General features: G+C 64.4%; 57 protein-coding genes, 1 tRNA gene and 1 pseudogene (1 of these 59 running past the window's edge). 36 read left to right on the top strand and 23 right to left on the bottom strand.

Going from position 1 to position 55,346, the window contains the following annotated elements:
• The 8 genes from scpB to AC1DWU_RS21365 form a co-directional block, all read left to right on the top strand.
• A protein-coding gene (gene scpB / locus AC1DWU_RS21400; protein WP_477152036.1) for an SMC-Scp complex subunit ScpB crosses the window boundary here: on the top strand, window positions 1-530 show its 3' portion. Its footprint begins 142 nt before the window's first position; 530 of the gene's 672 nt are visible here — the last part of the coding sequence; its start codon lies beyond the left edge, outside the window; its stop codon occupies window positions 528-530.
• Entirely contained in the window at window positions 527-1,627 is a 1,101-nt protein-coding gene (locus AC1DWU_RS21395; protein ID WP_477152035.1) for an ABC transporter ATP-binding protein, read from the top strand. Before scpB ends, AC1DWU_RS21395 begins: the two co-directional genes overlap by 4 nt.
• Window positions 1,628-1,679: 52 nt before the next feature.
• A complete protein-coding gene (tatA, locus tag AC1DWU_RS21390; protein ID WP_055048811.1) occupies window positions 1,680-1,898 on the top strand; it encodes a twin-arginine translocase TatA/TatE family subunit in 219 nt (72 codons plus the stop codon).
• Window positions 1,899-1,930: 32 nt separating this feature from the next.
• On the top strand, window positions 1,931-2,683 hold the full coding sequence (gene tatB / locus AC1DWU_RS21385; RefSeq protein ID WP_477152034.1) for a Sec-independent protein translocase protein TatB: 753 nt from the start codon (window positions 1,931-1,933) through the stop codon (window positions 2,681-2,683).
• A gap of 2 nt (window positions 2,684-2,685) precedes the next feature.
• Entirely contained in the window at window positions 2,686-3,555 is an 870-nt protein-coding gene (tatC, locus tag AC1DWU_RS21380) for a twin-arginine translocase subunit TatC (protein WP_477152033.1), read from the top strand.
• 92 nt (window positions 3,556-3,647) lie between these two features.
• A complete protein-coding gene (gene serS, locus AC1DWU_RS21375) occupies window positions 3,648-4,973 on the top strand; it encodes a serine--tRNA ligase (RefSeq protein WP_477152032.1) in 1,326 nt (441 codons plus the stop codon).
• An 11-nt stretch (window positions 4,974-4,984) separates the two neighbouring features.
• Window positions 4,985-5,746 (top strand): 5'/3'-nucleotidase SurE, encoded by a 762-nt coding sequence (gene surE / locus AC1DWU_RS21370; protein WP_477152031.1) that lies wholly within the window; start codon window positions 4,985-4,987, stop codon window positions 5,744-5,746.
• A gap of 405 nt (window positions 5,747-6,151) precedes the next feature.
• Window positions 6,152-7,315 (top strand): peptidoglycan DD-metalloendopeptidase family protein, encoded by a 1,164-nt coding sequence (locus AC1DWU_RS21365; protein ID WP_477152030.1) that lies wholly within the window; start codon window positions 6,152-6,154, stop codon window positions 7,313-7,315.
• Between the two features lie 104 nt (window positions 7,316-7,419).
• Here the strand turns inward: AC1DWU_RS21365 and AC1DWU_RS21360 are convergent, their stop codons facing one another.
• Together AC1DWU_RS21360 and AC1DWU_RS21355 are read right to left on the bottom strand one after the other, a co-directional pair.
• On the bottom strand, window positions 7,420-8,403 hold the full coding sequence (locus AC1DWU_RS21360) for a hypothetical protein (RefSeq protein ID WP_477152029.1): 984 nt from the start codon (window positions 8,401-8,403) through the stop codon (window positions 7,420-7,422).
• Between the two features lie 113 nt (window positions 8,404-8,516).
• On the bottom strand, window positions 8,517-9,392 hold the full coding sequence (locus AC1DWU_RS21355; protein WP_477152028.1) for an ATP-binding protein: 876 nt from the start codon (window positions 9,390-9,392) through the stop codon (window positions 8,517-8,519).
• A 186-nt stretch (window positions 9,393-9,578) separates the two neighbouring features.
• Between AC1DWU_RS21355 and yajC the strand changes: the two genes are divergently transcribed.
• From yajC to AC1DWU_RS21330, 5 genes are all read left to right on the top strand, one after another.
• Window positions 9,579-9,929 (top strand): preprotein translocase subunit YajC, encoded by a 351-nt coding sequence (gene yajC, locus AC1DWU_RS21350; RefSeq protein WP_477152027.1) that lies wholly within the window; start codon window positions 9,579-9,581, stop codon window positions 9,927-9,929.
• 137 nt (window positions 9,930-10,066) lie between these two features.
• Window positions 10,067-12,625, top strand: a complete 2,559-nt coding sequence (gene secD / locus AC1DWU_RS21345) for a protein translocase subunit SecD (protein WP_477152026.1) — start codon at window positions 10,067-10,069, stop codon at window positions 12,623-12,625.
• 3 nt (window positions 12,626-12,628) lie between these two features.
• Entirely contained in the window at window positions 12,629-13,018 is a 390-nt protein-coding gene (locus AC1DWU_RS21340) for an Mth938-like domain-containing protein (RefSeq protein ID WP_477152025.1), read from the top strand.
• Window positions 13,015-13,851 carry a phytoene/squalene synthase family protein gene (locus AC1DWU_RS21335; RefSeq protein WP_477152024.1) on the top strand — a complete coding sequence of 279 codons (837 nt, stop codon included), beginning with the start codon at window positions 13,015-13,017 and terminating at the stop codon, window positions 13,849-13,851. Before AC1DWU_RS21340 ends, AC1DWU_RS21335 begins: the two co-directional genes overlap by 4 nt.
• Window positions 13,852-13,907: 56 nt before the next feature.
• Window positions 13,908-15,635, top strand: coding sequence for a DUF4153 domain-containing protein (locus AC1DWU_RS21330; protein WP_477152023.1), 1,728 nt, complete (start codon window positions 13,908-13,910; stop codon window positions 15,633-15,635).
• Here the strand turns inward: AC1DWU_RS21330 and trmFO are convergent.
• Window positions 15,619-17,010, bottom strand: coding sequence for a methylenetetrahydrofolate--tRNA-(uracil(54)-C(5))-methyltransferase (FADH(2)-oxidizing) TrmFO (trmFO, locus tag AC1DWU_RS21325; protein WP_477152022.1), 1,392 nt, complete (start codon window positions 17,008-17,010; stop codon window positions 15,619-15,621). The two genes, AC1DWU_RS21330 and trmFO, sit on opposite strands and share 17 nt — an antisense overlap.
• A 193-nt stretch (window positions 17,011-17,203) precedes the next feature.
• On the opposite strand from trmFO, the gene AC1DWU_RS21320 reads away from it, so the two are divergent.
• A complete protein-coding gene (locus tag AC1DWU_RS21320) occupies window positions 17,204-17,695 on the top strand; it encodes an ester cyclase (RefSeq protein WP_477152021.1) in 492 nt (163 codons plus the stop codon).
• Between the two features lie 116 nt (window positions 17,696-17,811).
• Complete coding sequence (locus tag AC1DWU_RS21315; protein ID WP_477152020.1) at window positions 17,812-18,459, top strand: glutathione S-transferase family protein; 648 nt, start codon at window positions 17,812-17,814, stop codon at window positions 18,457-18,459.
• A gap of 95 nt (window positions 18,460-18,554) precedes the next feature.
• Here AC1DWU_RS21315 and AC1DWU_RS21310 read toward each other — a convergent pair whose 3' ends face one another.
• The 3 genes from AC1DWU_RS21310 to uvrA all read right to left on the bottom strand — a co-directional run bounded on the left by AC1DWU_RS21310 (window position 18,555) and on the right by uvrA (window position 22,167).
• Complete coding sequence (locus AC1DWU_RS21310) at window positions 18,555-18,704, bottom strand: DUF1127 domain-containing protein (protein ID WP_082434573.1); 150 nt, start codon at window positions 18,702-18,704, stop codon at window positions 18,555-18,557.
• A 208-nt stretch (window positions 18,705-18,912) separates the two neighbouring features.
• On the bottom strand, window positions 18,913-19,059 hold the full coding sequence (locus tag AC1DWU_RS21305) for a hypothetical protein (protein ID WP_477152019.1): 147 nt from the start codon (window positions 19,057-19,059) through the stop codon (window positions 18,913-18,915).
• 219 nt (window positions 19,060-19,278) lie between these two features.
• Window positions 19,279-22,167, bottom strand: coding sequence for an excinuclease ABC subunit UvrA (uvrA, locus tag AC1DWU_RS21300; RefSeq protein ID WP_477152018.1), 2,889 nt, complete (start codon window positions 22,165-22,167; stop codon window positions 19,279-19,281).
• A 399-nt stretch (window positions 22,168-22,566) separates the two neighbouring features.
• Between uvrA and AC1DWU_RS21295 the strand changes: the two genes are divergently transcribed.
• Window positions 22,567-23,064 (top strand): single-stranded DNA-binding protein, encoded by a 498-nt coding sequence (locus tag AC1DWU_RS21295; RefSeq protein WP_477152017.1) that lies wholly within the window; start codon window positions 22,567-22,569, stop codon window positions 23,062-23,064.
• 139 nt (window positions 23,065-23,203) lie between these two features.
• Here AC1DWU_RS21295 and AC1DWU_RS21290 read toward each other — a convergent pair whose 3' ends face one another.
• From AC1DWU_RS21290 to AC1DWU_RS21275, 4 genes are all read right to left on the bottom strand, one after another.
• Window positions 23,204-23,650 (bottom strand): class I SAM-dependent methyltransferase, encoded by a 447-nt coding sequence (locus AC1DWU_RS21290; RefSeq protein WP_477152016.1) that lies wholly within the window; start codon window positions 23,648-23,650, stop codon window positions 23,204-23,206.
• Window positions 23,651-23,785: 135 nt separating this feature from the next.
• On the bottom strand, window positions 23,786-25,675 hold the full coding sequence (locus AC1DWU_RS21285) for a sensor domain-containing diguanylate cyclase (RefSeq protein ID WP_477152015.1): 1,890 nt from the start codon (window positions 25,673-25,675) through the stop codon (window positions 23,786-23,788).
• A 165-nt stretch (window positions 25,676-25,840) separates the two neighbouring features.
• Window positions 25,841-26,374, bottom strand: coding sequence for a hypothetical protein (locus AC1DWU_RS21280; RefSeq protein WP_477152014.1), 534 nt, complete (start codon window positions 26,372-26,374; stop codon window positions 25,841-25,843).
• A complete protein-coding gene (locus tag AC1DWU_RS21275; protein ID WP_477152013.1) occupies window positions 26,371-28,668 on the bottom strand; it encodes an efflux RND transporter permease subunit in 2,298 nt (765 codons plus the stop codon). Before AC1DWU_RS21275 ends, AC1DWU_RS21280 begins: the two co-directional genes overlap by 4 nt.
• A 282-nt stretch (window positions 28,669-28,950) precedes the next feature.
• Here AC1DWU_RS21275 and gyrA point away from each other — a divergent pair, with 282 nt between their 5' ends.
• The 5 genes from gyrA (at window position 28,951) to AC1DWU_RS21250 (ending at window position 33,742) form a co-directional block, all read left to right on the top strand.
• The gene (gene gyrA, locus AC1DWU_RS21270; protein WP_477152012.1) at window positions 28,951-31,713 is read left to right on the top strand and encodes a DNA gyrase subunit A; all 2,763 of its coding nucleotides are present in this window, start codon (window positions 28,951-28,953) and stop codon (window positions 31,711-31,713) included.
• Window positions 31,697-31,894, top strand: coding sequence for a hypothetical protein (locus tag AC1DWU_RS21265; RefSeq protein WP_477152011.1), 198 nt, complete (start codon window positions 31,697-31,699; stop codon window positions 31,892-31,894). The genes gyrA and AC1DWU_RS21265 overlap by 17 nt, the downstream gene beginning before the upstream one ends.
• A gap of 142 nt (window positions 31,895-32,036) precedes the next feature.
• A complete protein-coding gene (locus tag AC1DWU_RS21260) occupies window positions 32,037-32,657 on the top strand; it encodes a LysE family translocator (protein WP_477152010.1) in 621 nt (206 codons plus the stop codon).
• 51 nt (window positions 32,658-32,708) lie between these two features.
• A complete protein-coding gene (locus tag AC1DWU_RS21255; RefSeq protein WP_477152009.1) occupies window positions 32,709-33,329 on the top strand; it encodes a LysE family translocator in 621 nt (206 codons plus the stop codon).
• A 101-nt stretch (window positions 33,330-33,430) separates the two neighbouring features.
• Window positions 33,431-33,742, top strand: a complete 312-nt coding sequence (locus AC1DWU_RS21250; RefSeq protein WP_477152008.1) for a hypothetical protein — start codon at window positions 33,431-33,433, stop codon at window positions 33,740-33,742.
• Here AC1DWU_RS21250 and AC1DWU_RS21245 read toward each other — a convergent pair.
• Window positions 33,739-34,203: a GNAT family N-acetyltransferase gene (locus tag AC1DWU_RS21245; protein WP_477152007.1), complete on the bottom strand. Its 465-nt coding sequence runs from the start codon at window positions 34,201-34,203 to the stop codon at window positions 33,739-33,741. The two genes, AC1DWU_RS21250 and AC1DWU_RS21245, sit on opposite strands and share 4 nt — an antisense overlap.
• A gap of 125 nt (window positions 34,204-34,328) precedes the next feature.
• Between AC1DWU_RS21245 and coaD the strand changes: the two genes are divergently transcribed.
• The 11 genes from coaD (at window position 34,329) to AC1DWU_RS21190 (ending at window position 42,875) form a co-directional block, all read left to right on the top strand.
• Entirely contained in the window at window positions 34,329-34,817 is a 489-nt protein-coding gene (gene coaD / locus AC1DWU_RS21240; protein ID WP_477152006.1) for a pantetheine-phosphate adenylyltransferase, read from the top strand.
• Window positions 34,817-35,386 carry a peptidylprolyl isomerase gene (locus AC1DWU_RS21235; protein ID WP_477152005.1) on the top strand — a complete coding sequence of 190 codons (570 nt, stop codon included), beginning with the start codon at window positions 34,817-34,819 and terminating at the stop codon, window positions 35,384-35,386. Before coaD ends, AC1DWU_RS21235 begins: the two co-directional genes overlap by 1 nt.
• A gap of 14 nt (window positions 35,387-35,400) precedes the next feature.
• Window positions 35,401-35,877 (top strand): peptidylprolyl isomerase, encoded by a 477-nt coding sequence (locus AC1DWU_RS21230; RefSeq protein WP_055882471.1) that lies wholly within the window; start codon window positions 35,401-35,403, stop codon window positions 35,875-35,877.
• On the top strand, window positions 35,874-36,269 hold the full coding sequence (locus tag AC1DWU_RS21225) for a hypothetical protein (protein WP_477152004.1): 396 nt from the start codon (window positions 35,874-35,876) through the stop codon (window positions 36,267-36,269). The genes AC1DWU_RS21230 and AC1DWU_RS21225 overlap by 4 nt, the downstream gene beginning before the upstream one ends.
• Window positions 36,269-37,321, top strand: coding sequence for a tRNA preQ1(34) S-adenosylmethionine ribosyltransferase-isomerase QueA (queA, locus tag AC1DWU_RS21220; RefSeq protein WP_477152047.1), 1,053 nt, complete (start codon window positions 36,269-36,271; stop codon window positions 37,319-37,321). Before AC1DWU_RS21225 ends, queA begins: the two co-directional genes overlap by 1 nt.
• A gap of 150 nt (window positions 37,322-37,471) precedes the next feature.
• Window positions 37,472-37,762 (top strand): GYD domain-containing protein, encoded by a 291-nt coding sequence (locus tag AC1DWU_RS21215; RefSeq protein WP_477152003.1) that lies wholly within the window; start codon window positions 37,472-37,474, stop codon window positions 37,760-37,762.
• A gap of 47 nt (window positions 37,763-37,809) precedes the next feature.
• A complete protein-coding gene (gene tgt / locus AC1DWU_RS21210) occupies window positions 37,810-38,937 on the top strand; it encodes a tRNA guanosine(34) transglycosylase Tgt (protein ID WP_477152002.1) in 1,128 nt (375 codons plus the stop codon).
• 21 nt (window positions 38,938-38,958) lie between these two features.
• A complete protein-coding gene (pgi, locus tag AC1DWU_RS21205; protein ID WP_477152001.1) occupies window positions 38,959-40,596 on the top strand; it encodes a glucose-6-phosphate isomerase in 1,638 nt (545 codons plus the stop codon).
• A gap of 23 nt (window positions 40,597-40,619) precedes the next feature.
• Window positions 40,620-41,579 carry a phosphotransferase family protein gene (locus AC1DWU_RS21200; protein WP_477152000.1) on the top strand — a complete coding sequence of 320 codons (960 nt, stop codon included), beginning with the start codon at window positions 40,620-40,622 and terminating at the stop codon, window positions 41,577-41,579.
• Window positions 41,576-42,328: a type I methionyl aminopeptidase gene (gene map, locus AC1DWU_RS21195; protein ID WP_477151999.1), complete on the top strand. Its 753-nt coding sequence runs from the start codon at window positions 41,576-41,578 to the stop codon at window positions 42,326-42,328. Before AC1DWU_RS21200 ends, map begins: the two co-directional genes overlap by 4 nt.
• Before the next feature lie 118 nt (window positions 42,329-42,446).
• Entirely contained in the window at window positions 42,447-42,875 is a 429-nt protein-coding gene (locus tag AC1DWU_RS21190; RefSeq protein WP_477151998.1) for a hypothetical protein, read from the top strand.
• A gap of 43 nt (window positions 42,876-42,918) precedes the next feature.
• Here the strand turns inward: AC1DWU_RS21190 and AC1DWU_RS21185 are convergent, their stop codons facing one another.
• On the bottom strand, window positions 42,919-43,689 hold the full coding sequence (locus tag AC1DWU_RS21185) for an SDR family NAD(P)-dependent oxidoreductase (RefSeq protein ID WP_477151997.1): 771 nt from the start codon (window positions 43,687-43,689) through the stop codon (window positions 42,919-42,921).
• Window positions 43,690-44,017: 328 nt separating this feature from the next.
• Here AC1DWU_RS21185 and AC1DWU_RS21180 point away from each other — a divergent pair, with 328 nt between their 5' ends.
• Both AC1DWU_RS21180 and AC1DWU_RS21175 read left to right on the top strand, forming a co-directional pair.
• Window positions 44,018-44,386, top strand: coding sequence for a hypothetical protein (locus AC1DWU_RS21180; protein WP_477151996.1), 369 nt, complete (start codon window positions 44,018-44,020; stop codon window positions 44,384-44,386).
• A 41-nt stretch (window positions 44,387-44,427) separates the two neighbouring features.
• A complete protein-coding gene (locus AC1DWU_RS21175) occupies window positions 44,428-44,649 on the top strand; it encodes a hypothetical protein (protein ID WP_477151995.1) in 222 nt (73 codons plus the stop codon).
• Here AC1DWU_RS21175 and AC1DWU_RS21170 read toward each other — a convergent pair.
• The 8 genes from AC1DWU_RS21170 to AC1DWU_RS21135 form a co-directional block, all read right to left on the bottom strand.
• Entirely contained in the window at window positions 44,646-44,954 is a 309-nt protein-coding gene (locus AC1DWU_RS21170; RefSeq protein ID WP_477151994.1) for a hypothetical protein, read from the bottom strand. The two genes, AC1DWU_RS21175 and AC1DWU_RS21170, sit on opposite strands and share 4 nt — an antisense overlap.
• A gap of 166 nt (window positions 44,955-45,120) precedes the next feature.
• The gene (locus AC1DWU_RS21165; RefSeq protein WP_477151993.1) at window positions 45,121-46,032 is read right to left on the bottom strand and encodes a hypothetical protein; all 912 of its coding nucleotides are present in this window, start codon (window positions 46,030-46,032) and stop codon (window positions 45,121-45,123) included.
• 166 nt (window positions 46,033-46,198) lie between these two features.
• Entirely contained in the window at window positions 46,199-46,603 is a 405-nt protein-coding gene (locus AC1DWU_RS21160) for a low affinity iron permease family protein (RefSeq protein ID WP_477151992.1), read from the bottom strand.
• 585 nt (window positions 46,604-47,188) lie between these two features.
• The gene (locus AC1DWU_RS21155; RefSeq protein ID WP_477151991.1) at window positions 47,189-48,499 is read right to left on the bottom strand and encodes a glycoside hydrolase family 130 protein; all 1,311 of its coding nucleotides are present in this window, start codon (window positions 48,497-48,499) and stop codon (window positions 47,189-47,191) included.
• Window positions 48,450-50,807, bottom strand: a complete 2,358-nt coding sequence (locus tag AC1DWU_RS21150; RefSeq protein WP_477151990.1) for a glycosyltransferase family 4 protein — start codon at window positions 50,805-50,807, stop codon at window positions 48,450-48,452. The genes AC1DWU_RS21155 and AC1DWU_RS21150 overlap by 50 nt, the downstream gene beginning before the upstream one ends.
• Complete coding sequence (locus AC1DWU_RS21145; protein WP_477151989.1) at window positions 50,804-51,760, bottom strand: class I mannose-6-phosphate isomerase; 957 nt, start codon at window positions 51,758-51,760, stop codon at window positions 50,804-50,806. Before AC1DWU_RS21145 ends, AC1DWU_RS21150 begins: the two co-directional genes overlap by 4 nt.
• 51 nt (window positions 51,761-51,811) lie before the next feature.
• Window positions 51,812-51,949, bottom strand: a complete 138-nt coding sequence (locus tag AC1DWU_RS21140; protein ID WP_477151988.1) for a hypothetical protein — start codon at window positions 51,947-51,949, stop codon at window positions 51,812-51,814.
• A gap of 52 nt (window positions 51,950-52,001) precedes the next feature.
• Window positions 52,002-52,283, bottom strand: a complete 282-nt coding sequence (locus tag AC1DWU_RS21135) for a hypothetical protein (RefSeq protein WP_477151987.1) — start codon at window positions 52,281-52,283, stop codon at window positions 52,002-52,004.
• Between the two features lie 264 nt (window positions 52,284-52,547).
• Between AC1DWU_RS21135 and AC1DWU_RS21130 the strand changes: the two genes are divergently transcribed.
• On the top strand, window positions 52,548-52,781 hold the full coding sequence (locus AC1DWU_RS21130) for a hypothetical protein (RefSeq protein WP_477151986.1): 234 nt from the start codon (window positions 52,548-52,550) through the stop codon (window positions 52,779-52,781).
• A gap of 356 nt (window positions 52,782-53,137) precedes the next feature.
• On the opposite strand, the gene AC1DWU_RS21125 is transcribed toward AC1DWU_RS21130, so the two are convergent.
• Both AC1DWU_RS21125 and AC1DWU_RS21120 read right to left on the bottom strand, forming a co-directional pair.
• A tRNA-Lys gene (locus AC1DWU_RS21125) sits at window positions 53,138-53,212 on the bottom strand.
• A 48-nt stretch (window positions 53,213-53,260) separates the two neighbouring features.
• Window positions 53,261-54,451: a site-specific integrase gene (locus tag AC1DWU_RS21120; protein ID WP_477151985.1), complete on the bottom strand. Its 1,191-nt coding sequence runs from the start codon at window positions 54,449-54,451 to the stop codon at window positions 53,261-53,263.
• Window positions 54,452-54,594: 143 nt separating this feature from the next.
• Between AC1DWU_RS21120 and AC1DWU_RS21115 the strand changes: the two genes are divergently transcribed.
• The gene (locus AC1DWU_RS21115) at window positions 54,595-54,807 is read left to right on the top strand and encodes a helix-turn-helix transcriptional regulator (protein WP_477151984.1); all 213 of its coding nucleotides are present in this window, start codon (window positions 54,595-54,597) and stop codon (window positions 54,805-54,807) included.
• Window positions 54,808-55,128: 321 nt separating this feature from the next.
• On the opposite strand, the pseudogene AC1DWU_RS21110 reads toward AC1DWU_RS21115, so the two are convergent.
• Window positions 55,129-55,346 (bottom strand): annotated as a pseudogene (locus tag AC1DWU_RS21110) (hypothetical protein); the annotation flags it as partial.

The following is a 55,346-nucleotide window of genomic DNA, read 5'->3' as shown; positions in this document are numbered from 1 at the left end:
CCGACGTGCCGGTCCTGCTTGAGAGGTTGGCGCAGCGCTATATCGGCCATGGCGTGCAACTGGTCCGCCGCGGCGACAAATGGGCTTTCCGCACCGCAGACGACTTGTCATTCCTGCTCCGCCGCGAAGAGACCGAAAGCCGCCAGCTTTCCCGCGCGGCGCTGGAAACCCTCGCCATCATCGCCTATCACCAGCCCGCCACTCGGGCCGAGGTCGAGGAAGTGCGGGGCGTCGCCAGTGGCGGCGGCACCTTCGATGTGCTGATGCAGACCGGCTGGGTGCGCATGCGCGGCCGCCGGCGCACGCCGGGCCGTCCCGTCACCTATGGCACTACCGAGGCCTTCCTCGATCACTTTGGCCTCGAAAGCCTCGGCGATCTGCCTGGCCTCGAGGAACTGAAGGGCTCCGGCCTGCTGTCGAGCCGCCTGCCGCCCGCCTTCCAGGTGCCGCTGCCCTTCGATGGGCCGCTGCGCGACGACGAGGACCCGTTGGAGCCCGACGACCGGGGCGAGAGCGACGGCGTTCAATGACCGACAGCCCGGAACTAGAAGACTGGGGCCCGCGCGGCACTGCCGGCGTCGCCTTCGCCGCGGCACTTCGTTTCGACGCCGTGGATGTCACCCTCGGCGGCCGGCCGGTGCTGCAAAACTTCTCGCTGGCTTTGGTGCCAGGCGAGATCGTCTGCCTGCTCGGCGAGAGCGGCTCAGGCAAATCCACCATCCTCCGCGTCGCCGCCGGCATCCAGCGGATCGACGGCGGCACGGTGAAGATCAACGACCAGATCGTCTCCGGCCCCGGCGTCCATGCCAAGCCCGATCGGCGCGGCATCGGCCTGATGTTCCAGGACTTTGCGCTGTTCCCGCACCTGACGCTGCTGCAGAACGTCACCTTCGGGTTGCGCAAGCTCGGCCGCGTTGCAGCTCTGAACCAGGCCCGGCAGGCTCTGAAGCGCGTTGGCCTTGATGACCGCGAGGCGGACTATCCCCATCGCCTGTCTGGCGGCCAGCAGCAGCGCCTGGCGCTCGCTCGCTCGATTGCCCCGCGGCCGGGCATCCTGATGCTGGACGAGCCGTTCTCGAGCCTCGATGCGCGCCTGCGCGAGACGGTACGCAGCGAGACCCTCGCCGTGCTGCGCGAGACTCATGCCACCACCATCATCGTCACGCACGATCCCGAGGAGGCGATGTTGCTCGGCGATCGCATCGCGCTGCTCCGCCACGGCAAGCTGGCGCAGATCGATACCGCCTCCGCAATCTACAATCGCCCGGTCGACTTGAACGCCGCCCGCTTCTTTTCGCCGCTGAGCGAGATCGAGGCACGGGTGCAGTCTGGCAGGGTGGAGACGCCGCTCGGTCCGGTCCCGGCCCCAAAGCATGCCGATGGCACTGCCGTGACGGTGGCCATCCGGCCCATCGGCTCCCTCGACGTGGCGACGGAAGGCCCCGGGATTCCGGGGCGTGTCCTGGCCAAGCGCGACGCCATCGGCATCGACCTCTGCGAGGTCAGCGTCACCGGTCTCGACCGCCCCATCCAGATCCGCCGCCGCGCCGATCGTAACCTTGTCGTGGGTTCGGACGTATTCCTGACCCTCAACCCGGAACACGTCCTTGTGTTCGCCAAGGATTGAACCTATTTCTCTGCGCTAGTGTAAGCGTAGAGCATTCTTTCGGAGACCATCCATGCACGCGCCAGGGATTTGGGGCATCATCGTCGTCGCCATCGTGGTGATCCTGCTGTTCGGACGCGGCAAGATCGCCGGGCTGATGGGCGAAGTCGCCTCCGGCATCAAGTCCTTCCAGAAGGGCATGCGCGACGAAGAGCAGAAGCCTGCTGCGCAGATCGACGCTTCGACCACGGTCGAACCTGCCCGCGAGACCGAGAAGGCCAAGGACGCCTGATCGTCTGACGGCCGCTCCCAGGAGCCAACCATATGCTCGGCGTCGGCTGGACCGAAATGCTTGTGATCGGGGTCGTGGCCCTGATCGTCATCGGTCCCAAAGAGCTTCCCGCTCTCATGCACAGGGTCGGCAAGTTCGCCGGCACTATCCGGCGCATGGGCGCCGATTTTCAGCGTGAGCTGAACAAGACCACTGGTCTCAACGAGATCGCCAATCTTCGCCAGTCGGTGACGCAGCCGCTGAAGGCCACGGCCGACGCGATCCGCAAGGAATTCAACGCGACGACGGCAACCGGTGAGGTAAAGCCCTCGGGCGTCATCAAGCCGGCCGACCCCAAGGTCGAGAGCGTCGTCGACGAGATCAAGGCTGCAGCCGGCATCACTGCACCCGCCGCTAGCCCAGTCATGACCCCGATCGCCCCTCCCGCCGTAGTCGCCAAGACCCCGGTCAAGGCCGCCCGCGCCCCGCGCGTCAAGGCGCCGACGGAGAGCAAGGTCGCCACCGCCGACATCGCCCCGGCTAAGAAGGCTGCGCGCAAGGCCGCGAAGCCAATCGACTCGCCCGCACCCGTCGAGGCCATCGCTCCGGTGAAGTCAGCGCCTGCAAAGAAGGCCACCGTCAAAGCCGCTGCTCCGGTGACGAAGGCTCAAAGCGTCGCGGCCAAGCCTGCTGCCAAGACCGCTGCCAAACCTGCGGCTAAGGCGGTGGCCAAGCCTGCCGCTGCTGAGAAGCCTGCGACCAAGCCCGCCACCAAGAAGCCGGCTGTTGCCGCCAAGAAGCCGTGACCATGGCCGAACAGACCAAGCTAGCAGCGCCCAAAGACGCGCCCAAGACCGATGAGGACGAACTCGCCGGTAGCGAAGCGCCGCTGCTTGATCATCTCGTCGAACTGCGCAAGCGCCTGATCCGCTCGCTGCTGGTCATCTTCGGCCTGCTCATTGTCTTCTTCTTTTTCTCGCAGACCATCCTCGAGGTTCTGATCGAGCCGTATCGCGCGGCCTACCTCGCGGTGATTCCGCATGGCGCGCAGTCGGTAATTCCGGATGACTTCCGGCTAATCTACACCGCACCGCAGGAGCTGTTCTTCACCCAGCTCAACGTTGCGTTCTTCGCCGCCATTTTCGTGGGTTTCCCGTACCTCGCGATCGAGGTTTACGGCTTTGTCGCGCCAGGGCTCTACAAGAAGGAGCGGCGCGCCTTCCTGCCATACCTGGTCGCGACGCCGGTCTTCTTCTTCATGGGCGGGCTGCTGGTCTATTTCGCCGTGCTGCCTATGGCGATGCGCTTCTTCCTCTCGATGCAGACCCAGGACATCGAGATGCTCGTGCAGGTCAGCGAGTACCTCGGCCTCGCGATGACGCTGATCCTCGCGTTCGGTGTGTGCTTCCAGTTGCCGGTGATCCTGACGCTGCTCGCACAGATCGATCTGATCTCGAGCGGTACGCTCAAGAAGGGTCGGAAGTACGCCATCGTCGGCATCCTGGTGTTCGCCGCCTTCATCACGCCGCCCGATCCGATCTCGCAGATCGGCCTCGCGCTGCCGATGTACCTGCTCTACGAAATCTCCATCCTTTCCGTCCGCTGGATCGAGAAACGCCGTGCCGCCGCTCTGGCCGCCGAGGGCGCCGAAGGTACCGACGTCGAGAAGTCCGAGTAGGGCGCTGCCGATGGGGGCGCGGTCCCGGCAGGGACTTGCGCTGGCACCCCAATCCGGTAAAGCAGAGCCCTTCTCCCGCCGCAGGTCTTCCCATGCTCGATATCAACTGGATCAAAGCCAATCCCGCCGCGTTCGATGCTGCGCTCGCCGAGCGCAAGAACGTGCCGTTCAAGGCCTCCGAGCTGATCGCCATGGACGAGTCCCGCCGCGCCGCGATCCTCGCCGTCGAGGAAGCGCAGGCGAAGCGCAACGCCATGTCGAAGCTGATCGGCCAGGCCAAGGCGCAGAAGGACGAGGCCAAGGCCAACGAGTTGATGGCCGAGGTCGCCTCGCTCAAGGACGCGATCCAGACCGGCGAAGCCGCCCGCAGGGACGCGGAAGAGGGGCTCCGCAACGCGCTGCTCGTCATCCCCAACATCCCGCTCGAAGAAGTGCCCCGCGGTGCCGACGAGGCTGACAACAAAGAGTACTTTGGCCTAAACGGCTCTCCCGCCACCGCCGCCAAGGCGCGTCCGGCAAAGCCCAGCTTTAGCTACAAGCCGAAGGAGCACTTCGAAACCGGCGAGGCCATGGGCCAGATGGACTTCGAAGTCGCCGCCAAGATCAGCGGCAGCCGCTTCGTGGTCCTCAAGAGCCATCTCGCCCGCCTGGAGCGCTCGATCGGGCAGTTCATGCTCGACCTGCATGTGGATGAGCACGGCTACACCGAAGTCCAGCCGCCGCTGCTGGTGAAGGATGATGCTCTCTACGGCACCAACCAGCTGCCGAAGTTCGCCGACGACTTGTTCTTCACCCCGCATGGCGACGGTCGGCTGGCCCTGATCCCGACCGCCGAGGTGCCGCTCACCAACTTCGTGCGCGACAGCATCCTGTCGGAGGACGAACTGCCGCTGCGCCTCACGGCACTCACCCCGTGCTTCAGGTCCGAGGCCGGTTCGGCGGGCCGTGACACCCGCGGCATGCTGCGGCAGCATCAGTTCAACAAGGTCGAGATGGTGGCGATCACCACGCCGGAGACCTCGGGCGAAGAGCACGAGAAGATGCTGTCGGACGCCGAGGATGTGCTGAAGCAGTTGGGCATCCACTACCGCGTGATGATGCTCTCGACCGGCGATATGGGCTTCGGCGCTCAAAAGACCTACGATCTCGAGGCCTGGCTGCCGGGGCAGGACACCTACCGCGAGATCTCGTCGGTGTCGGTGTGCGGGGATTTCCAGGCGCGCCGGATGGGTGCGCGAGTGAAGGGCAAGGACGGCAAGATCCGTCATGTTCATACGCTAAACGGCTCGGGTGTCGCCGTCGGCCGGGCTCTGATCGCCGTGATGGAAAACTATCAGCAGGAAGATGGCTCGATCGCCATCCCCGACGTGCTCCAGCCGTACATGAAGGGCCTGAAGTCGATCGGCGCGAAATCTTGAGTGAGAACCGTGTGAGAATCCTCATCACCAACGATGACGGCGTGGACGCCCCGGGCATCGCGGTGATGCGCGAGATTGCGCTGACGATCAGCGATGACGTCTGGGTGGTGGCGCCCGATGGCAACCAATCCGGTGCCTCGCATCGCTTCACCTTCGGGCGCGAACTTGGGGTCGATCGGCGTGAGGAGCGGGTGTACGCCATCGTCGGCGGCTCTCCGGCCGACTGCGTGGTTGCCGGCATGACCCATATCTGCAAGGACCTGAAGCCAGGGCTGGTGCTGTCCGGCATCAACAACGGCCAGAACCTCGGCGATATCCTCAACTGCTCCGGCACGGTCGCGGGCGCCCGCGAAGGGGCGCTGCACGGTGCGCTCGGCATCGGCATTAGCCAGGGCGTCGACTATGAGCGCGGCACCGACGTCGACTGGACCAACTCGCGCCAGTATGCGGCGCGCGTGGTCAGCCAGCTGATGGGCTCGGTGAAAAGCCGCGACGCCTATTTCAACGTCAACATCCCGTTCTGCGCGCCCGAAGACGTGGCCGGCATCCGCGTCGTGCCGTTCCAGCGCTTCGCCCGCTCACCCATGGCCTACTACCCCAGCGACAACGCCGGGAAGTTCTTCATCGCGATCCCCGAGACGCCCAAGCCGCTCGACGAAGAGCACGACTTCCGGCTCGCCATGCACGGCAACGCCATCACGGTGACCCCGCTGATGCTGCAGCACACGCATTACGAGATGGTTGGCCAGCTGGACGGCGCCTTGGCGCTCTGAAGTCCAGAATTGAACGAAATGAACTGGTTTCGTTCAATTCGTACCCTTGCAAGTCCTTGTGCATTTCTCCCTCCCCTCTGACGTCGATACGGCCATTGTGACACCGTCGGCGCGCGCGGGGATAAGCGGCCGGCGGGCCCCGGAGCCTCGAAGGTCTCGCCAAGTTGTGGGGCGGATCGCGCACCGTCGACGCGGGAGATGGGGCAGGGGAGCTGCCATGTCGCCGCCGCTCGTTTGTCCGTACATGAAGGCGTTCTGAAGCGTTGTTCAGGTGCAGGGTCCCTTAACCCTACCGACTCCTGAATCTCGTGATCGGCGATTTGAGCAATTTGCGTCGCGTTTAAATCACTCTTTACCTTAACGCCCTAATCTCAAGTCCATTGAGTACCTGCGTAGAGTGGACTGATGAGTAACCGCGTGACCGGTAAGACGTTTAGAACCGCCGCGATTGTGGGCCTGTTCGCAGGTGCCACGGCGCTCTCGGGGTGTAGCTCGCTTGGTGGCCTCGGCTTCGACCGGACGACGACCGGCTCGGTCAACTCCGCCGCGCCGATGAACACGGCGCAGGCCATGCCCAAGACGCTCGTTCCTCCAGAAAACATTGGCGGCGGTTCCGGTCCTGCGCTGGTCGGCTCCAACAACATGGGCAGCCAGCCCATGGGTAGCCAGCCGCTTGGCTCAGTATCGACCGAAGACTTGCCTGTGCTCACTTCATCAGCCAACGGAAGCAATCAGATGATGCCCGCTGCCCAGCCCCTGAGCCCGGTTCCGGCCACTACCACTCTGGCGTCCGCCCCGGCTTCGAACACCCTCGTCTCTGTCCCCTCGGACGCTTACGTCCACGTGATCGAAAGCGGTGAAAGCCTCTACACCGTCGCACGCCGCTACAACGTAACGGCCCAGGCGATCATCCAGGCCAACGGCTTCTCTTCGCCGGACAAGATTTATGTCGGCCAGAAGATCGTTATCCCGGGCAAGGCTTCGAACCTCGCGGCGCTCGGCCCCAAGGGCACCAAGCCGCAGACGCTCGGCGCGCCGCCGTCCGATCTGGCCGCGCCCAAGCCGGTCACTGTTGCATCCATCGAGCCCGAGGCGAAAATGCCGCTGGCGACGGTCAAGCCGCTTGCTCCCGCCGCTGCCGCCCCGTCGGTTGCCGAAGCCCAGCCACTGCAGCAGCCCAAGACCGAGCCCGTGCTCTCCGGCGCCGACAAGTTCCGCTGGCCGATCTCGGGCCGCGTCATCACCGACTTCGCCAATTCCAAGGGCACCGGCATCAACATTGAGGCGCCGGAAGGCGCGGCCGTGCGGGCCGCCGAGAACGGCCAAGTGATCTACGCCGGCTCCGGTGTCGAGGGCTATGGCAACCTCGTGCTGATCCGCCACCCCAATGGCTATGTCTCGGCCTATGCCCACCTCAAGGATATGAACGTCGCCAAGGGTACCGTGGTGAACCGCGGCGACAATATCGGCACCGCCGGCAAGACCGGCTCGGTGTCGAAGTCCCAGCTGCACTTCGAACTGCGCAAGGGCGCCACACCGGTGGACCCGCTGCCGCTGCTTGCCAGCTGAGTTCAGACACTAGAATTGAGAGGGCCCCGGAGCGATCCGGGGCCTTTGTCGTTTGGGCTTGGTGAGGCTGACTGCCTTCTCCCACAGGCAGGCCGGTGGGTGGGCTAAACCGCAAACGCCCGCACAGAGTGCCGGATCTCCAGCGGCTTGGCCGGATCGATGTCCACCCAGGTCTTGATGCCGCGCTTGTTGATCGGGTTGGGGCCGGTGGAGACGTCGGTGTGGAGGTCGAAGGCCGAGGCGAGGGGCTCGAGGCCGATGGCGCGGAACTGGCCGTTCCACGGTTCGCCCTTGATGCCACCGTCCGTGTGCCAGATCATCAGGGTGGGCAGCAGATCGCGGTCCCAGTCGAGCTCGAAGCCGGCGCCTTCATCGAGATAGATCCCGGTGAGGGGGCTGGTGGCGCCGCAGAGCTGCACGTTCTTGTCGGTCCGCGGCGACAGCGGGACGTGGGACATGTCCACACGGGCACCATCCTTCGGCACCGAGCTGAGGCGCTCGAACTCCTGCGGATCGCCTTCGGCGGTCTGACCGGGGTGGGTGAGACCAAACTGGAAATCGAGCTTCAACTCCAGCCGCCCCGGATTCTCGGGCATCCGGAAGTTGGGGTGAAGGCCCGCCGAGATCGCGGCCTTGTGGCGGGCGAAGATCCGCATGGTGAAATCGAGCGCCGGCGATCCCTCGCGAGCGGTGATCACCCGCTCGACCTTGCGCACCACCGAGTCCGGATCGTAGTCGAGCGACAGCGTGACGCTGCGGTCGTCCCCCTGGACGATGGTCCACTCGCGATGGGCGCTCGGACCATGGATGGTGTCGTTGGCCTTTTGCGTCATCAGGCTACTCCATTCGGGCAGGTTCGGGCCGGCGGTGCGGCCGCCGGTGCCGAAGGGCAGACCGACGAAATCGCCCGCCAGCACGCGCAGGTGCCCGGTGATGGAGGGATCGTCCACCGTGCCGAGCCATGGCGCCCGCGCAAACGGCTTGAACGGCCTGCCGTCGAGCAGGAAGGTGGCGTCGGCCAGCATGGCAGCCGTACTCAGGATGGTCGCCTCGCCGTGCGACCACCTCAACTTATGCGAAACGCTCATAATTCCCCTCGGCCCCTCGTCTGGAAATCGGAGGCATTCGTTGCAGTATCGGTCCTGCGCCGCAAGCTAAGGGAACTCGGAAATAGGTCTGAGTTGGCCGCCGGCACTTGGGGCTAGATAGCCTTGCCCTGCTCCCCGGCGATGGCCCGCACGAATTGTATCGCCACGCGACCGGAGCGCGCGCCCCGTGTCATCGACCATTCCACCGCACGGGCCCGCAGCGTCTCGTCGTCGATCGTGAGCCCATACTCGTCGCAATAGCCGCGGACCATTGCGAGGTAGGTCGGCTGGTCGCAGTTGTGGAAGCCGAGCCACAGCCCGAAACGGTCCGACAGCGATACCTTCTCATCCACCGCTTCGCCCGGAGTGATCGCGGTTGAGCGCTCGTTCTCCACCATGTCGCGCGGCATCAGGTGGCGCCGGTTCGAGGTGGCATAGAACAGCACGTTCTCCGGCCGGCCTTCGAGCCCGCCGTCGAGGATGGTCTTCAGCGACTTGTAGCTGGTCTCGTCCTTGTCGAAGCTGAGGTCGTCGCAGAACACGATGAAGCGGGCGTCCTCGCGCGAGATCAGCCGCATCAGCCGGGGCAGGGCCTCGATATCCTCGCGGGCGATCTCGATGAGGATCAGCCGCTTCAGGCCGGTTTCACCCAGTGCGTCGACATGGGCGTGCACGGCCTTCACCAACGAGCTCTTGCCCATGCCCCGCGCGCCCCATAGCAGCGCGTTGTTCGCCGCATAGCCGCGCGCGAACTGCAGGGTGTTCTGCAGCAGGATCTCCTGCACGTCATCGATGCCCTTGAGCATGCTGAGCGGCACGCGCGACACCTTGGGCACCGGCAGCAGCGTGCCGGTGGCGGCGTCCCAGTGATAGGCACTGGCTTCCGTCAGCGCCGGGGCAGGGACAGCGATGCTCGGCTTCATGGCTTCCAGCGTGTCGGCGATGCGCGCGAGGGCCGCCGCGATGGCGGCGGAATGGTCGTCGGTCATAAGGGCAGAACTCCCGGGTACGCCCCCGTTTTGACGCAGCCCGATTGGCTTTGCAATCCTTGTGCACCGCCTCTATATTCCGGCCGATTTTTGCCGGGTAGGACTGCCCTTCGCCGGAAACCAGCCCTATATGGGTCAACAACGGCCATCCGACGTGCCGACAGCCACTAAGCAAGGAGCTTCTTAATGTTCGTGACCCCCGCCTATGCGCAAGCCGCAGGCGCCGCCGCCCCCGGTGGCGGCATGGATCTGATTATCCAGTTTGCCCCGATCCTGCTGCTGGTCGTGATCTTCTGGCTGCTCATCTTCCGCCCGCAGCAGAAGCGCATGAAGGCGCATCAGGCGATGCTCGGCGCGATCACCCGTGGCGATACCATCGTCACCTCCGGCGGCATCGTCGGCAAAGTGACCAAGGCCGTCGATGGCGAGGATCTCGAGGTCGAGATCGCCCAGGGCACCCGCGTCAAGATCGCTCGCTCCGGCATCACCGACGTGCGCTCCAAGTCGACCCCGGTCAACGACAACAAGGCTTCCTGAGCCACTCCTTTCGGCCGGCACCGCGCAAGTGGGCCGGCTGACGCATTTCTGACATAGACGCGGAGCCACTGGGCTCCGCTTGCCCCTGGGCAGCTTGCCGCCGCCATTGGGCACCATACAGGATCCAAGTTCCGACCATGCAGTCATCGCCAATCCGGTCAGCCATCATCGTCATCGTTGCGATACTTGGCATCCTGTTCACCATTCCGAGCTTCCTGCCCAAGGACATGCTGGCCGCCTGGCCAGGCTTCCTGCCCAAGCAGACCGTGGTCCTAGGCCTCGACCTGCAGGGTGGCTCGCACCTGTTGCTGCAGGTCAACCGTGACTCGATCATTGCCGAGCGCATCAAGAGCCTGCGGCGCGATGTGCGCTCGGCTCTCGCCAACGACAACGGCATCGGCAACCTGATCACCACAAGTGCGGACTCGATCACCATCGAGCTGACGGACCCGACCCAGAAGGAGGCCGCCCTGGCGGCCATCCAGAAGCTGCAGACCAATATCTCGAGCAATTTCGGCGTTGGCGGCGTGCCCGAGCTGGCATTCTCCGAGACCGCGGACGGCAAGCTCGTCGTGTCGCTGACACCCGACGGCGTCAAGGAGCGCATGTCTTCGCTGGTAGCGCAGTCGATGGAAGTCATCCGCAATCGCGTCGACGAAGTGGGCACCACCGAGCCGACCATTCAGCGCCAGGGCCAGGACCGCGTGCTGGTTCAGGTTCCGGGCTTCGAAGATTCCGCGCGCCTAAAGGAACTGATCTCGCGTACGGCGCGCCTGACCTTCCACCTGGTTCACCCGACGATGACCGCGGCGCAGGCCGAGGCCCAGGGCATCCCCGCCGGCTACTTCATCCTGCCGAGCGCCGATGGCGGCAAGGAACTGCTCAACGAGAACGTCGAGCTTGGCGGTGAATCGCTGACCAACGCGCAGCCCGGCTTCGACCAGCAGACATCGCGCTCCGTCGTCAGCTTCCAGTTCGATACCCGCGGGGCCATCACCTTCGGCGAAATCACCTCCAAGAACGTCGGCAAGCGCTTTGCTATCGTCCTCGACAACCAGGTGATCACCGCTCCGGTCATCCAGCAGCCGATTACCGGCGGTTCGGGCCAGATCAGCGGCAACTTTACCCCGCAGACCTCCAACGACCTCGCCGTGCTGCTCCGCGCCGGCGCGCTGCCGGCCTCGCTCGACGTGGTCGAGGAACGCTCGGTCGGCCCGAGCCTCGGCGCTGACTCCATCCGTGCGGGTATCACTGCCGGCGCCGTGGCGTCTGTGCTGGTGCTGGCGTTCATGGTCATCGCCTACGGCATGTTCGGCGTGTTCGCCAACGTGGCGCTGCTGCTCAACGTCGTGCTGATCCTTGGCTCGCTGTCGGCCATCGGCGCGACCCTCACGCTGCCCGGCATCGCCGGTATCGTCTTGACCATCGGCGTCGCGGTGGACGCCAACGTCCTGATCTACGAGCGCATGCGCGAAGAGCAGCGGGCAGGCAAGTCGATACTCGCCTCGCTGGATGCGGGCTTCCACCGCGCCTGGGGGACGATCATCGACTCCCACCTGACGCAGCTGATCGCGGCCATTGTGCTGTATTTCCTCGGCTCGGGCCCGATCCAGGGCTTCGCCGTGACGCTGGCCCTGGGCATCCTCACCTCGCTGTTCACCGCCTACACGGTGACCCGCTTCTTCATCGGCATCTGGTATCACTGGAAGCGCCCCAAGACGCTCCGGATCCAGCACTTCCGCTTCATCCCGGACGGCACCAAGATCGATTTTATGAAGATGTCGCGGACCGCGATCATCATCTCGGTCGTCCTCACGGTGCTCGCCATCGGCACGGCCTTCGTCAAGGGCTTCAACCTCGGCATCGACTTCGTCGGCGGCTCCGCCATCGAGGTGCAGCACACCGCCGAGGGCGACGCCGACCCGGCCAGGGTGCGCGAGTTGCTGGACCCGCTGGGCCTCGGCGAAGTGCAGGTGCAGAGCTTCGGCAACCCGCAGGACCTGCTGGTCCGCATCCAGCTGCAGGACGGTGGCGACGCCGCACAGCAGGTGGCCGTGCAGGAGGTCACCAAGACCCTCGCAACCGAGAACTATGAGGTTCGCCGCACCGAAGCGGTGAGCGGCACCGTGTCGGGCGAACTGGCCTTCAACGGCACCATCGCGGTGCTGGTGACGCTGGTCGCCATCCTGATCTATGTGTGGTTCCGCTTCGAGTGGCAGTTCGGCCTCGCGGCTGTGACGACGACGCTGCACGACGTGATCATGACCGTGGGGCTGTTCTCGATAACCGGGCTGGAGTTCAACCTCAGTTCGATCGCGGCGGTGCTGACGCTTGTCGGCCTGTCGCTCAACGAAACGGTCGTCATTTCTGACCGCGTGCGAGAGAACTTACGAAAATACAAGAAGATGTCGGTTGCGGAGATCATCAATCTCTCGATCAACCAGACGATCGTGCGCACCTCGCTGACGCAGTTCACCGTGCTCCTGGCGCTGTTCCCGCTGGTGTTCTTCGGCGGCGAGTCGATCCGCGGCTTCACCATCGCGATGACTTTCGGCTCGATCTTCGGCATGTACTCGTCGATCTTCATCGGCGGCCCGATCCTGATCCACTTCGGCCTCAAGCCGCGCAGCGAGATGGAAGAGGCCAAGGAGAAGAAGGCCAAGGCCGACAAGCGCGCCGACGGCGCAGCGGTCTAGTCCATGGTTGAACGGGGGGAGGGGTTTTACCCCCGGCAGACCCAGATCGACGCCTACGGCAACGGCGGCTTCCGCTTCGCCGGGTTGTCGCACCGCGGCTCGCTCCTCTGTCTCCCGGGCGGCATGTTCGCCTGGGAGCCGAGCCAGCCAGCGGATGTGACGCTGCAGAGCCTTGCTCCGGTGTTTGCCGTGGCCGATCAGCTCGACGTGCTGTTGATCGGGCTCGGCGGCGATATTGCCATCCTCGATCCCGCCATCCGCGCGGCCCTCAGGGAAAGCAGGATCATCGTCGAGACGATCGCCACCGGCGGTGCCGTCCGCACCTACAACGTGCTGCTCGCCGAGGACCGCGCGGTCGGAGCGGCGCTGCTTGCTGTCGAGAACGCCCGATGAGCGACAACGCCGGCTACGTCGCGAGCTTCCTCCGCGACGCCGACCGCGACCGCTATTTCGCGACCCTGCTGCTCAAGGAGCCAGAGCGCACCGCCATCCAGTCGCTCTATGCCTTCAGCGCCGACGTGGCTTCGATCCGCGATCGGGCGCGAGAGCCGGCGGCCGGCGAAATTCGGCTGCAATGGTGGGTCGATGCCCTGAAGGGCGAGGGGCATGGCAATGTCCGCCAGAACCCGCTCGCGGCGGCGCTGCTCGACGCGATCTCCACCTATGGCCTACCGGCCGGACCGCTGTTGCGGCTGGTGGCCGCGCGTCGCTTCGATCTCTACCAGGATCCGATGCCCGACGTGGCGAGCTTCGAGGGCTACGCAGGCGAGACGCTGTCGGTGCTCTATCAGCTCGCCGCGATGATCCTCAACGGCGGTACGGAAGTGGAGACCGGCGATGCGGCCGGCCATCTCGGCGTCGCCCATGCGCTGACCGGGCATCTCCGCGCCTTTGGCTTCAACGCCTCACAGGGCCGCATTTTCCTGCCGATGAGTATCTTCGGCGCCAATGGCGTGACGGATGGGGAGATCCTGGCCGGGCAGGAAAGCGAGGGTCTGTTTGCGGCGCTCGGGCAGATCAATGATCTCGCTGTCGAGCATCTCGAGAAGGCTGGCGCCGCCATTGGCGCGTTGCCGAAGCCGCTGAGCCCGGCTTTCGCGCCGATCGCACTGCTGGCCTCGCAGCTTCGGCGGATCGCGTCATCGCGAACGCCATTTGCACCGATTGCTGATCTGGCGGACTGGCGAAAAATCGCCATGATGAGCTGGTGGGCGTTACGCCACTGACAGGGGATCGCATGAATCTCAGGGCCTGGTTGGAGAAGCAGGCTCCGGATTTCCTAATGACCGGCCAACGCTTTCCGTTCGCCATCCTGCTCGCAGCCCTCACCACCATCATTGTCATCGGCGCCATCAATGGCCTCGAATGGATGCGCGACGAAGTGTGGGCGCGCGCCGCTCTCGGTCTTGCCACTGGCGCGGTGCTCGCCGTCGCGGGCGTTTACTTCGCCGAGAGCCGGCCAGAGGGGCGCCTTGCGGGTCTGCTCCTCAAGTATGCGTTGCCTATAGCGGTGGTCGCCGCCTTACAGATACGGGACATCACCTGGTTCGTGCCGTTCGCGATCCCCGCCGTGGCCGTGCTCTGGCTTTCGGTGTCGCCGTTCACCCGGATGGAACGGGGCGTGCCGCGCGAAGAGCAGCAGAACCGCTTCTGGTGGATCAATTTCCAGGCCTTCGCGACTGCGGTCATTGCAGCTGCAGCGTTCCTCATCGTCGCCCTGGGCCTCGCCGCCATCGAGCGCTCGCTTGCCATCCTGTTCGGGCTCGAGACCGGGCAGGTATTCTACAACTGGGTGCTGCCGTTCACCGGCTTGTTCCTCACCCCGGTCTATTGGCTATCGACCCTGCCGCACGTCTCGGCCTACCGCGCTGAGGAACTGGAGCAGGCCGATTTCCTGCCGCGAGCGTTCGGTTTCCTGGGGCAGTTCGTGCTGGTGCCGCTGCTGCTGATCTACGCCCTGATCCTCCTGGTCTATACCGCGCAGATCGTCGTCACCCAGAAGCTGCCCGAGGGCATGATCGGCTGGATGGTCCTCGGCTTCGTCGTCATCGGCGCCGCCACCTGGCTGGTGCTGCACCCGCCCTTCGTGCGGACCCGACCCCTCGTCCGCCTGTTCCGCACCTGGTGGTTCTGGCTGACGCTGATCCCGCTGGCGCTGTTCTTCGTGGCGGTCTGGATCCGCATCGATGCCTATGGGCTTACCGACGAGCGCATGCTGCTCGCGGCCGGAGGATTCTGGGCAACGGGGCTCGCCGTGGTCTACCTCCTCGGACGCGGCGATATCCGGCTGATCCCGGCGGTCGCCGGCATCATTCTGCTGGCGCTGTCGGTGGGACCGTGGAACTACGCCAATCTTCCGGTCAGCAGCCAGGCGCTGCGGCTCGACGCGGTGGTAATGAACGCCGGCGCCGACAAGAGCGCGTCGCCGCCGCGTGGCGATTGGAACGCCGCGGAGATCGCCGAGGCGCGCGGCATCATCGACTACCTGGCGGGCTCGCCCGGAGGGCGGCGGGCGGTCCGGGAGGTGATGGGGAAGTACGGCGTCAGCTGGGATCCCGCACAGGACGGCTCTTACGTCGTACTGGAGGCGCTGGGTGTGAGCGAGCCGACAGTCGACGGGCTGCCGCGCTATGCAACGCTCTGGCGAGATTTCGCAGTGGCATTGGACGTTTCGGCCACGCCCTACCTGATCCGGCCGGTCAGCATCTATGGAGACGCGGTGCTCGACGCCAGCCCGCTCCGGTTCGAGGCCAAGAGCGGCGAGCTGTGGGTGGGCCCGGAAGGCGCGGGGCCCGAAGCGCTCACCAAACTAGACCTGGTAGCCTGGTTTACACAGCAGGACGGCAGTTACCTGGCCTCGCCCTGGCTCGATTTTGTGGTGGACGGGCGGAGCTACCGGCTCGCCGTCGAGTCCATGACCTTCGACCGCGGCGAGAACAACGCGGGTCCTCGCACGCTTAGCACTGTCATAGGCCAGCTGTTCTCGGACCGGCCTAAGCCCACGCCATGATGTCGTCGAGTGCCCGGGAGGTGATCGCCTCTTTCTTGGCGATCGTCTTCTCGGTCGATTTCCAGCGGCCGACATGGCCCTCGGGCTTGCTGATCGATACGGGCGGGAACAGGCCGAAATTGACGTTCATCGGCTGGAAGCTGCGGGCACCGGAATAGGCTTCCGCCTCGAGGTGACCGCCGGTGATGTGGTTGATCAGCGCGCCCATCGCCGTCGTCTCCGGCGGGATCGCCAGCTGCTCGCCGCGCGCGTCGGCGGCAGCCATGCGGCCCGCCATCAGGCCCACAGCGGCGCTTTCGACATAGCCCTCGACGCCGGTCACCTGGCCGGCAAATCGCAGGCGCGGCATGGCCTTCAGCTTCAGGTCCGGTCCCAGCACCTTGGGGGAGTTGAGGAAGGTGTTGCGATGGAGACCGCCGAGCCGAGCAAATTGGGCATTCTCTAGCCCCGGGATCATGCGGAAGATCTCGGCCTGGATGCCGTAGCGCATCTTGGTCTGGAAACCGACCATGTTCCACAGCGTGCCCAGCGCGTTGTCCTGGCGCAGCTGTACGATGGCGTGCGCCTTGACGGTTGGGTTGCGCGGGTTGGTGAGGCCGACCGGCTTCATCGGGCCCCAGCGCAGCGTGTCGCGGCCGCGCTCAGCCATGACTTCGATCGGCAGGCAGCCGTCGAAGTACGGCACTTTCTCCCAATCCTTGAACTCATGCAGCGGCGCGGTGACCAGGGCGTCGACGAAGGCATTGTACTGCTTCTCGTCCATCGGACAGTTGAGATAGTCCTGCCCGTTCCCCATCGGCCCGACCTTGTCGTAGCGCGACTGCGCCCAGACGATGTCGCGATCGATCGAGTCGCCATGGACGATGGGCGCGATGGCGTCGAAGAAGGCCAGAGAATCCTCGCCGGTCAGCGCCTGAATGGCGGAGGCAAGGGCAGGGGAGGTCAGCGGCCCGGTCGCCACCACCACGTTCTGCCACTCTTCCGGCGGCAACCCGGCGACCTCGCCGCGCTCGATGCTGATGTTGGGGTGATTGTGGATCGCGACAGTCACCGCATCCGAGAATGCGTCGCGATCGACCGCAAGCGCTCCACCCGCAGGCAGCTTGTGCGCATCGGCGGCCCGCATGATGATCGAGCCGCACCGCCGCATCTCTTCATGCAGCAGGCCGACAGCGTTGTGCTGGTGGTCGTCGGAACGGAAGCTGTTGGAGCAGACCAACTCGGCAAAGCCTTCGGTCTGGTGTGCATCGGTCTTCTGGACCGGGCGCATCTCGTGCAGCACGACCTTGGCGCCGGCCTCGGCTGCTTGCCAGGCGGCTTCTGAGCCGGCGAGACCGCCGCCGATCACATGAATGGGTTCATCGTGTTTTGACATGGGCGCCAGATAGCAAGCGGGGCCGGCCTGCGCAACTTTCAGCACAGCCCTCGGACGACACGGGGACGTGTGTTACCGGCCGCGCGCCCGGGTGCTAAAAATTGGATTGGCCGGGTCGCCCCCCTCGGCGACACGTTTCCCACCTGTCACGGTCCGGTCCTGGGCAGTGTGCACCAAGCGTAGGGAGGCCCACATGAATAGAATGTTCGTTGGTTTTGTCGCCCTCGGGGCGATTGCCCTGACTGTCTGGCCGGTGTTTGCGGATGATGCTGCCAACGAGGCACTCGCCCGGCGGTTCTACACCGAGTTCAATGCCCGGAATTTCGCTGCCTTTCCGGAATTCATCGCCGCTGATGTCGTCGATCACACCGCCGGACCCGGCATGGCGGCGGGCGTCGAGGGGCTGACGAAGGAGCTTCAGGGCTTTGCCACCGCCTTCTCCGACATGAAGATCGAGAACGAGCTGGTGCTGGTGAGCGGTGACTACGTGACCGTGGTCTCCACGGCCAAGGGCACCAATGACGGGGCGATGATGGAGATGCCCGCCACCAACAAGCCGGTGGACTTCAAGGCGATCGACGTCTGGCTTGTCCGTGACGGCAAGCTCGCCGAAGTCTGGCACGTCGAACAGTTGCTGCAGATGATGACTCAGATGGGTGCAATGAGGCCCCCGGCGGCGAACTGAGGCTGCGAGGCGCAGGCCTGCGAATGCCCATGAGCGGCTCGGTCGCGCTGCTCTTGTTTTGTGATTGGACGCCGGATAGCTAGCGAGGCAGGACCACGCAGCTTTCTGGAGACGCCATGACCATCACGCTTTGGGGACGCCTGAGTTCGGGCAACGTGCAGAAGGTGGTGTGGGCGTTGGAGGAGCTCGAACTGCCCTACACGCATGTCCCGCTCGGGGGCAGCTTCAAGGGCAACGACACGCCGGAATATCTGGCGATGAACCCCAACGGGCTGGTGCCGACGCTGCGCGACGGCGACCTGACGATGTGGGAGAGTCACGCGATCGTCCGATACCTCGGCGCCGAGTACGGCAGTGGCCTGTTGTTCCCGATGGAGGCGCGGGATCGAGCGGTCGTCGACCAATGGACGGATTGGACGGCAACGACGTTCCAGCCGGCCTGGATCGGACTTTTCTGGCTGAAAGTGAGGACGCCTGTCGCGCAGCAGGACCCTGCGGCTATCGCCAAGGCTTTCGCGGCTTCGGTGAAGTGCTTTGGCATGCTGGAGGGGCGGCTGAGCCAGGTGCCGTATCTCGGGGGCGAGGATCTCACCTATGCCGATATCGTCGCCGGTGCGGCGATGTTCCGCTGGTCGACCATGGCGATCGAGCGGCCGTCGCTGCCGCATGTCGAAGCGTGGCACGCCCGGCTCAACGAGCGCGCGGCGTTCCGCAAGGCGATCAACGTGTCATATGAGGAACTGGTGGGGCGGCTGGCGTTCTAACGCGAACGGAGCCCCAGAAAGGCTGAACGCCCGCTTCTATCAGGAAGCGAGCGTTCTAGGATGCCGGCGTCGAACACGAACCAGAAAGCGAACCGTTAGATGGTGCGCGCATGGTCGCGGGCGATACGCTGGATGTCGGTACGAGTGATGCCGAGATCGCTCAGCTGACGGGTGTCGAGAGCGTTGAGCTCACGGACGGTCTGCTGATAAGCGGCCCACTTCTTCAGCGTGGTGCGAATACCCATTTGGAAGTCTCCTTTCGTTTACGAGGACATAGATAGTCCCGTTCACGGGGAACGAGCAGATGGAGATGTTCGAGTACAGCTATGCGATTAGCGCATGGCATTAACCGCTCACGTTCATTTGCGATTCAGGTTCGCGGCCGCGCCAAGGCAAGAAAATGGCCGCCGGGCACACGGCGGCCATTCTCGAATGGTTAGCGACGAATGAAGCTCAGCGGTCGAACAGCCCGCGGGTCATCTTCTGGAAGTCGGCGCCCGAAAGCCCTAGGGCGTCACGGATCGTGGGGACATCCATCTCCCGCAGCGTCTGCTTGATGTCGACCAGCCGCTTCATGCGCCAGACGGCTCGAACAAACATGGCGTTCTCCTTTTCGGATCACCACGAAAGTAGCATGAGCCGATTTGCGCGAAGGCACATGCAGCGAGTTTTCAGTGCCGACATGCGTCACGCGCATGGCAAATTCATTCTACTGTCATGATCGCAGCCGCCAACGGCGGCAACAAACGACAGCGGCGCTGCCATAGCGCGCCGCTGGTTTGCCACTGAGATGAACGGCACACGACCGCTAGCTGAACGCTATTCCGCTGCAGTGCGCTGCGGGCGGCGCTCCATGACTTCCTTGAGGAAGCGGCCGGTGTGCGAGTGCTTGTTCGCGGCGATATCCTCGGGGGTGCCGACGCCGACCACCTGGCCGCCGCCGTCGCCGCCCTCGGGCCCCATGTCGATGACCCAGTCGGCGGTCTTGATGACCTCGAGATTGTGCTCGATCACCACCACGGTGTTGCCGGTGTCGACGAGCTCGTGCAGCACTTCGAGCAACTTGGCGATATCGTGGAAGTGGAGGCCTGTCGTCGGCTCGTCCAGCATGTAGAGCGTGCGCCCGGTGGCGCGTCGCGACAGTTCCTTCGAGAGCTTGACGCGCTGCGCCTCGCCGCCTGAGAGGGTCGTTGCCGGCTGGCCCACCTTGACGTAGCCCAGCCCAACGCGCTGCAGCGTCGCGAACTTCTCGCGGATCGACGGCACGGCGGCGAAGAAATCGACGGCCTCATCGATGGTCATGTCGAGCACGTCGGCGATCGACTTGCCCTTGAACTGCACTTCGAGCGTCTCGCGGTTGTAGCGGTGGCCCTTGCAGACTTCGCAGGTGACATAGACGTCGGGCAGGAAGTGCATCTCGATCTTGATGACGCCGTCGCCCTCGCACTTCTCGCAGCGGCCGCCTTTCACGTTGAACGAGAACCGGCCCGGGCCATAGCCGCGCGCCTTGCTCTCCGGCAGGCCGGCGAACCACTCGCGCATCGGCGTGAAGGCTCCGGTGTAGGTGGCTGGGTTGGAGCGCGGGGTGCGCCCAATCGGCGACTGGTCGATGTCGATGACCTTGTCGAGGTGCTCGAGCCCGGTGAGATGGTTGTGCGGCGCCGGGTTGACGCGCGCGCCGTTCAGCCGGCGGGCGATGGCCTGGTACATGGTGTCGATCATCAGCGTCGACTTGCCGCCGCCGGAGACGCCCGTGATGGCGACGAAGTTGCCCAGGGGCACGTCGACCGAGACGTTCTTCAAATTGTTGCCGGTGGCGCCGTCGATGTGGAGCTTCTTGGTCTTCGATTGCTTCCGGCGCTCGACCGGCATCGGGATCATCATCGCGCCCGAGAGGTACTGGCCGGTGATGCTCTTGGGGTTGCTGATCACCTGCTGCGGCGTGCCTTCGGCGACGATGTGCCCACCATGGACGCCGGCACCGGGGCCGATATCGACCACGTAGTCGGCGGTGAGGATGGCGTCCTCGTCATGCTCGACGACGATCACCGTGTTGCCGATGTCGCGCAGCCGCTGCAGTGTCTCTAGCAGCCGGGCATTGTCGCGCTGGTGCAGCCCGATCGAAGGCTCGTCGAGCACATAGAGCACGCCGGTGAGGCCGGAGCCGATCTGGCTGGCGAGGCGGATGCGCTGGCTTTCACCGCCCGACAGCGAGCCGGAGTTGCGGGCCAGCGTCAGGTAGTCGAGGCCGACGGCGTTGAGGAAGCCCAGGCGCTCGCGGATCTCCTTGAAGATGCGCTCGCCGATCTGGTTCTGCTGCTCGGTGAGGCGGCTCGGGAGTTCGGTGAACCACTCAGCGGCGGCCTTGATCGACTTCTCGCTGACCTGTCCGATATGCAGGCCGTCGATCTTTACCGCCAACGCTTCGGGCTTCATGCGGTAGCCGTTGCAGGCGAGGCAAGGCGCCTGCGACATGTAGCGCTCAATCTCCTCGCGCATGCCAGCGCTCTCGGTCTCCTTGTAGCGCCGCTCCAGGTTGCCGATCACGCCCTCGAAGGGCTTCGTGCTCTTGTAGGTGCGGAGGCCGTCGTCATAGACGAAGTTGATCGGCGTCGAGCCGGTGCCGAAGAGGATCGCGTGCTGCACTTCGAAGGGCAGCTCTTCCCACGCGGTGCCGGTCGAGGCGCCATAGTGCTTGGCCACGGCCTGCAGCGTCTGCAGGTAATAGGGCGCTGATGTCTTAGACCATGGCAGGATGGCCCCGTCGCGCAGCGAAAGGCTGACATCGGGGACGATCATGTTCGGGTCGATCTTCTGCTCGGTGCCCAGACCGTCGCAGACCGGGCAGGCGCCGAACGGATTGTTGAACGAGAACAGCCGCGGCTCGATCTCGGGAATGGTGAAGCCCGAGATCGGATCGGCGAACTTTTCCGAGAAGATCAGCCGCTTCGGGGCGCCGTTCTCGTCAAGTTCGTCGGCGAACTCGGCGAAGGCGATACCGTCGGCGAGCTTCAGGGCGGTCTCGAAGCTTTCAGCGAGGCGGGTAGCGATGTCGGGGCCGACAACGAGTCTGTCTACAACGACTTCCACGTCATGCTTGATCTTCTTGTCGAGGTTGGGCGCGTCCTCGATGTCGTGGAACTCGCCGTCGATCTTCACGCGCTGAAAACCCTTGCGCATCAGATCGTTGAGCTCGCGCTTGTACTCGCCCTTGCGGCCACGGGCGATCGGCGCCAGCAGGTAAAGCCGCGTTTCCGGCGGCTGCGCCATGACGATATCGACCATCTGGCTGACGGTCTGGCTCTGGATAGGGAGGCCGGTGACCGGCGAGTAGGGGATGCCAACGCGCGCAAAGAGCAGGCGCAGATAGTCGTAGATCTCCGTGACAGTTCCAACGGTAGACCGTGGGTTTCTGCTGGTCGTCTTCTGCTCGATCGAGATGGCCGGCGACAGGCCGTCGATCTGCTCGACATCCGGCTTCTGCATCATCTCGAGGAACTGGCGCGCGTAGGCGCTCAGCGACTCCACATAGCGGCGCTGGCCCTCGGCATAGATGGTGTCGAAGGCAAGCGACGACTTGCCGGAGCCCGATAGCCCGGTCATCACGATTAGGCTGTCGCGGGGCAGCCTCAAGTCGATGTTCTTGAGGTTGTGCTCCTTGGCGCCCCTGATGACGAGATCGCGGTTCGGATTAGGTCTATCGGCCATCAAAGACTTCCACTTGACGAGGGCGAGCGAACATAGTGCCGCTTTGTGCCAAATCGTGTCAGGGTTTCAAAAAAGAGGGGCTAGGCCGCACATCTGGGTATCCGGCGCCCGACTTGCAACTTAACCACGCCGCAACGGTTCCTGTCACCACGACCGTTCGACATCCCGCTCAAACGTGATGTGAACATAAGCGGAACAAACCAGAGTCGGTCAAGACCGCTGCTGATGGAATCTATTCGCCGCACGCTTGACAAACCGGCTGACGAGTAGAACATAAAGAGAACGGACGAAACTGTGGGCGAGCGGCGAATGTCGCGCGCGCCGTCCGGACGATAGCGGTAGGATACGCGCCGGAGTTTCTCCCGAGCGCGTATCCGGGAAAGTTGAAAGGAAAGTGCCATGGCTGGCAGCGTGAACAAGGTCATCCTCGTCGGTAACCTCGGCAACGACCCGGAAGTGCGGAACCTGCCGTCGGGCGGCAAGGTGGTGAACCTGAGCGTCGCGACCTCCGAACAGTGGCGCGACAAGAATTCCGGCGAGCGCAAGGAGCGCACCGAGTGGCACCGCGTGGTGATCTTCTCGGAAGGCCTGGTGCGCGTCGCCGAGCAGTACCTGAAGAAGGGCGCCAAGGTGTACATCGAGGGCCAGTTGCAGACCCGCAAGTGGCAGGACCAATCCGGCCAGGACAAGTACTCGACCGAGATCGTGCTGCAGGGCTTCAACTCGACCCTGACCATGCTCGATGGCCGCGGCGAAGGCGGCGGCGACAGCGCCGGCGGCTTCTCCAGCCCGCGCGAGTCCTCGTCGTTCGGTGGCCCGCCAGCCCGCCAGGAGCGCCGCCCGAGCTCGGCTCCGGCGTTTGAGTCCGGCGGCATGGACGACGACATCCCGTTCTGAGGCGGCGCCGGACTACAGGCGTAGCATCGGACGTGAGGTTGAAACGGGTCGCCCAGGCGGCCCGTTTCGTTTTGTGGGAAGCTCCAGGACTATCTCGGCGCGATGCTGGCCCAGATCACCAGGGTCCTGACCGTGTAGATCAGCTGGCCCGCTGCGGCGTAGGGAGCGAGAAGCTCAGCGAGTTCGGCGTCGAACGCTGCTGTCCGATCGCCGAGCTTCGAGTAGGCCCAGGTGTCGCGCGAGTGCTGGCACTTGATGAAACCCTCGACGCTCCAGGAGCCGCGTGCAGCAGGAGCTTTGGGAACAGCCGGTCGTGATCCATCCAGTGGATGCTGGCGGCGGCAACGGTGAGGTCGAAGCGCCGGCCGTCGAGCGGCGCTTCTTCGGCGAGGCCTTGCACCCAGTGAAGGTTCGGCGCCCGGCCGCCGGGCAGGGTATGTCCGAGTGCGATCATGTGCCGCGAGGGGTCGACGGCAACCACATCGGCGAAGCACCGGGTCAGTGGGCGGGACACCTTGCCCGGACCGCAGCCGATATCCAGCATCGCGTCATGCCGAGGCGCCAGCTGGTGCAGCTTCTCGAACACCGCTTCAGGGTAGGGCGGGCGATAGGGGTAGGTCGACGACCTCGCGTTCCTCGAATGATGCCCCGGGACGATCGTTCATCAGCTGCCTCCAACCAGTCGACAGCATAACAAGCGATGGTGCCGGATCGACGACGCTTAGCCGGCCAGCCGTGATCTCACCCGTCTCGGCGCGGCGACGCTCTGGTTGCGGCCCTGGGATTTGGCGTCGTAGAGGGCGAGGTCGGCGGTGCTGATCACCCAGGAGCCGTCATGGACCGCGTCCTCGTCGCGCGAGTCGATCGTGGCGACGCCAATGCTGATGGTGGCGACGCGCCAGGGCAGGTTGCGCTCGTGCGGGATGGCCAGCGACTGCACCTGCCGGCAGAGCTCGGTGGCGATGGTGCGCGCGGCGTCGGCGTCGGTGTCGGGGAGAAGAAGCGCCAACTCCTCGCCACCATAGCGGGCCGCCAGATCGCTGGGGCGTCGGGCGGCCATGGCGACCACCGCGGCAATGGCCTTCAGGCAGGCGTCGCCCGCGAGGTGGCCGTGGTCGTCGTTGAAGCGCTTGAACCGGTCGGCATCGATCATCAGCAGAGACAGCGGTGAAGCGAGGCGGCTGGCGCGGGCCACTTCACGGGTGAGCGCGGTATCGAAGGCGCGACGGTTGGCAATGCCGGTGAGCCCGTCGCGCATGGCGAGGCTTTCGAGCTTCAGTTCGAGGCGCTTGCGTTCGCTGATATCGCGGGTGACACCGACCACCGATACGCGCTCGGAGCGTTCGGCCGCGATCCGCAACGAGGTCTCGAGCCAGATCTCGCGGCCATCCCGGTGCTGCACCCGGAAGGCCACGGTCTCCTGTTCGGAGAGCCCTTTGCGCAACCGCTCTGCAGCGGCCTCAACCGCGGGCCGGTCGAGAGGGTTCACCACCTCGAAGGCGTTCTTGCCCAGCATCTCCGCGGGCAGGTAGCCGGTCAGGCGCTCGAGGGCAGGGGAGATGTAGGTGCGCGTGCCATCGCTGTCGAAGCGCTCCACCAGGTCGCTGGCGCTTTCGGCGAGCAGGCGGAACTCCGCTTCCTTCTGCTCCAGCACCGTCTCGCTGCTCTGCCGGCGGCGGATCTGGTCAGTGAGGCGGAGGCCTAGCAACGCGGCGGCGAGCACCATGCCGAGGGTGATGGCGCTGCGCTGCAGGGCGCCGGTCCACCAGCCGGCCAAAGCTTCGGCGTGCGAAACCGCGACCACCGCGACCACCGGATAGCGCGAGCCCCGATCGTAGCCGCCGATCCGGCGGTGGCCGTCGATGGCGGAGTCGTAGTGATAGGCGCCGGAGGCATTGGCGGGTCGGCGTGCATCGAACAGGTCGCCTTCGCCGAGGTCCGCGCCGATCAGTTCGGGGCGGTAGGGCTTGCGGCTGAGCAGCAGGCCGTCATTGTCATAGAGGCTGATGGTGCCCATGGCGCCGACATCGATGCCGTCATAGACGTCCGCGAAATAGCGGGAATCGATGGCGGCGACGACCACGCCGCCAAAGCTGCCATCCGGTTTGTCGAAGCGACGGCTGACGGTGGTGATCAGCGCGTTGTCGCCAGTGTGGATCGGCGCGCCGAAGGACGGTGCGTCGCTCGGCGAGTTCATGTGGTCGCGGAAATAGCTGTAGGTGCTCTGGTTGTCGCCCGGCGGCATGTTGGCCGAGGTGGTGACGATCCAGTTGCCGTCGGCGTCGTAGACATAGATGCCGCGCAGCCGCTGCGCGCTCTCCATGGTCCGCAGCATGAAGGCCTCGGTCTCCTTCACCCCCTCGGGGTCGGTGCCGGCGGTCTCGATCTCGAAGGTCACCAGGGACACCGCCTGGTCGGCGATCTCGTAGGTGTCCTCGGCATGCTGGCGCATCGAGCGGGCAAGATTGCGCGTCTCGAGCTCGGCCTTCTGCAGCGCCGCATTATAGGCAACCCACTCGCGCCAGCCCTCGAGCGCGACGATCGCCGCGCAGATGGCGAGCACGTAGAGCGCCGCGCGCAGAGTCAGCGATTTCGGGGCCGGACGGACCATGGGGCGAGGCTTCCGGAACGGATTCTGTCCCGGACTGTGTCGCATGCTCTCGTTAACATCGGCAGAAGCGGGAACTTAGCATCGTCCCTCATCCGTTCACCAAAACGCAAACGGACGGCCAATGGCCGTCCGTCAAAACGCGTAGCAATTGGGCCCTGGCGAGGCCTACTTGGTGAACGGCACCGAGGCTTTCAGCATATCGCCGGTGGCATTGAACACCACCTGGAACTCGACCAGGATGCTCTTGCCGCTGCCCTTCAGCGCGATCGCCGCGGTGACGGTGAGGTCGTTGCCTTCCTCGTCCTTGTTCCGCTCCTTGAGGTTGAAGAGGACGCCATCGCCCTGCTTCTTGCCGACCGCGAGGCCGGAGAAGGTGACGTTGGAGGTCATCGCGGCCTCATAGCGGCGGGCCTGGTCGTTGAAGGCCAGCGTGCCGTTGACCGAGAGCGCGGTCCCTGCCAGCGAGCAGCGGCCCGAGTAGTTCACCTTGTCGGAATTGCCCTCGCTGAGCGACAGGCGGCAGACCACCGACTCGCTCTCGGCGCCGATCAGGATGCCGCGACCCTTCCAGCTCCCGACAAAGGACTTCAGCAGCGACACGTCGGCCGGAGCGGCCAGAGCCGGCGCCACAGCCATCGGGGTTGCGACCAGCAGACCGGCGAGCGCGATGATTCGCAGCAGGGGTCCGAACAACTTCATTTCCTAACGCCTCCAAGCGGATGAAAGAATCGCCCCCCGGCGACCAGCAGTGCAGGCAGGATGAACACATCTCCAATGACTGCAAAGCCGAGAGTTATCACAAAAAGAGTACCGAACAATGCGACCTGCGGCAGTTCGGAGAACATGACGATTGCCGTGCCGGAGCAGAGGATCAGTGTAGCGGCGATGATGGCGCCGCCAATACGCTCCATCGTGTGATGGATGGCGTCCATGTGCGAGCGGCCTTCTTCTCGTCGCGCATGCAAATAGTGCGAGAGGAAATGCGTGGTGTCGTCGACCGCGATACCGAAGGCGATGGTGAGCGACAGCACGGTGGTGAGCTGCAGGCCGGCGCCCGACCACCAGAGGTAGGCCTCGGTGCCCAGAATCGGGAACAGGTTGGGGATGGCGGTCGCCACCGCCACGCGGAGCGAACGGAAGGCCCAGCCGATCAGGAACAGGTTGACGATCACCGAGATGGTAAGGTCGAGCTGCAGGCCACGCACGATGTTGTCGGTGGCGTAAGTGGTCATCACCCGGAAGCCGCCGACTTCGGCCCCCTCGATGCCCGCCGCCTTGACGTCGGCCTGGATGCCCTCCTTGAGCTTCACCAGTTCTTCGGAGTCGATGATCGTCGGCATGAAGCCGGTGACCAGCGCGTGCATACCGTCGTCACTGACGAACCGACGCTTCAGGTCGCCCACGGCGTTGAAGATCTGCTCGCGGGTGAAGCCGGAGTCGGCATAGTGCGTGAACGCCGCGGCCGAGATCACCTTGTTGGCGCCCAGGTGCTTCTCGACGATGTCGTGGACGAGCTTGATGGTCTTGAAGTCTTCGTCGCCTACGTCCGAGACGCCTTCCTTGAGCGGCACGCTGACATAGAGCGGCGCCACGCCGCCGACGCCCTGGTCGATCTGCTCGGCGGCGGTCAGCGCCGTAGAGCCCTTGGCCATGAAGTCTTCGAACGAGAAGTGCGGCTGGATCAGGAAGTAGGGGATCAGCAGCAGGCCGGTTCCGACGATGGCGAGCGCCGCGATCGGGCGGCCGAACTTGGTGGCGAGGAACCAGGCCAGCGGGATCGGCGCGGTGATGGCGAAGCTCGGCTTCGGTGCCTTGAACTTCAGCCGGATGGCGAGCTTCAGGAGCAGCGGCAGGAAGGTCATCAGGCAGATGAAGTTGGTCAGCGACGCGATCGTGCCGGCCAGCGAGAACTCCTGGATGCCCTGGCCCGCGGTCAGCGACAGCGAGGCGAACGACACGAGAGTCGTCAGCATGGTGAGCGCGCTGGCCGGGCCCACGACGCGCACCGTTTCGTCGACGGCCTTGTAGGGATCCATGCCTTCTCGCCAATAGGCGAGCCAGTTGAAGATGAAGAATAAGCTCTCCGCGAAGGCGATCACCAATACGATGGTCGTGACGATGATGGTGAGGAAGGAGAACGAGCCGAACAGGAAGATGATGATGCCCATCACCCACATGATGGCGATGAACGGCGTGGCAGCGACCAGCACGGCGCCCCAGAACGAGCGCAGCGCGATAAGCGCGATCAGCGAGCCCAGCGCGAAGCCGTAGACGGTGAACTTGATCTGGTCGCCGACCGCGGCGCTCAGCATTTCCGAGGTCCAGATCGGCGGGCCGGTCAGTTCGACCTGCACGTCGGTGCTCTCGTAGTCCTTCACCACGTCGCGAAGGCTCGCGATCATGTCCTTGGTGCCGCCACCCTTGGTCATCTCGGGGTTCGGGAACACGATGATCACCACCCCGGACAGGTCCGGGTTGATGAGATTGCGCATCATCGGGTCGGTTTCGTAGAGCTCGGTGAGAGCTGCCTTGACCTGCGCGGGGTCCGTCATCCCTTCGGGCACAGCCGGCAGCGTCGTGCCGTCCGCGGCGGGCTTGCGCAGGGTGAACGCCGACATGGTGCCGGTGACGTATTCGCTGGTGGAGATGTCGAGCGCCAGCGCGCGGATGTTCTCGAGGGTCTCAGGATTGGTGAGATTGGGCGAACTGACGAGCAGGTAGATGTCGTTCTCGAACGTGCCGAAAGTCGTCGCAAGATGCTCGTAGTTGTCGTACTCGACGCCCGAATGGGCGAACACGCGGAGCATGTCGCCATCGACGCTGGCCCGCGGCACATTCACCGCACAGAAGATGGTCACCAGCAGCACGAAGACGGCGACGATCCGGGGCTGCTTGAGCGTAAGATGGCCAAGCGCTTCGAGTCCGAAGCCGATGGAACGGTCATGCCCGAAGGCCCAGTTCCAGAGCCGGCCCAGCAGAGTATTCTTCGACAATAGAATCTTCCCTTAGACGGTGCGCCCCGCGTCAGGCGCGGATTACTAAGGGCTTGGTGGCGGCGCGTCCAGCCGTTTGAGCCGCGCGTGCAAGCCCGATTGCGGCGTGATCCGGCGATTTCGGCCCAAAGTTGCCGCAAACCCACGTCATTGTGATTTCTTCGAAGCGTCGGCTCTTTTCCAATATCGTGGACATCCAGGCCGGCCGGCCAGCGCCGGTTGGTCTTCGCCACGGGAATCGCCTACAGCTTCGCCCAGGTTTCATAGTTCGAAAACGGCCCCGTGGCAGACAAGACCGACGACCAGAACGGCGCACCGCCGCCGCCCTCCGACATCGCTCCCATTTCGATCAGCGACGAGATGCGGGAGTCCTACCTCAGTTACGCGATGAGCGTGATCGTGAGCCGGGCGCTTCCCGACGTGCGCGACGGCCTGAAGCCCGTGCACCGGCGCATCCTGCATTCGATGAACGAGCAGGGCTATGACTGGAACAGGCCCTATCGCAAATCGGCCCGCGTGGTCGGCGACGTGATCGGTAAGTACCACCCGCACTCCAACGACGCGGTGTACTTCTCGTTGGTGCGCATGGCGCAGGAGTTCTCGCTGCGGGTCACGCTGATCGACGGCCAGGGCAATTTCGGCTCAGTCGACGGCGATATGCCGGCCGCCATGCGCTACACCGAAGTGCGCATGGAGAAGGTGACCAATTCCCTGCTCGAGGACATCGACAAGGACACGGTCGACTTCAAGGACAACTACGACAGCTCCGAGCGCGAGCCGACGGTGTTGCCGGCGCGCTTCCCGAACCTTCTCGTCAACGGCGGCAGCGGTATCGCCGTCGGCATGGCGACCAACATCCCGACCCACAACCTGGGTGAGGTGATCGACGCCGTCCTGATGCTTATGGACAACCCCGGTGCGTTCACCGAGGAGCTGATGACGGTGCTGCCCGGCCCGGATTTTCCGACCGGCGCCATCATTCTCGGCCGCTCCGGCATCCGCCAGGCCTATGAGACGGGCAGGGGCTCGATCCTCATCCGCGGCAAGGTCCACACCGAGGAAATGCGCAAGGAGCGCGAGGCGCTCATCATCACCGAGATCCCGTATCAGGTGAACAAGGCGACGATGATCGAGAAGATGGCCGAACTGGTGCGCGACAAGCGCATCGAGGGCATCTCGGACATCCGCGACGAATCCGACCGCAACGGCATGCGCGTGGTCATCGAGCTAAAGCGCGATGCCGTGCCCGACGTGGTGCTGAACCAGCTCTACCGGTTCACCCCGCTGCAGGGCTCGTTCGGCTGCAATTTCGTGGCGCTGAACGGCGGCAAGCCGGAACTGATGAACCTCAAGCAGATGCTGCAGGCGTTCATCGAATTCCGCGAAGTGGTGGTCACCCGCCGCACCCGGTTCCTGCTGAACAAGGCGCGCGACCGCGCCCACATCCTTGTCGGCCTTGCGGTGGCGGTCGCCAATATCGACGAAGTCATCGCCCTGATCCGCACCTCGCCCGATGCCACTGTCGCGCGTGAGCGGCTGATGGAGCGTGACTGGCCGGCGATGGACGTCGCCCCGCTGATCGCGCTGATCGACGACCCGCGCCACAAGATCAGCGATGACGGCACCTTCCGGCTGTCGGACGAGCAGGCCCGGGCCATCCTGGCGCTGACCCTCTCCCGCCTCACCGCGCTCGGTCGCGACGAGATCGGCGAGGAACTCAACGGGCACGGCAAGGACATCGCCGAGTACCTGAGCATCCTGCGTTCGCGCGAGCGGGTGATGGAAATTGTCCGCACCGAGCTGACCGAGATCAAGGAGCAGTTCAACACCCCGCGCATCACCGTCATCGATGACGCCGCCGGCGACTTCGAGGACGAGGACCTGATCGCCCGCGAGGACATGGTGGTCACCGTCACCCATGGCGGTTACATCAAGCGCGTGCCGCTGACGGCCTACCGGGCGCAGCGTCGTGGCGGCAAGGGTCGCTCCGGCATGGCAACGCGCGACGAGGATTTCGTCTCGCGGTTGTTCATCGCCAATACGCATACTCCGGTGCTGTTCTTCTCGTCGGCCGGCCAGGTCTACAAGATGAAGGTGTGGCGCCTGCCGATCGGCGAGCCGCAGGCGCGCGGCCGAGCGCTGATCAACATGCTGCCGCTCGACGAGAACGAGCGCATCACTTCGATCATGCCGCTGCCCGAGGACGAGAGCAGCTGGCAGCAGCTCGATGTGATGTTCTCGACGATCCGCGGCACGGTGCGGCGCAACTCGCTCGCCGACTTCGTCGAGATCAACAAGAACGGCAAGATCGCCATGAAGCTCGATGAAGGGGATGGCATCGTCGATGTCGCCACCTGCACGGCAAATGACGACGTGCTGCTGACCACCGCGCTGGGGCAGGCGATCCGCTTCCAGGTCGACGAGGTCCGCGTGTTCAAGGGCCGCGATTCGACCGGCGTGCGCGGCATCAGCCTCGCCGAGGGCGACCGCATCATCTCGATGGCGATCGTCCACCACTTCGACGCGGAGTCGGCGGAGCGGGCTGCCTACCTGAAGATGAGCCGAGCCGTTCGCGGCGAAAGCGAAGCCGAAGAGACGTCCGACGACGCCGAGGATGCGGTGCCGGCGGGCGAACTGAGCCAGGAGCGCTATGCGGCAATGTCTGCCGCCGAGCAGTTCATCCTGACCATCTCGGAAAACGGTTACGGCAAGCGCACCTCGAGCCACGAGTACCGGATCACCGGACGCGGCGGCAAAGGCATCGTCGCCATGGCGGTGAACAAGCGCAACGGCCCGCTGGTCGGCTCCTTCCCGGTGGAAGACGGCGACCAGATCATGCTGGTGACTAATGGCGGCCAGGTGATCCGCGTGCCGGTCGATGCCGGCCCGGACAACCGCATCCGCATCGTAGGCCGCTCCTCGCAGGGCGTTACGGTGTTCAACACCGCTGACGGCGAGAAGGTGGTGTCGGTCGAACGCATCAGCGAGCCCGAAAGCGAGGACGACACCGAGGGCGGCGAGCCCGGCGATGACGCCGCCGCCTGACGGCGCGGTTCCCACAGTCAAGCAACGGGCGGCCTTGGCCGCCCGTTTGCGTTCCGCCATCGAAGGAAGCTTCGCGCATTGGGAAGCGGTGCCGGATCTCGATTTCGATGCGGCCTTCGAAACCTATCTCGACAAGGCGCTGGCGGCCGAGCTCATCGACATCATACGCCGTAATCCGTAATAGCAACGGGTATTCCTTGATATCTCCGTATTAATGACGGACGATGTAGTCGCATCGCCGGAGCGTCCGATCCGACTTGCGGCGCGGCAAATGTTGTGGCTGGCTCGCTGCAGGCAGCCTGTCTCGTGATCCGGAGTTTCAGATGATCGATCCCGCCATCCTTTTTCCCTATGTAGCCGCCTGCCTGCTGTTCGCGATCGTGCCCGGCCCGTCGGTGACGGTCGTGGTGGCCAATTCGCTGGCGCGGGGAACCAAGGCCGGGCTGTTGACGATCCTTGGCACCGAGATCGCCATGCTGACTATGGTCTTCATCGTCGCTGTGGGGCTGGACGCCGTGATGACGCTGGTGTCGGAGGCCTTCACCATCATCAAGTTCGCCGGCGCGGCTTACCTCGTCTGGATCGGGTTCAGGATGTTCACTTCGTCGGGCAAGCTCGAGATGGGCACGCCGGGGGAGAAGCTGCCGCTTGGCCGCTACGTCTGGCAGGGTGCGCTGATCAACTGGTCGAACCCCAAGACACTGCTGTTCCTCGGGGCGTTCCTGCCGCAGTTCATCGACATGAGCCGCCCGGCCTTCGAGCAGATCATGGTGCTGGGGCTGATCGTGATGGCGGTCGCCACTGCCTCTGACTGCGTCTACGCAGTGATTGCCGGTAGCGCCCGGCAGCTGCTGACCACGGCGCGCGTGCGAATGATGAACCGCGTCTCCGGCGTGATCCTGATGCTCGGCGGCGTATGGCTGGCGTTCCAGAAGCGCAGCTGATCCCGCCTGGGGCTGTCTGAATCGGCGCGGCGGTGCTAGGGCACCGCCGTCATGCCAGATCTACCGATCCTCCTTTCCTTCATCGTCGCGGCGTTCGTCGTCGTCATTGTCCCCGGCGTCACGGTTTCGGCGCTGGTGAGCACGTCGCTGGCCCGCGGCATGGCGGCAGGGCTGTGGATGGAAGCGGGGGTGCAGGTCGGGCGCTTCACCATGGTGCTGGTGGTGGCGCTGGCGCTGCAGGCAGTCACCGGCATCGTCGGGGCGGCGTTTGACATCATCAAGTATGCGGGCGCGGCGTACCTGATCTGGATCGGCTGGGGCTACATCACCAGCCGGCATGGCATCGCCACCGACAGGCCAATAGCGGCGCGCTCGCCGCTGCAGCAGGCGGCGTCCGGCTTCTTCGTCTTGTGGAGCAATCCCAAGGCGCTGATCTTCTTCGGGGCGTTCCTGCCGCAGTTCGTCAACCCGGCGCACCCGGCCTGGCCGCAGGTGATTGTGCTCGGGCTGATCGAAATGGGCGCGGGTCTGGTCACCGACTGTGCCTACATCTACCTCGCCGCCAGGGCACGCGGCGCGCTTGGCGATGACCGCATGCTGCTGGTCAACCGCATCGCCGGCATCGTGTTGATCGGCGCCGCCATCTGGCTGGTGCTGCAGCACCAGGCGTAGACCCGGTGCATCTTGGAAAATGTGAACGAATAACCTCCGTTTGGTAGTGCACGACGGCACGGCTTCTGAATACTGACGCGACAGATCGGAGGGCGAGCGGAATGATCGTCGCTGAATCGTGCGTGCTGCTGGCTACCGAGACGGCCTACGCGAGAGCCATGGAGGCGCTGGCGGCCGATCTGGCGATCTACTTCGCGGCCGGCGTGCATCAGCCGCTCGACAACGCGCGGCAAGCCATCGTCCGGATGCTCGAGCGGACCATGGAACTGCCGCTTGCCACTTATCTAGAAGGCCTCTCCCTCAACGCGTCGGAGGCCGACGAGGCGATGTCGCGAGCGCTCACCCGCATCGGCCAGTCGCTGGAGTTGATTCGTGCCGCGGCGCTGCCGCCTGAGAGGGTGCAGGCCGACTAGCCGGCCAGGCGGAACTTCAGGAAACGCTGCCCCGCATACTCGATTTCGCCGGCTGGCTGGAAGCCCAGCCGCGCTAGCCCCTTCATGCGCGCCCGGCTCGGCGGCAGGAGGATGGTGACGGTGCCCAGTGGCATCTCGGCACCGCGCCGGAGCATTTCGCGGAAGATCGTCGCTCCGTGGCCCCAGTAGCCAGGTAGCAGTACCAGCCCGAGGTCGGCCTCGTCGCCTTCCCGCTGGAAGCCGCCCCAGCCGGCGAAGGCCCCGTCGATGCGGATGGCCCACGGCCCGTAGCCGTTCTTCTGCCACTGCGCATCCTTGCCTTTCGCCCAGTCTATGGCGCGGGGCTCGTCCCAGTGGTCACCGGCGAGCGGCATGTGCCGTCGCACATCCGGATCGTTGAGTAACCCGACGAGCTCGGCGGCGGGGATGCCGGACAGCGGATGGAAGGTGATTTCGGTCATCGCCGGTTCCTGTCGAGCAGTGGGGCAGTATATCGCAGCCGCGCCGCTGATGGGCGCCCCGGCTTGCCAGAATTGCCGAGCCGTGACAGAACCCGGGCCAACAACAACGGGGAGGGCGCTCCGCCATGGCCAGACTAGTCGGCTTTTATCCCGGCTCCTTCGATCCTCTGACCAACGGCCACCTCGATGTCATCGAGCGTGCCTGCAAGCTGGTCGATACGCTGGTGATCGCGGTGGGGACCCACCATTCCAAGAAGCCGCTGTTCAGCCATGAGGATCGCGTTGCGTTGCTCAAGGCCGTGCTCGAGCCGATCGGCAAGCGCACCGAGACGGAATTCCAGTACGTCGATTTCACGGGCCTGATGGTCAATGCCGCCCGCGCCGCCGGCGCCAAGCTGATCATCCGCGGCCTGCGCGACACCACAGACTACAATTTCGAGATGCAGATGGTGGGCATGAATGCCCAGATGGCGCCGGACCTGCAGACGGTCTTCCTGCCATCCAGCCCGCATGTTCGCCACATCTCGGCCACGCTCGTGCGTCAGATCGCCGAGCTCGGAGGCGACATCAGCGCCTTTGTCCCGCCCATCGTTTTGAAGGCACTGAACAAATAATGTCCGATCCTATCAAGCGCGCCGGCATCATCCTTGGCATTCTTCTCGCCGCGGTCGCCGCCTTCTTCACCGTCTCGATCGCCGCCCCTGCGCACGCCCAGTCCGGCAAGCCGCACTGGATTCTCGAGCTCAAGGACGGTGTGGTCGATATCGAGCTGCTGCCCGAACTGGCGCCCAATCACGTAGCGCGTGTCATCGAGCTCACCGAGAAGGGTTTCTACAACGGGATCGTGTTCCATCGCGTCATCGATGGCTTCATGGCGCAGGGCGGTGACCCGACCGGAACCGGCATGGGCGGCTCCGACCTGCCGGACCTGAAGGCAGAATTCACCACCGCGGAGCACTTCACTCGCGGCATCGTCGCGGCGGCGCGCTCCAGCGACCCGGATAGCGCCAACTCGCAGTTTTTCATCATGTTCGCCGACGCGCCCCACCTCGATGGCCAGTACACCATCTGGGGCAAGGTCGTTTCGGGCATGGAGTTCGTCGACCTGATCAAGAAGGGCGCCGGCGACCAGCCGGTCCAGGACCCGGACAAGATCATCTCCGCAAAAATCGAATACAAGTAAGGAAGGCCCATCTGATGGCTTACGCTGATCCCGAGAACACCCTCGTCATCGAGACCACCAAGGGCAAGGTGGTCATCGCCATGCGCCCGGACCTGGCGCCGAACCACGTTGCGCATATCAAGAAGCTGGCGCGCGAAGGCTTCTACGATGGCATCGTGTTCCATCGCGTGATCGATGGCTTCATGGCGCAGACCGGCGATCCGACCGGCACCGGCACGGGCTCGTCGAAGTACCCGAACCTGAAGCAGGAATTCAACGCCGAGCCGCACGTGCGCGGTGTCGCATCGATGGCTCGCGCCCAGAATCCGGACAGCGCCAACTCGCAGTTCTTCATCGTGTTCAACGACGCCCGCTTCCTCGACCGCCAGTACACGGTCTGGGGCAAGGTCATCGAAGGCATGGAAAACGTCGACCAGATCAAGCGCGGCGAGCCGGTGCGCGATCCGGACTCGATGGTTTCCGTGAAGGTCGCGGCAGACATCGCCGAATGATCCGGCCGGCCGCAATAGCCCTGAGCCTTTGCGGCCTCGCCACCCCGTCGCTGGCGACGGAGTGGGTGAACTGCGCGTCGCCCGACGGCGGCGCCAGTTTCGATATTCTCGTCGGCACCACCGACGTGCTCTCTGTCGCTGGCATGACCATCACGGTCGGCGAGAAGGTGTGGGCGACCGACCCCGCCTATGGCCCCGGCGATCCGGTTAGCGTCGGCCAGGCGTTCGAGACCGACACGATGATGCTGGTCGACGCAGTCGATCCGGGTGTCACCACCAAGATCGCCGAGCTTCGCCTGTTCAAGGCCACCGAGGCCGACGCCTCGATCTATGCGGGCACGCTCCGTATTCCCGGGCAGGGTGCCTGGGCGGTGAGTTGCACCGGCCCCTGATGCGCGTCGACGATTTCGATTTCGAACTCCCTGCCGAGTGCATAGCGCTCCATCCTGCCGAACCGCGGGATTCCGCGCGCATGCTGATCGTGCGGCCCGGCGAGCCGCTGGAGGATGGTCGGGTAACCGATCTGTTGCGAGTGTTGCGCGCCGGCGATGTGCTGGTGGTCAACGATACCCGCGTGCTGCCGGCCGAGCTGATCGGCACGCGTATCCGCGGCGAGCTTCGCGCCAATGTCAGCTTCAACCTGCACAAGCGGGTGGATGCCAATACCTGGCGGGCCTTTGCACGGCCGGCCAAGAAGCTGCACCTGCTCGACCGATTGGAGCTGGGCGACAATGGCTCGATTGGCGCCACCGTCTCGGGCAAGGGTGAGACGGGCGAGATCACGCTCGAGTTTGACCTCAGCGGTGCGGAACTGGACGAAGCGATCAAGGCGCATGGCGCCATGCCGTTGCCGCCGTACATCGAAGCCAAGCGCCACACCGAAGAGCGCGACAAAACGGACTACCAGACGGTCTACGCCGCGCGTGACGGCGCCGTGGCTGCGCCGACGGCGGGGCTGCATTTCACCGAGGGCCTGCTGCAGCAGCTGGCCGATCTCGGGGTGAGCGTCGAGCGGGTGACACTGCATGTCGGGGCAGGGACCTTCCTGCCGGTGAAGGTCGACGACACCAAGGACCACGTGATGCACGCCGAGTGGGGCGATATCCCCGCGGCGGTGGTGGAGCGCATCCTTGCGGCCAAGGCCAAGGGCGGGCGAGTGGTGGCCGTGGGGACGACCAGCCTCAGGCTGCTGGAGACGGCGGCGCGGGCCACCGGGACGCTGCAGCCGTTCGTCGGCGACACGGACATCTTCGTCACTCCAGGGTATCGCTTCAACGCGGTCGACATCCTGATGACAAACTTCCACCTGCCGCGCTCGACGCTGTTCATGCTGGTCAGCGCCTTTGCCGGGTTCGAGACGATGCATGCCGCTTATGCGCATGCCATCGGGAACGGATATCGGTTCTATTCGTATGGAGATGCGAGCCTGCTGTTCCGCGCCTGATCTCGACGAGAGCAGCGACCCGGTGCGCCGCGCAGTGCCAAGGAATTCGGCGAGTAGCGAAAGACATCATCCAGTTTGCGGCCCGTCCGCGTGAGGGATATTCTCGTTTGGCGAGGGGATTTAGCCCTCGACAACAGGGAGGAGCGAAAGATGTCCAAATACATTCTGCTACTCAACTGGACCGACCAGGGTGCCAAGACCGTCAAGGAGTCGACCAAGCGCTACGATGCCGCCAAGGAGGCCGCCAAGGCCGTCGGCGGTACGCTTGAAACCATTTACATGACCTTCGGCGCCTATGACCTCGTGACCGTCCTCGATGCCCCCAATGACGAGGCCGCTGCCACGTTCGTACTGCGCACGGGCATGGCCGGCAATATCCGGGCGACGACCCTCAAGGCCTTTGCCGAAGCCGACTATCGCAAGATCATCGGCAGCATCTGATCGCCGGGCAGGGTGACAGGCGCGCGCCGGCCCGCTAATAGGCGCGCATGACCGACTTCTCCTTCACCCTGCAAGCCACTGACGGCATGGCCCGCCGTGGGCGGATCGACACCTCTCGCGGCGACGTCCAGACGCCTGCCTTCATGCCCGTGGGCACCGTCGGCACCGTCAAGGCAATGTATCCCGAGCAGGTGCGCGAAACCGGTGCGGATATCCTGCTCGGCAATACCTATCACCTGATGCTCCGCCCCGGCGCCGAACGCGTCGCGGCGCTCGGCGGCTTGCACGACTTCATGGACTGGCAACGGCCGATCCTCACGGACAGCGGCGGCTTCCAGGTGATGTCGCTGGCAAAGCTGAGGAAGCTGACCGAGAAGGGTGTCACCTTCCGCTCGCATATCGACGGCACGGCGTACGAGCTGACGCCGGAGCGCTCGATCGAGATCCAGACGCTGCTCGACAGCGACATCATCATGCAGCTCGACGAGTGCATTCCGCTGCCGTCCGAGCACAAGGAAATGCTGCGGGCGATGGAGCTGTCGTTGCGCTGGGCGCAGCGGAGCAAGGACGCGTTCGGGCATCAGCCGCATCGCGCACTGTTCGGCATCGTGCAGGGTGGCGATGACGCCGAGCTGCGGGCGAAGTCGGCGGCGGGGCTGAAGTCGATCGGCTTCAACGGCTACTCGATCGGCGGCCTCGCGGTGGGCGAGCCGCAGGAGACGATGTTCCGGGTGCTGTCCGAGATCACGCCGGAGCTGCCGGCGGACAAGCCGCGCTACCTGATGGGCGTGGGCAAGCCTGATGACATTCTCGGCGGTATCGAGCGGGGCGTCGACATGTTCGACTGCGTGCACCCGACGCGGGCCGGGCGGCACGGGCATGCCTACTCGCGCTTCGGTGTCATCAACCTGAAGAACGCCCGGCATAAGGACGATCCGCGTCCCCTCGACGAGACGTCGCCGAACCCGAATTGCCGCCGTTTCAGCCGCGCCTACCTGCACCACCTGATCCGCACCGAGGAAATGCTGGGCGCAATGATCCTGAGCCAGATCAACCTCAGCTACTACCAGCAGCTTTGCATAGGTGCCCGTACGGCGATTGAGGCTGGAAGCTTCGCCGATTATGCGGCACAAACCCGAGCAACATGGGCAGCCGGCGACTTGCCGCCGCTCTGATATCTCCCGGAGAACAGCGTCATGGCCACCCCCCGCAAGTCCCTCCTCAACCCGCTGATGAAGTCGCGGAAGCGGCTTGCGGACACGAACATGCGCGAGCTGTTCGCGGCGGACCCCAGCCGGTTCAAGACCTTCTCGGTGAAGGCCGGCGACCTGCTGCTCGATTACTCGAAGAACCGCATCGACGAGAAGGCGATGGCCGCGCTGTTCGACCTGGCGCGCGCCGCCGGCGTCGAGGAGCGGCGCGACGCGATGTGGAAGGGCGAGCACATCAACACCACCGAAGACCGGGCGGTGGAGCACATGGCGCTGCGCTACATGGGCGACAAGGCGGTCAAGGTCGACGGCAAGGACGTGATGCCGGACGTGCGCGGCGTGTTGGCCGCGATGAAGGTGTTCTCGGACGCGGTGCGGGATGGCTCGATCAAGGGCTCGACCGGCGAGGCGTTCACCGACATCGTCAATATCGGCATCGGCGGCTCGGACCTCGGGCCGGCGATGGTAACGCTGGCGCTGGAGCCCTACACGCGGGCGGACCTTCGCGCGCACTACGTGTCGAACGTCGACGGCGCGCATATGCATGACACGCTGAAGCGGCTCGACCCCAAGCGCACGATGTTCATCGTGGCGTCGAAGACTTTCACCACCGACGAGACGATGACCAACGCGGCGACGGCGCGGGCATGGATCGCCAATGCGCTGGGCGAGGCGGCGGTGCCAGATCATTTCGCGGCGCTCTCGACCAACCTCAAGGCGTGCACGGACTTCGGCATCAAGTCGGATCGTATCTTCGGATTCTGGGACTGGGTTGGCGGGCGCTACTCGGTGTGGTCGGCGATCGGGCTGCCTGTGGCGATTGCCGTCGGGTACGAGAATTTCGAGGCGTTCCTGCGCGGCGCCTACGAGATGGACCAGCATTTCCTCAAGACCAAGCTCGAGAAGAACCTGCCGGTGATCATGGGCCTGCTCGGCGTCTGGTATCGCAACGCCTGGGGGTTCTCGACCCACGCCGTGCTGCCGTACGACCAGCGGCTCAGCCGTTTCGCTGCTTACCTGCAGCAGCAGGATATGGAATCGAACGGCAAGTCTGTGACGCTGGCGGGCAAGACCGTGGACTATCCAACCGGGCCGATCATCTGGGGCGAGCCGGGCACCAATGGACAGCACGCGTTCTACCAGCTGATCCACCAGGGCACCGACGTGATCCCGGTGGATTTCCTGATCGCCGCGCAGCCCCATGAGCAGCTGCCGCCGCACCACGACAAGCTGGTGGCCAATGTGCTGGCGCAGTCGGAGGCGCTGATGCTGGGCAAGACCAAGGACGAGGTGGTGGCGGAACTGACGGCGCAGGGCCTCGACAAAGCCAGGATCAAGGCGCTGACGCCGCACAAGATGTTCCCCGGCAACCGGCCGTCTAACACGCTGATGTATCCCAAGCTGACGCCCGAGCGGCTGGGCAGCCTGATCGCGCTCTACGAGCACAAGGTGTTCGTGCAGGGCACCATCTGGGGCGTCAATTCCTACGACCAGTGGGGCGTGGAGCTGGGCAAGCAACTGGCGAAGGCGCTGCTGCCCAAGGTGCAAGGCACCGAGACGGCGGCCAACCACGACAGCTCCACCAAGGGGCTGGTCGAGGCGTACCTCAAGCTCAAGCAATGATCGAGGCGGTGGAAGAGCAAGGGGTGAAGAAAGCAGCGCCGGTCGGGATCGATCCCGATCGGCTCGCGGCCACGTTTGCCGATTTCGGCCTTGGTGTTCCCGCAGCGATCACCGAACTCCTTGGTGGCGGCGCACGCTCGTTCCGCATCGACCGTGTGGACGGCCAGCCGGTCGTGCTCAAGGTATTCAACGACGCGCTGCCGTACGCGACCGGCAAAGAGACTTATGCGTCGCAGTTGCTACGCGACCTCGATGTGCCGATGACTCGCTTCCTCGCCTCGGACGAGACCCGCACCCGGATGCCGTTCCGCTACACCATCGCCAACTACCTGCCTGGCAGGCAGGTGATGACCTTCAAGGACGCGCCGGACGTCGGCGACCTCTACCGGCAGATGGGTGAGATGCTGCGCAAGCTGCACACCGTGCCGGTGCCCGGCTACGGCGCCTTCGATGCGGACGGCCTCCACGATCCGGTGTCGACCAATACCGAATATCTCGCGCGCCGCTTCGCCCACGGCATCGGCCAGTTCCGCCGCTACGGCGGTGGCGAGGCGCTGGCGCAGCGGCTCGAGGCGATCTTCGCCGCCCATGCGGATGTCATCGCCGAAAGCCGGGGCGCGGTGTTCGCGCACGACGATTTCCAGCCGCACAACGTGCTGGGCGAGCGCGGCATCGATGGCCGCCTGCACCTCACCGGCCTCCTCGATTTCGGCAATGCGCGGGCCTCCGACCCGATCTGCGACCTCGCCAAGGCGCTGTTCTGTTCGGAGCACGATGCGCCGGGCTCGACCCCGCACATCCGGGCGGGCTACGGCTCCATCGATCATCCCGATCCCGAAGCGGCCCTGTGGATCTACACCCTCGTGCACCGCGTCACGATGTGGATGTGGCTGCGGCATGTCGGGGTGATCCTCGAGGGCGAGCGGAATGACCTGATGGCCGACCTCGAGGCAATGGCGGAAGCCGGGAAGTACACCGCGTGACGATCACGACTGAGGCCGACCTCGAAAAGCTGAAGGCTATCGGCCGGGTTTGCGCCGTGGCGCGCGATGCGATGGCGGCAGCGCTGGCGCCGGGGATCACGACGCAGGAACTGGACGACATCGGCCGGCGCATTCTCGATGCGGCCGGGGCACGCTCGGCGCCGGAGATCACCTATGATTTTCCGGGTGCGACCTGCATTTCGGTGAACGAAGAGATCGCGCACGGCATTCCGGGCGGACGGGTGATCCGGGCGGGCGATCTGGTGAACATCGACGTTTCGGCGGAACTCGATGGCGTTTTTGCCGATACTGGTGCGTCGTACCTCGTGCCGGAGGCCGATCCGCGGCTGGTGGCCCTGTGCCGGGACGGCAAGCGGGCCGTGTGGGAGGGGATCCGCGCGGTGAAGACCGGCGCGCCGCTCTCGGGGATCGGCATGGCCATCGGCGCCTTTGCCAAGAAGCACCGCTACACGCTGATCGAGAATCTTGCGAGCCACGGGGTGGGCGACAGCCTGCATGACGAGCCCGGTGAGATTGCCACCTGGCCGGACAAATCCGACCGGCGGGTGATCACCGAGGGGCTGGTGTTCACGGTCGAGCCGTTCCTGTCGCTGGGCGGAAAGCTTGCCGAGCAGCGCGACGAGGACGATGAGTGGACGCTGGTGGCGACCCCGGCGGCGCCATGCGTGCAGTACGAGCACACCGTGGTCGCGACGCGTCGTGGCGCCATTGTGGTGACCGCGGCATAAGTGCGGCGCTGCGCTGAATGGTTTCTGAAGGGTCGGTTCCAAACGCGTTCAAAATCAGTGCGCTAGGGTGAATTCAACGCTGCAGATGCGGCACTGATCGAACCCAAGGACTACTGAAATGACCGTTCTCAACACCCTTCGGCAGACCGGCCGCGCCGCGGTCCTCGCCGTCGTCCTCGCCGGCACCGCCCTGAGCGCGGTTCCCGTGCAGGCTGCTCCCCTCGGCGGCTTTTCGCTCGACGTCAAACCGCAGGGCGGCGAAAGCCAGAAGCAGTTCCAGCAGTTCAAGAAGAAGAACTTCGGCCCGAACGACTTCTTCAACTGGTGCCTGACCGACAAGCAGATCCGCAAGGGCCTCATCAACTACGGCTTCGAGGAGGTCCACATCGTCGACCACCTGGGCAAGAACCGGGTGCGCGTCGAGGCCGCCTACGACGAGTGGTACTACTCATTCCGCGTCAACCGCTGCTCGGGCGTCGTCGACAAGATCAAGAAGCTCTACCCGATCTGGGAAGAGGAAGACGAAGACGACGACGATTGGTACTGAGATCTGAGTAGGGGAGGGGCCGGAAACGGCCCCTTTCTCGTTCCTAGAGATCGATCCGCCGGAACAGCCACCACGGCATATCGCGAACGATACGCATGATCAGCCGCCACCGGCGCGGCGCGTATTGCACCGGGCCGCCGTGGTCGGCAGCGCGTCGCACCAGCCGGGCGACCTCATCGGCCGGAACCAAACGTCGCCCGGGCGGGCTGTTGGCGGTCATCGCCGTGGCGGTGGGGCCGGGTTTCACCACCACGGCGCGCGGGCCCTTGCCTTCGAAGCGATGGGCGATGCCTTCGACCAACGTGGCGATGCCGGCCTTCGTCGAGGCGTAAATGAAGTTCTTCCGTCGCCCGCGATCGCCGGCGACTGATCCCAGCACCACCAGAGAGCCATGGCCCTGCGCTTCGAGCAGGTTGGCGGCGGCGAGCGACCAGAGCGCGGTGGCGGTGTAGTTCGTCGTCATCATCTCTGCCGCGACGCCTAGGTCACTCGCCGCTTCGGTCTGCATCGGCATGATGGCGTAGGCGATGTGGATGTGGTCGACGCCGCCAAGACTGGCAACGAGGCGCGGCAGTTCGGCGGCCTGATCGGACGCGGCCAGATCCACTACAGCGGTCTCGCAGCGGCTGGCGCCAATGGCCAGCAGGGACTGCGCCACAGCCTGCAGCCGATCGGCGCTGCGACCGACCAGCAGTAGCGACGCACCTTCCGCGGCGTAGATCCGTGCGGTGGCTTCGGCGATACCGGAATTAGCGCCGAGGATCAGGACGCGAAGAGGATTGTTGGCTCGGCTTTGCGATTCGAGTTCGTGCATGCGTCACGGCTTATCAGCCATATTGAAACATGGCGTTACGGCGGCTCGTGCCACAATTGGACCTGCGAAGTGACGCCGCGGATGGAACAGAGGCTCGTCTGCCATTTCGTCGGCCAAGGCGGGAAACCGGAAAAACCGCAATGTTCCCCGTGCCCATCGTGTCCGGTTGACACGCGGCGTCACTGCTAGAAGTAACACTGCAAACGCCCGAGGGCTGCACGATAGCGACAATTTGAGCGACCGTGTTTCTGCCCCATTGCCGTCCCGCCCGGGCCACACTGGACCCCTAGCGTTTGCTGGTATCCGCAGCAAATCGGGGGGCATTCCGATGACTGCCTTGACCATCCGTCCGTCCGTCCTGGACGACGATATCTCCAGCGCGCTGGAGCGCGAGAAGAGCCTGTTCGTGGCCCGCAACACCGATCGTTGCAGCCACCTCCTGGTCCGCTTCGGGCCGAACGAGGCCGACAACGACAGCTTCATGATCAGCGCGGCCTTCACGCTTGATGCCGCGCGCAACTGGCATCGGGTCGAAGTGGCGGTACCGATGCAGGAACTGCGGCGCGAGGACGGGCCCGACCGTGGCCTGATCACCGCCTTTGGCGAACTCGATGAAGGGATCAGCGCGGCGCGTATCGCCCGGCTGTTCGCCCCGCTGTCCGTAGCCCAGCGCATGGCCGGGGGGCGTCGCGACTAATTGCAACCGATGGTGGCCGTTATCACGGCCGGGGAGCAGATATGAAGACCTGCTGGTTCATCGTCATCGAAAGCATGGACTCCTGGTGGGTCGACTGCGAGGGCAAGTCTTACGGCCCATTCGATACTCGGGATGACGCCCAGAACGAGGCGAGGCGGATCGCCATCACCTATGGCGACGAGGGCCGCCGCTCCGAGGTGTTCGCGCCCGCCACCGACGGCACCCATCGCCGCATCTGGGTCGGCCCTGATCCGGGCCGCTAGCGCTGGTCGTTGTAGGGCATCTTCACCGAACCCACGCGGCGGGCGAGCGCCGAGAACGATAGAGCGCCGTCGTCGGCGACGGTGGCATTGGCCATGCGCAGCAGCCGCGCGGGGAACGCCAGGGCATCGCGCTCCGCCGGCCGGAGATTCTCCACCGAGCGATTGTCGTTGATGGCGGTCTGTTCCGCCGCGCGCATGGCGTCGTCGACTTCCTGGCGGGACACAAGCCCCTTGCTGATCATGGTCTCGTGCATTGCCGCGATGACCAGGTAGAGGCCTTCGAGCTGCAGGTTGGCAGTGTTCATGGCTCTGCGTCCTTCCCTCTCACTGAAAGAGGCGGGCTGTAGCCCGCCTCCATTCGATGCTGCGCCAATCCTCAGCGGATGAACAGTACGATGATGATGATCAGCCAGATGGGAACGCCCAGCAGCCAGAGTCCAAGTCCTCTCAGCATTGTTCTTCTCCTCTCTGTCAGACCCGACGGAACACCGAACGAAACGCGGTGCCCTTGTCGCGGTGATTGCCACCTTGCTGCGCGGCCCAGAACGCGCCGACGGCGCTGACCAGCAGCGAGGCGGCAGTCAGGAAGGCGGCGACGATGCCGGTCTTGCGAGCGGTCTCGGCGGCAGCCGCGGCGTCAGCCTTGGCCTTGTCGACGGCAGTCATCACGTCGTTGACACGCGTGGTCGCTTCTTCAGCGGTGAGGCCGGTGTTGGCCGCAACCACCTGCGCCAGGTAGGCCTTGTCGGGATCGCTCACCGATCCGGCGAGGGCGCCCTGGGCGATGATCCGTCCGGCTTCGCCACGAACCGCAGTGGTGTCAGTCGCAGGTGCGGCAGGCGCGGCGGTTGGCGAGGGACGGAACAGCGTATCAACGAAGTAGGCGTTGGGATCGATGACGCTACCGGCGTCGTCAGCAACGGTGGCCGCGGCGTTGGTCAACGTGGCCGCCGCGCCTCCGACGGCATTCGCCGCCGCGGTGATGCCGCCGACGGCAATCAGTCCGCCGACGACCAGGGCGCCACCCCAGACGAGCAGGCCATGCGCACCATCACGCACGTCGACCTCGTCTTCGTTGGCATCATGGTGACGCCGGCGCAGCCGTCCAGTCACATAGGCGCCGGCCATGAAGCTGGACACTTCGACCCAGAGTAGCCAGAGCGCCGCCGCGATCGCGATCCAGATCGGTGCAACATCGGGGCCGGCGTGGAAGTTGACGAAGCTGAGCCCGATCGCCGAACCGAAGCTGAGCAGCACCAGCGAGATTGCCGAAGCAATCACGATACCGGCGATGATTGCCGGCCAGTCGACATAGGAACTGTTGTCGACATTGACGGCCGGGGGCGCTGTGACGATGACATCTGTAACCGAGGGAATGGTCATGGTGCGTCCCTCAACGAAGGCCGAAGAAGGACAGTACCGCCAGGATCACGACCACGAGGCCGACCAGATAGATAATGCCGTTCATTTTCTTGTTGTCTCCTTGACCTTTACGGTCATGGAGAAAGTCGGATCGAGGCCATTGGTTGCGCCAGATCGGTAGATATTCCTAGTCGGCGTCCTTGGTGTGCCGATCGATCTGTTCGAGAGTGCTTTGATCGCGTTCGACGCGGTCGGCGATCATCTTCTTGAGCTTGTGTAACTCTTGGCCGGTCAGGTCCTCGGCGCCGATCAGCCGGTTGTCCGCCTTGCGTACTGCGAGGATCAGGTCGTCGAGCTTTGCTTGCACGGCCTCGCCGTCGCGGTTCTGTGTGTGCTGCACCACAAACACCATGAGGAAGGTGATAATGGTGGTCGCGGTGTTGATCACCAGCTGCCAGGTTTCCGAGAATCCGAAGAACGGCCCGCTCGCCGCCCACAGGACGATGAGCCCGCAGGCAAGAGAGAAGGCCACCGGCTTGCCGGCGCCTCGGGAAACGAGGTTGGAGAAGCTGTGGAAGAAACTCTGAGACATGATCGAGCCCTGCATCTGTGACGCGTGGCTATCAATCGATGGGGTGTGCAGCGAGTTCCATGGCGCTTGGCCTTGAAACTGCGCGAAAAGTGGTACGCCCGGATCGCCCGCAGAGCTTAGCGATGCGTGTGGCACGGTTTGTGGCACGCCCTCGTAGCGTGGTGCACCGCCAACTAGATCAGCTGACCGTGCGCCGACCAAGCACGATCGCCGTCGCTAACGAAGTATCAGCGTCGCCATCGTTAGGGCCCGCTTCGCGCCAAAGCGGACTGTGATCCTTTTTGCACATGGCTCGCCGATGCGATCAGCCAGTATCCGTTGGGAGGCGCTCCTGATCCAGCCTAAGGGCCCCCTCTAAGTCATCCGCTCGGACCTCCAGTGCTTCCACGCCGCCAGTGTTCGGCAGGATTATCGTTCTTGTCAGAAGATGTGCGGTCGAGGAAACGTCCAGGAGCTCTCGCCTGACACGGACTTCGAACGTCCCCGGATTGTGTGGTTGCTCGGCCTGGAAGGGCGAATGGGTGACGGAAGGGCACCCATTCGGTTGTGGCGGTGTCGGATGACATGGTTCGCTCTCCTCGCTGACTATGTGGACGAAGCTGGCTCCATCGCATCGAGCAGCGCATCGACGCGGATGGTTGCGAAGTTCGAGAAGGTGTCCGACACAGCGTAGGGCAGAATGATGCGGGCGCCGTGACGAATAGCGCCGCAGGTATAGACGACGTTGGGGACGTAGCCCTCGCGCTGCGATGGATCCGGATAGACCAGCGGCTCGCGCGAGCGGGCGAGGACCTTTGTGGGGTCGTGCTTGTCGAGCAGCGCGGCGCCGATGGCGTAGCGGCGGACAGGGCCGACGCCGTGGGTGAATAGCAGCCAGCCTTCGTCGAGTTCGATCGGCGAGCCGCAATTGCCGATCTGCACGAACTCCCAGGGCCATTCTGGCTTCAGGATCGGCACGCCACCCTCCCAGGTGAGCAGGTCGTCGGAATAGATCAGGTAGAGGTTCTCGTTGTCCTGCCGGCCGATCATGGCGTAGCGATCGCCGATCTTGCGAGGGAACAGCGCCATGCCCTTGTTGCCAGCAGCACTGCCTTTGAGAGCGCGCATTCGGAAGCTGACGAAGTCCTGGGTCTCGAGCAGTTCCGAGCGGATGCCGCGGCCGTCATAGGCGGTGTAGGTGGCGTAGTAGGTCTGAGTTCCCTCATCCTCGAAGCTGACGAAGCGTGCATCCTCGATGCCGTTCGACTGAAACGAGGTCATCGGAAAGATGACCCGCTCGCTGATGTCCTCGCCGGCGTTGAAGGCGAACTCCACTGGCTCGTCGCTGAAGGGCGGAATCGGCGTCTTGAGGCGCGCCATGCTCGCCAGCCGAGCCGTCGGATCGATGGCGACGCTGCCATCCTTTGAGATCGTACCGGCCCGGAATGTCAGCGACGACACATGCCCCTCTCCCACCGCCCGTAGGCTCAGGATGAAGCGCAGTCCACCAGGTGGCGCGAGGCTCTGATCGGGGTGAGCAACGATGCTCGGATTGAACAGCGCCGAGGACTCGAACGAGTACTCGTGGAGGAAATAAGCGCCGATCAGCTGGCGCTGAACCGGGGTGAACACCAGGTGTTCCGAAAACGCCTCTTCCATTTCGATGGCGCGGGCATCGAACCCGGCGAGCAGGTTCCGGTGCCGTCCGTCGAAATTGTGCAGCACATCCTTGAGCTGCTGCGACGCACTTTCGACATCGAGCGAGAGGACGCGATCGACGATGTGATTGGCACGGGTCTTTTCATGCGGCTTCAGGTCCTTCGGCTCGGTCGCCGGCTTGAACGGCCGGACGATCACCCGAGCCGGATCAGGTCGCAGGTAAAGTGCCTGCCGGTTGAGGAAGGTGACTGGCGACAAGGCGACCTCTGAACTGTTGATGATGTGGTCTCGCGGGGCGGTACAGCAGCGGCAGCGGCTGCAAGACGTCGACGCGTTCGATACGCCGCATGTCAGCGAGTCCGAGCAGGTACGAGACGACGGACTCGCCGCCACAGTTCTCGTTCGGACGGTCCGGATGGAGACCGTCCTTGCAACTGCCGGTCTCGACATCGACCAAGGGCTTGCCCAGGTCGTTGCTGCCGCGGAACCACGCGAAGGCGCGCCGGGCGGCAGCGCGCCAGCGATCGTCGCCGGTGGTTTTCCAGGCTTCGAGGCAGGCGGCTATGGTCGCTGCAGCTTCGACCGGCTGCTGGTCGAAGGCCTTGGGCGGTTGCCGGACGTCTCCAAAACCTTCGGTGCCGACCGGGCGGAACAGCCCGGATGGGGAGGTCTGTCGCTGCAGCAGCCAATCGAGGGTCCGCAGCCCAGCCTCCGCGTAGCCGGGCAATCCGGTCGAACGGCCGCAGACGATCAGCGCCTCGCAGATGCGGGCGTTGTCGTAGGCGAGCCCGTCCTCGAACCACACCCAGTCGCGGGTCTCGACCTGGCGCAGCAGAGCGACGAGCCGATAGGCCAGCCGCAGGCGGAACTGCGAGGCGAAGTCGTCGCCTGACTGCACCTCGCAATATGCATTGAGCCCGAGCAAGGTGAACGCCCAGGCCCGCGGCGAGCTGAAGCTCTCCACCGGCGGCAGCGCTTCGGCGAACAAGGCTGCGGCCCAACGCCTACGTGTTGCGCTGACATCATCGCGGGCGGTGACACCGAGCGCCCACAGCGTGCGGCCGTGGCTGTCCTCGGAGCCCTGCTCCTCCAGCCAGCGGCGGTCGAAGCCCATGAAGTTGCGGAAGCGCTTGGTGTCGCGATTGAAGGCGTGCTGAACGAAGGCGGCATAGGCCGAAGTCATGGCCTCGGGCAACTGGTCGGCAGTGAAGCCGTGCAGCGAATTGGCAAGCAGCAGTCCGCGGGCATTGTCGTCGACGCAATAGCCGTGCGAGCGGTCCGGAATGGTGTGGATGGCGTGCTGGAACAGTCCGGTGTCGTCGGTCATCGCCTGCAGGTGGCCGATCGAAATCGGCGGCAGGAGCCGGCCATCACCCGGCGGCGTCATGATGTGGATGCGGGCCGGTTGCGGCGCCTGTCGCTTTTTGGCGACCGCCTGGAACAGCTCCAAGTAGCGCTCGGCAGTCTGCGTCCAGGTCATCGAACGGCTGGCGGCATAGGCGCGGTTTCGCATCGCGCGGTGTAGCGGCTCATTGCCGAGCACGTCGGCAATTTGGGCACCCATTGTCGCGGCGTCACCGAACGGCACCAGTATGCCGCGATTGTCCGCCAACAATTCCAATGCATGCCAGTAGGGCGTCGAGACCACGGCCTTACCGAGCCCGAAGCTGTAGGCCAGCGTACCCGACGTCATCTGCGCCTGGTTTAGATACGGCGTGACGTAGACGTCGCACATCGAGATGTATTCGAGCAGCGTCGGCCGGTCGACGAACTGGTCGAGGAACACGACGTGCTTGGATATCCCGAGGTCCGCTGCGCGCGCTACGAGACCCTCGCGATAGGTTTCGCCTTGGTCGCGGACGAGATTGGGGTGGGTGGCGCCGAGCACGACGTAAACCGCATCCGGCCGGTTCTTCAGCACCGCCGGCATGGCGTCGATCATTACCTCGATGCCCTTGTTCGGCGACAGCAGGCCGAAGGTCAGGATCGTCGTCTTGCCGGCAAAGCCGAGCCGCTCCTTGGCGCCGTCGGGTTCGACGAAGGCGAAATCGGGGATGCCGTGGGGGATCACCTCGATCTTCTCAGATGCCGCCCCATAGGTGCCGACCAGCAATTCGCGTCCCTTGTCCGCCATCACCACGACGCGCGCCGACACGGCGATGATACGTTCGAGCACCCGCCGCTGTGCGGTGCTCGGCGTTTCGAGGACGGTGTGGAGCGTCGTGACTACTGGGACGCTGAGCCGATCGAGCAGCTTGAGGATATGTGCGCCCGCCTCGCCACCGAAGATGCCGAACTCGTGCTGGAGCGAGACCGCATCATACTCACCCGCGTTGATGATCTGGGCAGCGCGGACGTAGTCTTCCTCATGCTCTTGCCGCACCTCAAAGCTCACGACCGGAGGGTAGACGTAGTCCCGCCCGCTATCGGTCATGGCGACGATGGCCGTCTCAATGCCGATCGGCGAGGCAGCGACCGCTTGCTGCAGATCGGTGGTGAAGGTGGCTATGCCGCAGCGACGCGGCAGTGAGTTGCCGATGAATGCTACGCGGTGGATGGCCTTCATGACTGCCCGCTCCACGGCAGCGTCGGCGCGCCCTTGGAGGAGCGGCCGAGGCCCAGCTCCGGAAAGCGCTCCGCCATCACCTCCATCGGGATGCCGTTACGGCTCTGCAGCAGGGCGGCAATCGGGCTGTTGGCGACATAGGCCATCAGCCCCTTGGCACCGCGCTCGCCGGTGCGGACCGTCGCTCGGTGCCCCTTGAGAAACATTGCTTCGCCGGAGGCGACCTGCATCAGGTCGAATGCCGCCTCGCCCTCGAGGATCAGCACCCAGGTTTCGCTCATCGCATCGACTTCCCAATGCGAGTTGGGCGCGAGGTCGATGCGCTCCAGAACGAAGTAGGGGCTCTGCGCCATTACATTGCGCACATCGGACAACCGGGTCGGGGCGAGCTGCGCGGTCGCCGGTCCGGGGGTAGATGCTCCGACACCGCCGTCGAGATGCAGCTCACGCTGCCGGCCGTAGTCGAACAATCGGAATGTCGCGTCGCTGCGCTGCTGGATCTCGGCAATGACGAGGCCCGCGCCAATGGCATGGATGGTCCCCGCCGGGACCAGCAAGGCCTCATCAGCCTTTACCTCCTGCCATTGCACCAGCTCGGGGATCGAGCCGTCGGCGATGGCGGCGCGCAGCTGCGGCGCCGTCAGCTCGCGCTTCAGTCCGAGAGCGACCCGTCCCTCCGCGGTGGCGGAGAGCACGTACCAGGCCTCGGTCTTGCCGTGCGGCAGGCCGATGGACTTGGCGAACGTATCGTCCGGGTGCACCTGGATGGAAAGAGGTTCATCGGTGAAGAGGAGCTTCAACAGCAGCTCCGGTTCCGGCGCGTTACGGTCAGCACGCTGGAACCAAAGCTCTCCTACGGCGACGCCATCGTGACCGAGTTCGCTCCACGGCCGCAGGTCGGTCTTGCCCCAGGGTTTGCGCACCACCGTCGTCGATGAAAGTTCCATGGTCATGGCAAGTCTCCTGGGGTGGTGGGGGCGATGGGCGGGGCGTCGATGACGCCGCTATGCGCGCTTCTTGTTCGATGGGGAACTGGAGAGATTGGCCTTGGCCAGCAGTCCATCGGTGGCGGCCGGCGCCGCCACCTTGATCTGCTTGGGCTTCTTGGCTTCGCGATTGCTGTGTTTCTGGCTCTTGGCCATAGCAGGCTCCTTGCACCGATGGTGCGGTTGGGAACGACGGTGGGGGTAGGGGTCAGACCGATGCGAATGCCCGCTCGGCGAGGTGCGGGTGAGCGGCAGCGACGCCGAAGCCCCGGCGGCTCGCATAGAAGCCGCGGCTCGCCAATGCCGTCGAAACACCATCGCAGTGGCCGGCGAACATGGCGTCGTCGTTCGATACGGTCGCGATGTAGCGCCAGGGCTGTCCTGTAGGATGGTGCGGCAGCGCCGCAGGGTTGTCCGCGTCGCCGACGAGAGACGGACCACCAGCCCGCGCCCCGCGTGGGGCGCCGGTTGCATAAATCTTCAAAAGCACTTGATGTCCTAAGTCTGCCCAGCGTGCCGAGAAATCACGGCACACCGATATCAATCAGCTCGGGCAGCAGGGAGCTTTATAGCTCTGCGCCTTTGCAGGCGCGTTGTCCAATTTATTCGGGATCGCAATTATCACGGGCCAGACCAGATACTTTTGAGGTGGACGTAAAAGCTTTAGCTATCGGCAGTTTAGCTCGCTACTCGAACGAATTTGTGGGACGCGCCGGTAAACCGAGTGATATGCCCGCCCCAAGGAGGAGCGCCGATGGCCACCATGTACTTCGTCCAGGGCTTCCGCTCGAAAGGGCGAAAGCTCGAGCCCGACCTGCCGCAACCCGCCAGAAGCCCCGAGGCAGCAATCGCCGCCGCCGAACGATTGGCGCCGACACGCTCAGGCGTCTGGGCCTACTCCGCCAACATCGACCAGGAAACCGACACCTACGACGAACCACGCGAGCTGTTTCGTAGCGGCACCCTGCCTCCCGGGCTGGGGGAATAGCAGCTTGCCTGTTCGGGGCACTTCGACCGGAACCGACATCGACCCTTATTTGTTCGCTTCCTGCAGCACCATACCCGTACTGCGGTCAGGCGCCGCTTCCTCGGTCCCCACTCCCACCTCCTGGCCTAGGTACCCACCCGCAACCCGACCGCACGGCCCGCATCAAGGCTGCGCTGCGGAACCCGGAAGGGTACGACGCCCGGTCGCTGCCGGCTCAGAAGTTCCACGCCCAGATCATCTCGTTCGACCGAGCGGCGTGATCTACACACTGGCACAAATCTGGCACAGAAAGTAACTCTGTGACTGGAGAGTTCCTTAATTAAGGGCTCTAAAGTACTGAGTTGATTGGAGGATTTTGGTACGCCCGGATGGATTCGAACCATCGACCATCCGATTAAAAGTCGGGCGATAGCCCGGCGATTTACAGGCACCTTCGGCGATCATGCGCCATTCGTGCGCCACCAACGGCATTGCCGGCCTTACGCCATCATGCCTTCCGCGATGCGATCCATCGATTTCTTGTGGTCATCCGAGGGGAACAAATGTCCGTAGCGATCCATGGTGATCGCTAGCGTCGCGTGACCGGCCCATGTCTGAACAGTCTTCGGCGGTCGGCCATCCTCAATCCACGCGCTCACTGCGAAATGGCGGAGGGAATGCCAGCCGACGTGAGGCTGTTCCGCCTTCTCGAGCAACGGCTTGAACTCTCGCTTGAGCAAATTGCCGTGGTTGGTGAAGACCCGTTTCGGTGCCTCTTCGCCCTTACGCCGGATCTCGATCGGGAACACGAGATCGTCGGGCAGGGCGCTGCCCTTGAATGCCCTCAATGCGTCGACCAAGGGCTTTCCGATGGGTACGGTCCGCTGGCCGGCAGCCGACTTTGTAGTGTCTTCGTCGCCGTACCTGTCCAGCCGCGTTTCAACCTTCACCGTCCCCTGATCTAGGTCGAGATGGCGCCAGCGCAGCGCCCACTGCTCCGAAGCCCGCAGGCCACTAAGGGCGGCAAACTGCAACCGTATCCTCAGGGGGGGAGGCGCCGCTTTGAACAAGGCGCGCATAGCTTCCTTAGATGGGGGCGTGACCTTCTTTGGACCCTCTTGACGGGTACCGATCACCTTCGTTCCGTGGGCCGCGTTTGAGCCGACTAGGTTCTTTGATACCGCATAAGCCAATGCGCGGCTTAGGGCCGCGATAGAACGGCGTGTTGCCGTTACTGACAAGCCGGCACCGCGTAGCCGGTCGACAAGGTCGGTAACGTCGCCCGGGGTCAAATGGGCTAGCTTGATGTGGGCAATGCCATCGGAGAAGGCGGTGGCGCGGTTGCGAACCTTTGCGTCCTCATCCGACCGGGCTTTGCAGACGACGTAGTTATCGATCTCCGCGCGGGTCGTGGCGAGGTAGCTAGCAGTGGCACGCTCCCCGCGCTCCAGGCGACCTTCTAGGTAAGTCAGATACCGATCGCACGCATCGGCCACCGTCAACTTTAGTGCCTGTTCACGATAAGCGCCCTTGCTAACTTGGCCTTCAACCTCGACTCGCCGGGCGTCCGCTGCGCGCTTCGTGGCGAACTGTTCCTTATGCCGTTTGCCTGCGGCGTCAGTAAAAGCGAGCGTCCAAGCCTCGTGCTGCCCGCTCTTGTTCGACCATTTGCGTTTGGTGACTGTTGCCATCTCGACCATCCGACTCGATGGAACATGATGGCACGCATGGTGAAGCATCCGCAAGAACTGCAAATTGCCTTTGACCGACTCGTACAGATGTTAGCCTACACTATCGGCACGGTGGTTGCCGTGCACACAACACGGAGAAGATCATGTCACCTGCAAATGACAACACTACTCAGGCCGACCTGCTGCTGGGCGCATCCGCGATTGCGGCGCACCTTGGCATCACCCGCCGTCAGACCTACCGGTTAATCTACGACGAACTTGCCCCGACGTTCAAACTCGGCGGCACTGTTGCAGCACGTAGATCATCGCTCGACCGATGGCTTGCCAGCGCCGAACAGGGCAGGGCGGCCGCGTAAACGTTCCTCACAGAAGGCTCCAAGGGCGTCCTTCGATGGTCGGGCCTGCTGCCGAATCTGCCTTTGTCGGCCTCATGCACTGTCGTCTCGAAGATCCTTAGTTAGGCGAGCAAGTTCCGAGTTAAAGGTTTGTGGATTCATCGTTTCCCGGACGTGATCGCCACGAAGAGAAACAAGGCGCCCGTGACGCTATCGTGTACCAATTTCCGGGAAGAAGGATACGGGCAAACTATCGAAGTCGTGGAAGACGGCACTCGGACCGCCGGCGCTCGACTTTCGGAACGCTCATCCTGAAGCCGAGCGCCTCGTCGCTCGATCGTCTTATGCGACCGGCATCAATCCCACGCCGTCAACGATGGGAACCGGCTTGGGCAACCGGGCTGCTGCCGGCGCGGGTGGGGGATCGTCGTCGTCATCATCATCGCGGTGAGCCCACCCCTTCCAATGCCACTTCGAGTGAGCGGCTTTGAGGCGACGTTCGTCCTGCTCGCTGTCGTATTCGTCCGATGGATAGAACGCTCTTTTCATCTCCATACCTC

It is taken from the genome of Devosia sp. P2_G7, from assembly GCF_056403495.1.
Note: the sequence above shows the minus strand (reverse complement) of the source record. Positions and strands in the feature narration are given on the sequence as shown.

Excerpts from the sequence above, each read along its gene's own strand:
- AC1DWU_RS21395 (WP_477152035.1), top strand. The coding sequence starts at position 527 with ATGACCGACAGCCCGGAACTAGAAGACTGGGGCCCGCGCGGCACTGCC.
- tatA (WP_055048811.1), top strand. The coding sequence starts at position 1,680 with ATGCACGCGCCAGGGATTTGGGGCATCATCGTCGTCGCCATCGTGGTG.
- tatB (WP_477152034.1), top strand. The coding sequence starts at position 1,931 with ATGCTCGGCGTCGGCTGGACCGAAATGCTTGTGATCGGGGTCGTGGCC.
- tatC (WP_477152033.1), top strand. The coding sequence starts at position 2,686 with ATGGCCGAACAGACCAAGCTAGCAGCGCCCAAAGACGCGCCCAAGACC.
- serS (WP_477152032.1), top strand. The coding sequence starts at position 3,648 with ATGCTCGATATCAACTGGATCAAAGCCAATCCCGCCGCGTTCGATGCT.
- AC1DWU_RS21365 (WP_477152030.1), top strand. The coding sequence starts at position 6,152 with ATGAGTAACCGCGTGACCGGTAAGACGTTTAGAACCGCCGCGATTGTG.
- AC1DWU_RS21360 (WP_477152029.1), bottom strand. The coding sequence starts at position 8,403 with ATGAGCGTTTCGCATAAGTTGAGGTGGTCGCACGGCGAGGCGACCATC.
- AC1DWU_RS21355 (WP_477152028.1), bottom strand. The coding sequence starts at position 9,392 with ATGACCGACGACCATTCCGCCGCCATCGCGGCGGCCCTCGCGCGCATC.
- yajC (WP_477152027.1), top strand. The coding sequence starts at position 9,579 with ATGTTCGTGACCCCCGCCTATGCGCAAGCCGCAGGCGCCGCCGCCCCC.
- secD (WP_477152026.1), top strand. The coding sequence starts at position 10,067 with ATGCAGTCATCGCCAATCCGGTCAGCCATCATCGTCATCGTTGCGATA.
- AC1DWU_RS21340 (WP_477152025.1), top strand. The coding sequence starts at position 12,629 with ATGGTTGAACGGGGGGAGGGGTTTTACCCCCGGCAGACCCAGATCGAC.
- AC1DWU_RS21335 (WP_477152024.1), top strand. The coding sequence starts at position 13,015 with ATGAGCGACAACGCCGGCTACGTCGCGAGCTTCCTCCGCGACGCCGAC.
- AC1DWU_RS21330 (WP_477152023.1), top strand. The coding sequence starts at position 13,908 with ATGACCGGCCAACGCTTTCCGTTCGCCATCCTGCTCGCAGCCCTCACC.
- trmFO (WP_477152022.1), bottom strand. The coding sequence starts at position 17,010 with ATGTCAAAACACGATGAACCCATTCATGTGATCGGCGGCGGTCTCGCC.
- AC1DWU_RS21320 (WP_477152021.1), top strand. The coding sequence starts at position 17,204 with ATGAATAGAATGTTCGTTGGTTTTGTCGCCCTCGGGGCGATTGCCCTG.
- AC1DWU_RS21315 (WP_477152020.1), top strand. The coding sequence starts at position 17,812 with ATGACCATCACGCTTTGGGGACGCCTGAGTTCGGGCAACGTGCAGAAG.
- AC1DWU_RS21310 (WP_082434573.1), bottom strand. The coding sequence starts at position 18,704 with ATGGGTATTCGCACCACGCTGAAGAAGTGGGCCGCTTATCAGCAGACC.
- AC1DWU_RS21305 (WP_477152019.1), bottom strand. The coding sequence starts at position 19,059 with ATGTTTGTTCGAGCCGTCTGGCGCATGAAGCGGCTGGTCGACATCAAG.
- uvrA (WP_477152018.1), bottom strand. The coding sequence starts at position 22,167 with ATGGCCGATAGACCTAATCCGAACCGCGATCTCGTCATCAGGGGCGCC.
- AC1DWU_RS21295 (WP_477152017.1), top strand. The coding sequence starts at position 22,567 with ATGGCTGGCAGCGTGAACAAGGTCATCCTCGTCGGTAACCTCGGCAAC.
- AC1DWU_RS21285 (WP_477152015.1), bottom strand. The coding sequence starts at position 25,675 with ATGGTCCGTCCGGCCCCGAAATCGCTGACTCTGCGCGCGGCGCTCTAC.
- AC1DWU_RS21280 (WP_477152014.1), bottom strand. The coding sequence starts at position 26,374 with ATGAAGTTGTTCGGACCCCTGCTGCGAATCATCGCGCTCGCCGGTCTG.
- AC1DWU_RS21265 (WP_477152011.1), top strand. The coding sequence starts at position 31,697 with ATGACGCCGCCGCCTGACGGCGCGGTTCCCACAGTCAAGCAACGGGCG.
- AC1DWU_RS21260 (WP_477152010.1), top strand. The coding sequence starts at position 32,037 with ATGATCGATCCCGCCATCCTTTTTCCCTATGTAGCCGCCTGCCTGCTG.
- AC1DWU_RS21255 (WP_477152009.1), top strand. The coding sequence starts at position 32,709 with ATGCCAGATCTACCGATCCTCCTTTCCTTCATCGTCGCGGCGTTCGTC.
- AC1DWU_RS21250 (WP_477152008.1), top strand. The coding sequence starts at position 33,431 with ATGATCGTCGCTGAATCGTGCGTGCTGCTGGCTACCGAGACGGCCTAC.
- AC1DWU_RS21245 (WP_477152007.1), bottom strand. The coding sequence starts at position 34,203 with ATGACCGAAATCACCTTCCATCCGCTGTCCGGCATCCCCGCCGCCGAG.
- coaD (WP_477152006.1), top strand. The coding sequence starts at position 34,329 with ATGGCCAGACTAGTCGGCTTTTATCCCGGCTCCTTCGATCCTCTGACC.
- AC1DWU_RS21235 (WP_477152005.1), top strand. The coding sequence starts at position 34,817 with ATGTCCGATCCTATCAAGCGCGCCGGCATCATCCTTGGCATTCTTCTC.
- AC1DWU_RS21230 (WP_055882471.1), top strand. The coding sequence starts at position 35,401 with ATGGCTTACGCTGATCCCGAGAACACCCTCGTCATCGAGACCACCAAG.
- AC1DWU_RS21225 (WP_477152004.1), top strand. The coding sequence starts at position 35,874 with ATGATCCGGCCGGCCGCAATAGCCCTGAGCCTTTGCGGCCTCGCCACC.
- queA (WP_477152047.1), top strand. The coding sequence starts at position 36,269 with ATGCGCGTCGACGATTTCGATTTCGAACTCCCTGCCGAGTGCATAGCG.
- AC1DWU_RS21215 (WP_477152003.1), top strand. The coding sequence starts at position 37,472 with ATGTCCAAATACATTCTGCTACTCAACTGGACCGACCAGGGTGCCAAG.
- tgt (WP_477152002.1), top strand. The coding sequence starts at position 37,810 with ATGACCGACTTCTCCTTCACCCTGCAAGCCACTGACGGCATGGCCCGC.
- pgi (WP_477152001.1), top strand. The coding sequence starts at position 38,959 with ATGGCCACCCCCCGCAAGTCCCTCCTCAACCCGCTGATGAAGTCGCGG.
- AC1DWU_RS21190 (WP_477151998.1), top strand. The coding sequence starts at position 42,447 with ATGACCGTTCTCAACACCCTTCGGCAGACCGGCCGCGCCGCGGTCCTC.
- AC1DWU_RS21185 (WP_477151997.1), bottom strand. The coding sequence starts at position 43,689 with ATGCACGAACTCGAATCGCAAAGCCGAGCCAACAATCCTCTTCGCGTC.
- AC1DWU_RS21180 (WP_477151996.1), top strand. The coding sequence starts at position 44,018 with ATGACTGCCTTGACCATCCGTCCGTCCGTCCTGGACGACGATATCTCC.
- AC1DWU_RS21175 (WP_477151995.1), top strand. The coding sequence starts at position 44,428 with ATGAAGACCTGCTGGTTCATCGTCATCGAAAGCATGGACTCCTGGTGG.
- AC1DWU_RS21170 (WP_477151994.1), bottom strand. The coding sequence starts at position 44,954 with ATGAACACTGCCAACCTGCAGCTCGAAGGCCTCTACCTGGTCATCGCG.
- AC1DWU_RS21165 (WP_477151993.1), bottom strand. The coding sequence starts at position 46,032 with ATGACCATTCCCTCGGTTACAGATGTCATCGTCACAGCGCCCCCGGCC.
- AC1DWU_RS21160 (WP_477151992.1), bottom strand. The coding sequence starts at position 46,603 with ATGTCTCAGAGTTTCTTCCACAGCTTCTCCAACCTCGTTTCCCGAGGC.
- AC1DWU_RS21150 (WP_477151990.1), bottom strand. The coding sequence starts at position 50,807 with ATGAAGGCCATCCACCGCGTAGCATTCATCGGCAACTCACTGCCGCGT.
- AC1DWU_RS21145 (WP_477151989.1), bottom strand. The coding sequence starts at position 51,760 with ATGACCATGGAACTTTCATCGACGACGGTGGTGCGCAAACCCTGGGGC.
- AC1DWU_RS21140 (WP_477151988.1), bottom strand. The coding sequence starts at position 51,949 with ATGGCCAAGAGCCAGAAACACAGCAATCGCGAAGCCAAGAAGCCCAAG.
- AC1DWU_RS21130 (WP_477151986.1), top strand. The coding sequence starts at position 52,548 with ATGGCCACCATGTACTTCGTCCAGGGCTTCCGCTCGAAAGGGCGAAAG.
- AC1DWU_RS21120 (WP_477151985.1), bottom strand. The coding sequence starts at position 54,451 with ATGGCAACAGTCACCAAACGCAAATGGTCGAACAAGAGCGGGCAGCAC.
- AC1DWU_RS21115 (WP_477151984.1), top strand. The coding sequence starts at position 54,595 with ATGTCACCTGCAAATGACAACACTACTCAGGCCGACCTGCTGCTGGGC.